Consider the following 57671-nt stretch of genomic DNA (forward strand, 5'->3'; position numbering starts at 1 on the left):
TTATTTAAAAACAACATCTATGCCATTGGTATTTTAGGTAATTTCTTTGCGCGACTGGGTGGTAATGCCTTTCCCTTTTTACTGCCCTTAATGCTGCAAGTGGCTTTCCATTTCGAGCCCTTCATCACTGGATTGATGATGATTCCTTTGGTCTTAGGTTCATTGGTTTCCAAGCCGATTGTGCGCCCTGTGATTCAAAAATTTGGCTATCGCAACGTACTGGTGGTCAATACCATACTCGTGGGGAGTGCCCTCGCCAGTTTTGCCTTGACCACGGTGGATACACCACTCTGGCTAAGAACACTACACTTTTTCATTTGTGGTATGTTGAACTCAACCCAATTTGTCGCCATGAATACCTTTACGTTGAAAGACCTGTCTCAGCAAAATGCCAGTAGCGGGAACAGTTTCCTGTCCATGATTATGATGCTCTCTATGAGTATTGGGGTCGCACTCGCAGGCACATTAATTAACCTCTTTACCGCACATTATGGGGTTGCGCAAGTCACGACGGCTTTTCAAATGACCTTTATCTGTCTGGGTGCCATCAATATCATCACTGCTGCAATTTTCTGGAAAATTCCCAAAAACAGCAGCATATAGTACTTTTGCAAAACGCACATGGAGTCAATTTTATGCTCGGGTTATCATAGCGCTACTTGATGAGATTAAAACACGCATGACCAAGTCAACACACATAATAAAATCCAGTTCCTTTATTGCTTCCTGCATTGGCATAGGGACAGTTTGTCTTGCAGTGATACTCTATGTTTTTATTTTTCATCAAAATCCTGCTGCCGCACAAGAGTTTCCAGTGCAGGGTTTCGATGTCTCCCATCATCAAGGCGAAATTAACTGGAAACAGGTTCCGCATAAAAAATTCCAGTTTATCTATTTAAAAGCCACCGAAGGGGGCGATTTTAAAGACCGTAAGTTTCAGGACAATTGGCTAAAAGCCCGTGAACATGGCTTTTTGGTTGGGGCTTATCATTTTTATCGTCTCTGCCGTGATGGCAAAATTCAGGCGCAGAATTTTATTGAAACCGTACCCAATAAACCTGATGCCCTACCACCTGTGATTGATTTGGAATATGACAGCAACTGTATTAATACCTATACCAGAGAACAATTACTGACTGAAATTCAAATTATGCATGATCAGCTACAACAGCATTATGGCAAACAACCGATTTTTTATATTTCAAAAACTTTCTATAACATAGTTTTAGCAGGTGAATTCAAAAATACACCGCTTTGGGTGCGTGAATATCAAGGACAACCTGAACTTAAAGGCAATCCCCAATGGACCTTTTGGCAACATACCAATCAAGGCACAATTCAGGGCATCAGCAAACCAGTCGATATGAACGTCTTTCATGGTTCAGTGTATGACTGGAGTATCTTTTTACAAAAGAACGGGATTCAACCGCTTACCCCCACCACACCTTAAAGACTTTTTTCCAACCCCATTCACGGATTAGCGCTATTCGCCGTCATGGTCTGTCGCACTAATTGCTGGAGTGCTACACAGCTTTGTTGGAGCATGCCATACTCTTGAACAGTGGTGCGTTAGTTTTGGGTGATATGAGAAAAATCATACATATTGATATGGATGCGTTTTTTGCATCGGTAGAATTACGTGATCGTCCCGATCTGCAACATTTGCCTGTGGTGATTTCCTCGCATCATCCGCGTGCAGTTATTGCCGCAGCCTCTTATCCCGCACGGAAATTTGGGCTACGTTCCGCCATGTCCATGACCCAAGCGAGAAAACTCTGCCCGCAGGTTGTGGTGATTGAACCCAACTTTAATCAATATCGTGAAGTTTCCGTACAAATTCACCAAATTTTCCAATGCTATACCCCACTGATTGAACCGCTATCTCTAGACGAAGCTTATCTGGACGTTACCGAAAATTTATATGGTTTAGCCAGTGCAACTGAAGTGGCACAACGTATCCGTGCTGAAATTTTCCAAAAGACTGGTTTAACTGCTTCTGCTGGAGTCGCACCGAATAAATTTCTGGCAAAAGTTGCTTCGGATTGGAATAAACCCGATGGTCTCTGTGTCATTAAACCCAGCCAAGTACAAAATTTTATTCAGCATTTGCCCCTCAAAAAAATTCCAGGCGTCGGTAAAGTCACCCAAGAAAAATTGAGACAACTGCATTTGGAAACCTTGGGCGATTTACAGAAAATTGAGGAAAGTACCCTGATTCATCACTTTGGAAAGTATGGTCACCAATTATTTTTATATGCACAAGGTATCGATGAACGTCCTGTACAGGTGGAGCGTGAACGGCAGCAAATTTCCAAAGAAACCACATTTGATGATGATTTTACCTTACAACAATGCCAACCCTATTGGGCAAAACTCACAATGCAGGTCTGGGAAAGTTTAAATAAAAAACAGCTTATGGCACGCGGCGTAACCGTCAAACTGAAGTTAAAGAACTTTCAGGTGCTTCAACACAGTAAAAGTTTTAAAACGCCTTTAAATAATCTTGCAGAACTGACCCAAGTGTTAGACCTGTTACTCAGTGAAATGTATATTCCTGCCGAATATCAATTCCGTCTGATCGGTGTGGGTGTCTACCAATTAAATCCTACCGATGATCTGCCTCAACTAAGTCTCTGGTAAGCCCACTTTTGTGTCTTTTTTAAACAAAAGAATAAAAATACAACAATTTGCCCTACACTTTTTTTATTTTTAGGTTAACCTATTTCACGCGGTACATTATCCATGTAAACGCTGAAATGCTAAAAATCACCTTTACTTTTAGCATGTTGTCCTGTGGTGAACGCGACGATCCAATCCGAGTATTACAGGGCAATTCTGAACATGTTGCATGGGTTCTGTTGCTCTTCTGATTCAAACCATAAAAAATTCAAACTGTATCAACCTTATTCTTTCTATTGTTATTCATATTTCCAAACCGTATTTTCCAATGACTCCGCAAAGAAATTGCCCCCTTCTCTTGCTGTACGGATCATACAAAACACCATTTGCAGATCACACCTGATCACGTAAACTGACCGTTCTCTTTACATCATGGAAATCACATGACGGTTCAACGTTTACATGTCGAAAAGCGTTTTTCTGAAATAGCCATTTCAGGTAACTTGGTTCATCTTGCAGGTCAACTTGCAGCAGATACCAGTCTCGATATTAAAGGACAAACCCAACAGACCTTAGACATTATTGATCGTTTTCTTGCCGATGCAGGCACAGATAAGCGCCATATTTTGTCGGTCATGATTTTTTTGAAAGATATTGAAAATGATTATGCAGGCATGAATGAAGTTTGGGATGCATGGTGCGCAGATATGCAAGCACTGCCTCGTACCTGTGTTGAAGCAAAAATGTACACACCAGATGTATTGGTTGAAATGACCGTGACTGCCGTCCGTCCAGAGTAAACTGAGCTAGAATCAGCTTGAATATGCCTTCAGGCTGATTTTAACCCCATAGTTTCAACTTACGTTTTTCATGATTGTGATAAAAATTATACTTTTTCAAAGATGTATCCAACTCTTGAGTATCCGGTTCTTGCCACTCTTTGCGAAGTTCCCCTAAAAAGTCTCGTCTAATTTGCTGATAACTGGGCACTTCGTCATAACGAATCACACGATAACCTGCCATCGCCAATAGTGCATCTTTATACTGTGTTTGCTGAAAGCGCTTTAACGCATTCGGATCATCCAAACCAATAATCGCCACAATCTGATGGGATGCATCGAGCACCACAAAATCAGCCAATAAATTACGATACTTATTTCGAGTACGGCTATACTTTGTCGTCATTAAGGCATCATAAGAAACATGCGCCAAAATGGTGTAGCTTGGGAGAATTTCCTTTAAACGTGCAAAGGTCAACTGCTGATTCAAACTAAAAACTGCACGCCGCTTAAGCACACTATCCTGTTGTTTTGATTGATTATTAAAGCTTTTAAAAATCATGCAACTAAACAACAATAGGAGTCCAATCAGTAAATACATACTCATACATTTATTCCTTTTAATCTATTTTTATAATCCTGCGGCTTTATAGCGATTTTTTATGCCGAAAAATCGATTATAGCGCCTCTATTTTTATTCAAGCGTTCAAGTTAAAAAAACTACATTCATCTTGACGAAATTATTATAAAAACTGACCACACATTACTTGACGTGAGCCAATTAACTCGTGTTTTTTTTATACACACATAAATTGAATAAAATCACTTTAGCCTAATCCTCAAGCAAGATGCAATTCATCTTAAGTCTTGAACAAGAGAATTCCGACGAACTGAAGCCTAAAAAAAGACGCCGAAGCGTCTTTTTTATCCATCTTAAGCACGTGCTTTCGGATTTTTTCTTTTCTTTGATGCCGTTGCATTAAAAGGACGTTTCTCACCCGTTTCGCGTGGTGGTAAACCTGTATGTTGCGTCAAAATCTGACCACGTTCAGGACGCTTCTTGGTGTTCGATGGGCGTGATTGATTTTCCGCTTGTTGATTACGGCTCTCACCATTACGCTTTTGCGAATCACCATCTACGGTCGAGTTTTTCTTACGTGCAGACTGATACTGACCTTCGGTCCCTTGCGGTTGATAGGTTGGAATCAAATGTTGCTTAGAGTTACCAATCAAGTCTTGGCGACCCATCTCTTTTAAAGCATCACGAAGCAGTGGCCAGTTGTTTGGATCATGATAACGCAAGAATGCTTTATGCAGACGACGACGCTTTTCACCTTTCACAATATCAACGTTTTCTGTATATCGTGCCACTTTGGCTAATGGGTTTTTACCTGTGTGATACATGGTCGTTGCAGTAGCCATTGGGGATGGATAGAAGGTCTGTACCTGATCGGCACGGAAACCATTCTTTTTCAACCAAATTGCCAAGTTCATCATGTCATATTCGGTTGTACCCGGATGCGCAGCAATAAAGTATGGAATGAGATACTGCTCTTTACCCGCTTCCTTACTGAAACGATCAAACATTTGTTTGAAACGGTCATAGGTTCCGATGCCCGGTTTCATCATCTTAGACAATGGACCTTTTTCGGTATGTTCAGGTGCAATCTTTAAGTAACCACCAACGTGATGTGTCACTAACTCTTTGACGTATTCAGGATTCAGTACCGCTAAGTCATAACGCAAACCTGAACCAATCAGAATCTTTTTGATGCCTTTAATGGCACGTGCTTTACGATATAACTGCGTTAACGGTGCATGATCGGTGTGTAGGTTTTGACATACGCCTGGATAAACACACGATGGTTTACGACAGTTCTTTTCAATTTCAGGGTCTTTACAGTGCAAACGGTACATGTTTGCTGTTGGTCCACCCAAGTCTGAAATAATGCCGGTAAAGCCCGGAGCTGTATCACGAATTTTTTCAACTTCGCGTAAAATTGATTCTTCTGAACGGTTTTGAATAATACGCCCTTCGTGTTCCGTAATAGAACAGAAGGTACAACCGCCAAAACAACCACGCATGATGTTCACAGAGAACTTAATCATGTCAAATGCAGGGAAACGTGCCTCGCCATACACCGGATGTGGTAAACGTGCATACGGTAAATCAAACACATAGTCCATTTCTTCCGTCGTTAACGGAATCGGTGGTGCATTTAACCAAACATCACGCTCGCCATGCTTTTGTACCAAAGCACGTGCATTTCCCGGATTGGTTTCCAAGTGCAAAATACGGTTGGCATGTGCATATAAAACAGGATCGTCCGCCACCTCTTCAAATGCAGGTAAACGAATCACCGCCAACTCACGCGGTGGTAATTTGTGCTTAATCGCTTTGGATGGTGCTGCTTTTAACTGGACAATTTGCGTGTCTGCATCCAGTTGATCGCCTTCACGAATAATCGGGTTGGCAACCAGTTCTTTTTGGAAGTTTTGGTATTGGGTTAAAGAATTACCCTTATCTTTTTCAATTTCACAACCATCTAAATCTTCAGTCATGACATAAGGATTGATGATCGGATCAACACGACCAATGGCATCCACATCGTTCGATGCAATTTCGACAAATTTGGCTTTAGATGCGCGATTATGCTTATTAATAATAAATGCAGTGCCACGAACATCGGTAATTTCGTGGATTTTTTCACCTTTGGCTAAACGATGCATCACTTCAGTGATTGAACGCTCACCATTACCATACATCAATAAATCCGCTTTGGAATCCATTAACACTGAACGACGGACTTTGTCTGACCAATAATCATAATGGGCAATACGACGTAAAGAGGCTTCAATGCCACCTAACAATACTGGCACATCTGGGAAAGCCTCACGTACACGTTGGCAATACACCGTCGCTGCACGATCTGGACGCTTATTCGGCACATTGTCTGGTGAATACGCATCATCCGAACGAATCTTACGATCTGCCGTATAACGGTTGATCATCGAATCCATATTCCCTGCGGTCACACCCCAAGCGATATTCGGTTTACCCAAAACGCGAAACGCTTCAGCATTGGTCCAATCAGGTTGTGCAATAATGCCTACACGGAAACCTTGCGCTTCTAAAGTACGACCAATAATGCCCGAACAAAATGAGGGATGATCAATATAAGCATCGCCACACACCAAAATAAAGTCGCAGCTATCCCAACCGAGTTGATCCATTTCCTCACGCGACATCGGCAAAAATGGCGCAGGTTCAAAACATGACGCCCAATATTTGTCGTAATCAAACAACGCTTTTGGCGCAGTCTGCATAGTATAAGCAGTAGACATGGCTAGCAATTCTCGGCTGGCAAATGGAAGATCCAAAATAGATCAAAGATGAAAGCCGACCATTTTACCATGAATTACATTCATCTTGCTTGATTAAAATATATACAAAAACAAGCATCTAAAAATTTATGTTTATTGTGTAATCAAAATCATGCAGATTAAACATCTACATGTGGATACGACCGCCTGAGATCATGAAAACACCCCCTTTCTATCGCCTTGGCTTCGATCAGGTGGTGTTTCAAATCAGCTTTTCCACGCAGCTTAGGTCATGAGCTTGTGATTGAACGCTTTGCTGTCTCTAAGTTTGGCTGTTCTTGTTGTGTACTACCATCTACAGAAGCTTTTAGATTCACCATAAATACCGCTAAGGCAGCAATAATGCCAGGAATTGCAATTACCATAAAGTTCATTTGATGCGGTAACTGCAAGGTCAATAATGCACCTGTCAAAATAGGTCCCACAATTGCCCCAATCCGCCCAATTCCTGATGCCCAGCCCATACCTGTAGAACGTACTGCGGTTGGGTAGAACTGTGCCACGAAGGTGTAGAGTAAAATTTGTGAACCAATGGTTGCTGCACCTGCCAGTGCAATCAGCGTATACAACACCGCCTGTGGGCTATTAAAACCAAGTAAAATCAAAGCTAAAGCACCTACAGTAAACATAGTACTCAGTACAGGTTTAAGATGAAAACGATCTGCCAAAGCTCCGCCTCCAATTGCACCGACCATGCCACCAATATTCAAGGCAAACAGGAACAGCATGCTGGCACCGAGTGAGTAGCCTGCTTGAATCATCAATTTTGGCAACCAACTACCTAGTGCATAAACCATCAGTAAGCACATGAAAAAGGCAACCCAGAACATCAGGGTACTGAACATGCGACCTTGCTGGAACAAGGCATGTAAGGGTGCTTCATCACCTGCGATAACATCATTTAATACAAATCGTGTTTCTGCATGTATATTTTGCTCAGGACTAATTTTTTGCACAATCTGCGCCACCTGCGCTGTTTCACCTTTTTGGGTTAAGAACATTAACGATTCGGGTAAAAACTTCCAAATGATGGGTAAAGCCACGAACGGAATCCCTGCAATAAAGAACATGATTTTCCAGCCGTAATCTGTCACCAACCATGCCCCCAATAAAGCTGAAGCCATACCACCAATGGCATAACCACTAAACATGACAGCAACCAAAGTACTACGAATACGTTTCGGTGCATATTCGGTCATCAAGGCAACCACATTCGGCATGACTCCCCCTATACCCAACCCAGCAAGAAATCTTAAAATGCCAAATTCAACAGGTGAGGAAGCAAAAGCACCTAAAAAAGTAAAACCACTAAAAATGGCCACACAGATCATAATGGTTTTTTTACGACCTAATTTATCGGACAAGGTACCAAAACTCATGGCACCAAACATCATTCCAAACAATGCCGTACTGGCGAGTAAACCGGCTTGTACCGCACTCAGCCCCCACTCTTGCATCAATAAAGGTAAGGCAACGCCATAAATGACTAAATCATAACCATCAAAAATAATAATCAGTAAACACCAAATCAAAACACTCCAATGAAAAGGCGTAAATTTGGCTTCATCGACCACCGTATTGATATTTAAAGTTTGTGTGCTCACGCTTCACCTCCAACTTGTGAAATCATCCCAAAATAGATTTACACAATGCGGTAAAGCTGCTTTATTGTCCAAAACCGATTGCATATATAGATATGCCACAAAGGTATGCAATTACTTTATTATTCATGTTTTTATCATCTTTAAGATATAACTATTTAAACCGTACACAAGGTCTTAACAAAGTTTGACAGGGAAAGTCATGCCATAAATGATTAATTTAAATACAAGAATAAAAAATGGAACCCTCATGCTTATATATCTTATTGTTGGTAGTATCCGAGAAGGCCGCACAGCCATTAAAGTCGCCCACTGAATCATAGATTGTATTTCTGATTTTGCCCTGCATGACATTAATATCGAACTCATTGATTTAAAACATTGGGGCTTACCTTTGTTTTCAGGTTCGCATCCTCCTGCCACGGGTATTTATGATCAACTTAAACAACAATCGGCAGATAAAACGGCCTTAGCCGATGCCTTTATTTTTATTAGCCCTGAGTATCATCATGGCTATAGCCCCGCCCTTAAGAATGCCTTGGATTATCTCGGTAAAGAGTGGCAGGATAAACTCACCGCTTTTATCAGTTATAGATCGACCAATGGCTCTCGCTCTATCAGTCAAATTCGTCAAGTGACATCAAGTTTAGGCAGGGTTGATCCGCATGCAGTGTTAGAAATTCGGGATATTTTTAAACGCAATAAAGAAGAAACATGTGCAGCCAATGAATTTGAAATCGATGGTTTGAAGTTCATCATGAATAAACTCATCAAATATCAATCATGAAGCCCAGCATGATCATCTGTACTCAATGGTATTTTTCATATCCAAGAAACCCTGCACCCCACAGGATTTCTTGGCGACTACACCACCGAGTTCACACACTTCTAAAATGTTAAAAAGATTATAAAAAGTGGATGAGGCAGAGCGCGATTTTGTCGAAACGCTTACATAATTTTTTCAGATTCAATCACCGCAGCCGATCGTTCGAATGCTTTAGTTACGATCTCACCGATCATGCTCTCTTCTAATTGAGCTGTGGCTAACCTTGCGGCAAATCCCAGATGAAAATCTAACAACCAGTCTGACGGAGGTTCTGGAAGGGGTTGTCTTGGGAAGTCACTCTGAGGGGTTAACCATGGTATGTTTTTGGGCCACTTTGGATAGGTTGGACACCAATCATCCAGATCATCCAAAATAAAACTGGCATCCAATCCAAAACGGTTTGCAAACCAAACCATCTGTATAAATTCAGAGGCCACTAGTGCACCTAATTCAGAAGGTGGTAGTGGTTGCGGATTCACTGCAACTGGAGAATATTTACCGCTTATCCAAGGTTCAGCAGACGGACAAGCAAAACGCGGTATAACAATGTCATAAATGGTTGGGTTTCGCTGTGCAATTATCGCGAGTAATCTTGAATTCAGTGTTAATGTTGTGCCCATGCGAATAGCCTCACCTGACTGATTTCAAATACTAAAATCCTTAAAGACAGTTCATATCGTCTCATAACCAACTCCTTAAGTTGATGTTCAAGAGGTCATGTTGTCATAACCTCTTTGACAATAATGTGGTGCAATAACAATGCTCTCCTTATTCGAAATTTTTTCATTCTGGAATGATATAACGCTTTAGTTTAAATCGTTCTAGACCTCCTTGCTCTCTTTCGTATTATCATCGAATCTTAGATTTTTAATGCGATGATCTTCCCAAGTGATGTCCTCCTCCCCAGATTAAAAAACAATGACTTATCCTAAATCTGAGTAAAATTGCTAAACACGATAGATCTTTGCAAATTCATGCGTTCCTTATATTTATGTTGAAGAATTTTCCGGTTTAATAACTTTATTGTGCACTGAAAGATTCAGGGCTTTTCCATACATCAAATTCAACTATTTCATTTCAGTATTTTTTAAATTGTTTACCTTTTAATCAAGATGAAATTACTATAGAACGCAGGAATACTGGAGTCAAAGTCAGACCATGACTAGGTTTTGGATATATCTGTGATCTATCTCTATCAACACAGATGAAGCATGCTGTATGCCCCTATAATTGACGGTATTATTTTAAATTTGTTTACATTTTAAACAATTTTTTTTAAAAGCTTAATGCTTATAAAAACCAAATAGCCTATTAAAAAAACACCCCTAACTGAATGGTTAGGAGTGTCTCAAAAATAGGCTGAACACCTAGATAAGCCTATTCATACTCAAGATAACTCTAGATTTAAAAATTAAGCATTAGCTACCACTGGATCATTTGCGCTAATTTTTTCTGACTCATCTTCATTCATAATTAAAGCTACAGCAATTGCAGTAATAAGTACTGGTAGCCCCACAGCAATAAAGTTAAAATATGCAGGCAAGCTCATACCCATAAATTCACCTCATATCATGTATTCAATCTACATTAACTGTTATTTAGCATCTTCTAAAGTTAGCCTCAAATGACTAATCATTATTTTTAATCACATTTTTGGATATTTTTTCAAAAGAAACATTTTCCCAATAAAAAACACCCCCTAACGTTGGTTAGGGGGTGTTTGAATAAATGAGCTGGCGATGACTTACTCTCACATGGGTAACCCCACACTACCATCAGCGCTAAGAGGTTTCACTTCTGAGTTCGGGAAGGGATCAGGTGGTTCACTCTTGCTATTGTCGCCAGCACAACTGTTTATGACTATTCGTTATGGTCTTATTTACACAGCGTGTATGCCTAACTTTCGTCAAATGAGTTATTAACAGGTATATTTGAGTTGGATATTGTATCTAGCTTTATAACTAAATCAAGTTATTTGCAGTGATTTGAACCACAACACCAACTGTTTGGGTGTTGTATAGTCAAGCCTCACGAGCAATTAGTATTGGTCAGCTTCACATATCACTATGCTTCCACATCCAACCTATCAACGTCGTAGTCTTCAACGGCTCTTTAGAGGACATAAAGTCCTAGGGAAATCTTATCTTGAGGTAGGCTTCCCGCTTAGATGCTTTCAGCGGTTATCCCTTCCGAACATAGCTACCCGGCGATGCGACTGGCGTCACAACCGGTACACCAGAGGTTCGTCCACTCTGGTCCTCTCGTACTAGGAGCAGATCCTCTCAAATTTCCAGCGCCCACGGTAGATAGGGACCGAACTGTCTCACGACGTTCTAAACCCAGCTCGCGTACCTCTTTAAATGGCGAACAGCCATACCCTTGGGACCTGCTTCAGCCCCAGGATGAGATGAGCCGACATCGAGGTGCCAAACACCGCCGTCGATATGAACTCTTGGGCGGTATCAGCCTGTTATCCCCAGAGTACCTTTTATCCGTTGAGCGATGGCCCTTCCATACAGAACCACCGGATCACTAAGACCTACTTTCGTACCTGCTCGACTTGTGGGTCTCGCAGTTAAGCGCGCTTTTGCCTTTATACTCTACGCGTGATTTCCGACCACGCTGAGCGCACCTTCGTACTCCTCCGTTACTCTTTAGGAGGAGACCGCCCCAGTCAAACTACCCACCAGACATGGTCCTCGTCCCGGATAACGGGACAGAGTTAGAACCTCAATATTACCAGGGTGGTATTTCAAGGACGGCTCCATTGGAACTAGCGTTCCAACTTCAAAGCCTCCCACCTATCCTACACAAGTAAGATCAAAGTTCAATGTCAAGCTGCAGTAAAGGTTCACGGGGTCTTTCCGTCTAGCCGCGGGTACACCGCATCTTCACGGCGAATTCGATTTCACTGAGTCTCTGCTGGAGACAGCGCCCCCATCATTATGCCATTCGTGCAGGTCGGAACTTACCCGACAAGGAATTTCGCTACCTTAGGACCGTTATAGTTACGGCCGCCGTTTACTGGGGCTTCGATCAAGAGCTTCGCTTACGCTAACCCCATCAATTAACCTTCCAGCACCGGGCAGGCATCACACCCTATACGTCCACTTTCGTGTTTGCAGAGTGCTATGTTTTTAATAAACAGTTGCAGGGGCCTGGTTTCTGTGGCTGCCAATAGCTCATCCCGCGAGGGGAATCACCGTCAGCAGCGTACCTTCTCCCGAAGTTACGGTACCATTTTGCCTAGTTCCTTCAGCAGAGTTCTCTCAAGCGCTTTGGTCTACTCGACCTGACCACCTGTGTCGGTTTCGGGTACGATTCCTGTGTAACTGAAGCTTAGAGACTTTTCCTGGAAGCATGGTATCAGCCACTTCACTGTACAAGTACAGCTTGCTATCAGTTCTCAGCATAGAGTACCCCGGATTTGCCTAAGATACATGCCTACAACCTTTCACCTGGACAACCAACGCCAGGCTGACTTAACCTTCTCCGTCCTCTCATCGCATTACACAGAAGTATTGGAATATTAACCAATTTCCCATCGACTACGCCTCTCGGCCTCGCCTTAGGGGTCGACTCACCCAGCCCCGATTAACGTTGGACTGGAACCCTTGGTCTTTCAGCGTGCGAGTTTTTCACTCGCATTGTCGTTACTCACGTCAGCATTCGCACTTCTGATACCTCCAGCATACTTCTCAATACACCTTCATCGGCTTACAGAACGCTCCCCTACCACTTGCAATAAATTGCAAATCCGCAGCTTCGGCATATAGTTTTAGCCCCGTTACATCTTCCGCGCAGGCCGACTCGACTAGTGAGCTATTACGCTTTCTTTAAAGGGTGGCTGCTTCTAAGCCAACCTCCTAGCTGTCTATGCCTTCCCACATCGTTTCCCACTTAACTATAATTTTGGGGCCTTAGCTGGCGGTCTGGATTGTTTTCCTCTTGACTACGGACGTTAGCACCCGCAGTCTGTCTCCCGGATAGTACTCATAGGTATTCGGAGTTTGCATCGGTTTGGTAAGTCGGGATGACCCCCTAGCCGAAACAGTGCTCTACCCCCTATGGTATTCGTCCGAGGCGCTACCTAAATAGCTTTCGGGGAGAACCAGCTATCACCAGGCTTGATTAGCCTTTCACCCCTATCCACAAGTCATCCCCTGGCTTTTCAACGACAGTGGGTTCGGTCCTCCAGTTAGTGTTACCCAACCTTCAACCTGCTCATGGATAGATCGCCTGGTTTCGGGTCTACACCCAGCAACTAAACGCCCTATTAAGACTCGATTTCTCTACGGCTCCCCTATTCGGTTAACCTTGCTACTGAATGTAAGTCGCTGACCCATTATACAAAAGGTACGCAGTCACCGAACTAGTCGGCTCCCACTGCTTGTATGCATGCGGTTTCAGGATCTATTTCACTCCCCTCACAGGGGTTCTTTTCGCCTTTCCCTCACGGTACTGGTTCACTATCGGTCAGTCAGGAGTATTTAGCCTTGGAGGATGGTCCCCCCATATTCAGACAAGGTTTCACGTGCCTCGCCCTACTCGACATCATCATATCAGCCCTTTCGTGTACAGGACTATCACCCACTATGGTTGCACTTCCCAGAGCATTCCACTAAAACTGATATGACTTAATGGGCTTTTCCCCGTTCGCTCGCCGCTACTAAGGGAATCTCAATTGATTTCTTTTCCTAAGGGTACTGAGATGTTTCACTTCCCCTCGTTCGCCTTGCAACACTATGTATTCATGTTGCAATACCTACCTTATAGTAGGTGGGTTTCCCCATTCAGAAATCTCCGGATCACAGGATATTTGCCGCCTCCCCGGAGCTTATCGCAGGCTATTACGTCTTTCATCGCCTCTGACTGCCAAGGCATCCACCACATGCACTTAATTACTTGACTATACAACCCCAAACAGTCGTAGCACCTACAAGTAGTACTAGGACAGATCGATTGCTCGATCATACAGTTTGTTGTTCTGTGTACTTAAACACGGTACAGCTTCAATTCAATTCACATACCAAAACGCTTGATTCAGTTAATTTCGCTAGTAACTCATTTAATCACTTCATAGTTGCCTATGTCGTTTTCAACGAGTATGAACAAATTATTTCAACTCAAATATATTCTGTTAATGATTTTTCCAGCCTTCGTCAGGTCAGGAAACTGTGATAAATCACAGAAGTTAATAAAACAAGATCTTCCAATCTCTATTCACTAATTTCTATAATCTAACTACTTAGCTTATATATTGATATTCAATATATGGTGGAGACTAGGAGAGTCGAACTCCTGACCTCCTGCGTGCAAAGCAGGCGCTCTACCAACTAAGCTAAGTCCCCAGCTTATCAATAAGTTAATGTCTCTGTTTTTCTGTATTCAGCATTTCTTCAAATGCTTCGTTAGTCAGATTTGGTGGGTCTGACAAGACTTGAACTTGTGACCCCACGCTTATCAAGCGTGTGCTCTAACCAACTGAGCTACAGACCCTCAGATACATCGTCATGAAGAACAACTTGTTGTGGATTCTTACCAATCGTCAATCTTTCGTTAAGGAGGTGATCCAGCCGCAGGTTCCCCTACGGCTACCTTGTTACGACTTCACCCCAGTCATCGGCCACACCGTGGTAAGCGTCCTCCTTACGGTTAGACTACCTACTTCTGGTGCAACAAACTCCCATGGTGTGACGGGCGGTGTGTACAAGGCCCGGGAACGTATTCACCGCGGCATTCTGATCCGCGATTACTAGCGATTCCGACTTCATGGAGTCGAGTTGCAGACTCCAATCCGGACTACGATCGGCTTTTTGAGATTAGCATCCTATCGCTAGGTAGCAACCCTTTGTACCGACCATTGTAGCACGTGTGTAGCCCTGGTCGTAAGGGCCATGATGACTTGACGTCGTCCCCGCCTTCCTCCAGTTTGTCACTGGCAGTATCCTTAAAGTTCCCACCCGAAGTGCTGGCAAATAAGGAAAAGGGTTGCGCTCGTTGCGGGACTTAACCCAACATCTCACGACACGAGCTGACGACAGCCATGCAGCACCTGTATGTAAGTTCCCGAAGGCACCAATCCATCTCTGGAAAGTTCTTACTATGTCAAGACCAGGTAAGGTTCTTCGCGTTGCATCGAATTAAACCACATGCTCCACCGCTTGTGCGGGCCCCCGTCAATTCATTTGAGTTTTAGTCTTGCGACCGTACTCCCCAGGCGGTCTACTTATCGCGTTAGCTGCGCCACTAAAGCCTCAAAGGCCCCAACGGCTAGTAGACATCGTTTACGGCATGGACTACCAGGGTATCTAATCCTGTTTGCTCCCCATGCTTTCGTACCTCAGCGTCAGTATTAGGCCAGATGGCTGCCTTCGCCATCGGTATTCCTCCAGATCTCTACGCATTTCACCGCTACACCTGGAATTCTACCATCCTCTCCCATACTCTAGCTGACCAGTATCGAATGCAATTCCTAAGTTAAGCTCAGGGATTTCACATCCGACTTAATCAGCCGCCTACGCACGCTTTACGCCCAGTAAATCCGATTAACGCTCGCACCCTCTGTATTACCGCGGCTGCTGGCACAGAGTTAGCCGGTGCTTATTCTGCGAGTAACGTCCACTATCCAGTAGTATTAGTACTAGTAGCCTCCTCCTCGCTTAAAGTGCTTTACAACCAAAAGGCCTTCTTCACACACGCGGCATGGCTGGATCAGGGTTCCCCCCATTGTCCAATATTCCCCACTGCTGCCTCCCGTAGGAGTCTGGGCCGTGTCTCAGTCCCAGTGTGGCGGATCATCCTCTCAGACCCGCTACAGATCGTCGCCTTGGTAGGCCTTTACCCCACCAACTAGCTAATCCGACTTAGGCTCATCTATTAGCGCAAGGTCCGAAGATCCCCTGCTTTCCCCCGTAGGGCGTATGCGGTATTAGCATTCCTTTCGGAATGTTGTCCCCCACTAATAGGCAGATTCCTAAGCATTACTCACCCGTCCGCCGCTAAGTGATTGTGCAAGCACAACCACTCCGCTCGACTTGCATGTGTTAAGCCTGCCGCCAGCGTTCAATCTGAGCCATGATCAAACTCTTCAGTTTAAAATCAGTAGTACCTATAAGGGTACCAATCTTGGCTCATCAATTTTCTGACAAATATTTCTCAAATAAACTTCGAGTAATTTCTACCATCAATCAATGAAAATAATTTCGATCAATCAATCAGTAAAAATCCACACAAGTTGTTCTTCATAATCTCTTAATGATCTTCTTGATGACTCGTCATCATCAAGCTAGGTCGGCTATGTTACTCTAATCTAAGTTAAAGTCAACAGGTTTTGTTAATTATTTTTAAACCTCTTCAAGACTTCCAGATTCTACCGCTTGGGCTAAATCCTTGTTTCTCAACAAGTTTTAATCAACATCACCGCCGATGGATGTGCATTCTACAGTATTTCACATACGTTGCAAGCATGTTTTTATAAATAATTTGACTGATGTTTATTTTTCAAACCATAAAATTTACAAGCTGTTGTTTTTTAATATTAATTAATTTTGAATTTTTTTAATTATTTCCAATCATTGCCATACATTTAAATTTAAGCCATTGTTTTTAATAAAAATATTAATAAACCACCTTTATTACTAGGCTTTATTTTGTTCAATTTGACTTTTATTCCATCAACTTATGCTGTTTATGTGATCACTATTCAAATTTACGCCTCATTTTTCGTCTTTGTCTTATACCAAAACAAAAAAAAGCCACCCTTTTACAAGAATGGCTGTGTCACATCTAAGATGATCTCTAGAACTTCATACTGATGCGTGCCCAGTAGTTACGTCCTATATTGTTGAATTGTTCTGTTGCAGCATAACCAAAGCCTGAACTCCCCAATTTATTTAAATGTTCCGCATAGTTCTTATCAAAGACATTATCAATCCCCACAGAAAGATCGATCCCATTTTGTAAGTTATAGGTGCCATTTAAAGACAATGTGCCAAAGCCTTTGCTATCCGCGACATCATATCCAATGATATTGCCTTCACGGGAACTGGTGCGATCTTGTGCTGCAACGACACGCCACAGTAAACCGAGATTATATTTATCTTGTACATAGCGTAGGTTAAAACGTCCTTCTAATGGTGCAATTTGCGGTAAAGCGGTGTGATCCGTTGTATTTTCACCCCATGCATACATGGCACTGATGTCCGCTTGAATGTGATCTGTCAACTGGTAAGCCACACCTGCCTCAGCACCTGCAATGGTTGCATCGACATTTCTGCTTTTGGCTTCCAATCGCCCCATTGAACCTGTCGGTGTATATGCCACTAATATATAGTCTTGAATCAAACCTGCATAAACTGAAGCCCATGATTTAAATGCACCCTGTTCATATTGATAGCCTGCATCAAACTGTGCGGTTTTTTCATTCTCTAAATCGGCAAAGGTCGTACCTGTACTTTGATGGTATTTGGTACTAAACAATTCCCAATAATCAGGTACACGTTCTACATAGCCCAAACCTGCGTAAGTTTTAACATGCTCTGCAAGTTCACTTTCAATTCGAATAAAGCCACTTGGCAAGGTTTCTTTACGCTCTGTATCGGTGGCTAAGTTATCGATCTTCGCTTGATCGACGCGTGCACCTGTCACCAGTTTATGCTGATCATTGAATGCATAGCTTAATTCACCAAAGGCCCCATAGGATTGAAAATCCATATCAGTCACTCTAGGCTTATCCTTATAGGTATTCATCATCCCTTTACGTGCACTATGTTTATTATTTTGAACATCCAGTCCAGAGACTAAACTGATTCGATCCCAGTCTGTTGTCATTGCAACACGTGAATTTATTGTGCGACGCGCAACATTAGAAGCCATTGGCATAGACATTCCTCCTGCAGAAGTAAACTCACGCAGACTAAAATTATCCATGACATGATCGTTATAGCTATAGTCCACTTGGGCTTCGATTTTTTTAATCACTTCACCCAGATTTTTCTTTTCAATATGCAGCCCCAGACTTTCACGGGCAAATTTAGAACCATCCATACTGCGTCCAGCATAGACTGCCTCACCATCGCTTTTGCCGCCTTTCAGTTCCACCCATGTATCTTCATTTGGCGTCCAACCGAATGCCAGATCAGCATTCCATTTTTCCCAGTCCGAAGGCACTGTATTGCCAGCTCCATCTTGATAACTGTCTGCAACTGAACGATTGGCATTTAAACGTGCATATTTGCTTTCATCCCCTACCGCAGCTTCAACATTCTGATCCAAGCGACCATAAGAGCCAAGCATGACACTGGCTTGTCCGCGATAGGGTTTTGCCGAAGTGAGCTGTTCAGGTTCACGCTCAAATATAACAGTCGCAGCAGAACCAGTATGCGCATACTGAACAGTTTGTGGTCCTTTTACGACTGTGATTTTATCGTAGCTTTCAGGAGAAACATAAGAAGCAGGATTATCCATACGGCTTGGGCATGCACCTAAATTTTCCGTACCATCGGTGAGAATTTTAATACGTGAGCCAAACATACCGCGGAAAGTGACATCGCCATTCGCGCCGCCATTTTTGATTTGGTTAAAACCGACAATGCTTTGCAAATAAGCAGCACCATCAACCGCAGGAATGGGCTGAGTGGGTTGTTTCGGATCCGCATGTACAATTAAGCCATTCGCATCATTACCTTGCTGGGCGGTCACGACAATAGGAGTCAAAATTTGAGGAGGTTGTACTTCTGCACTATAAGCAGTAACCGAATAACACGCGACACAAATCGCAGCCGATAAAGGCTGTAACAAGAATTTAGGCTGAGCCATATCAATCTCTCTAAAACATAAATAACACTGTGCCTAAGTCATAAGACCCAAGCGAAATAAAGCGGATTTATGCCCAGAGTGGCGGTGCCCGTCCTTGTGGGATAAGAAATAGTTGCTGTAGAACAAACCAAACATGTGCAAAGGCTTTTTGAAAAGCGATTAAACGAACTTGAATACGATCAAGTATTGGCTTTATGTCAAGTTCAGGCGGCAAGACTAAATTGCCATATACGGTACAGTATTGGCATTGATGACTTGCATCATGGTGATCATGAATATGCTGCTGTTTTTGTTCTACTTGATGATGTAAATGTTGCGTATGCTGCATAGCAGCAGTCTGCACGGCGTTTACAGTTTGAGAAGGGAGTAAAAGTGCACGCGTAATGGTTTCACAGACCGGAGCAACTTGATATTGCTTCGGCAGCAAAGGCTGTAAGAAAACAGCAATCTGTAAAAAAACTGCGACACATGCCAGCAGTAAACCACCACGGAAAAGCAAAAATAATCATCCTGCAATTAGTGCGGCATCAGTATAACAAAACCCAATCGGAATTGGGTTCATACTTAAAGATGATTTTGGGTGAGAAATTATCCGCGTTTGACTGCAACTTTCTCTTTTTGGCGCTGACGCGTCAATTTTTCCACTTTTTCACGCGCACGCTGACGCTTGAGTGGTGATAAATAATCGACAAATAATTTGCCGTTTAAGTGATCCATTTCATGCTGAATACAAACAGCGAGAAGTTCGTCTGCTTCTATTGTAAAGGATTGACCTTCAAGGTTAATTGCCTCTATTTTTACACGTGACGCACGCTCAACTTTGTCGTATATTTGAGGCACTGATAAACAGCCTTCTTCATAAGGCTGGGTTTCTTCAGTCAATGGGGTAATTTTGGGGTTAATGAACACCATGGGCTGATCTTTATGTTCAGATAGATCCATAACAATCAACTGAATATGGCGGTCGACTTGGGTAGCGGCTAAACCAATGCCTGGCGCTTCATACATGGTTTCAAACATATCTGCAGCTAACTGACGAATTTCATCAGTAACTTCTTCGACGGGTTGTGCAATGGTACGAAGACGGGGATCGGGGAAACTTAAAATAGGTAATAAGGCCATAAACGTCCTCACTTATGCCATTGATCAAAAAACCAAATGAAGGAATGCTTCATCAAAAAAATGTGTGTAATATCGCTATTATAACGTAAATTACGTACATAATTTTAGGAATTATGATAATGAAAAAGGTTTTGAAGGGCATGCCATCTTTTAGTGCCTTGGGGTTTAAACAGCAATTGTTGGCACTGACTGTCGGTTTGGCGATCAGTGTTGGTTCTATCGCAGTGGTTGAAGCTGCACCAGCTCGTAATATTAATCCACCTTCATTAAAAGCGGGTGCACCACAAGTTTATGTGGTGAAAAAGGGTGACACCCTCTGGGATATTTCGGGGAAATTTTTAGATAAGCCTTGGCGCTGGCCTGAAATTTGGGCAAGTAACCGTCACGTGAAAAATCCACACTGGATTTTCCCTGGCGATAAACTTTTACTGTGTAGCTATCAAGGTAAGCCCCTGATTGGCAAAGATGAAGGTGATGGCTGTGATGGTATTATTCGTCGTTATGCAGGGGGAACCAAGTTACAACCCCAAGTGCGAATTGAATCCTTAAATAATGCTATTCCTGTAATTCCATTAGACAATATTAAACAATGGTTAGAACATTCAACCATTGTTGCTCCTGAGTCAGTGGACAATACACCTTATGTACTGGGTACCGCCGATCAACGCGTATTGGCAGCCAAAGGTCAAACCATCTATGCGCGTGGCAATGGCTTAGAAGTGGGTCAGCAATATGCGGTTTATCGCGAAGGCGACCCGTACACCCTCAACAATGAAAAAGGCAAAAAGTATAATGCTGGGCTTGAGTTGAATCAGGTGGCGACGGGCATAGCTGTTGCAAGTGAAAATGACATCACAACACTGGAATTAACAGATAGCTTTAATGCCGAAGTACGTCGTGGTGACCGTGTACTGCCTGTTTATGACCCAATGTTGCCTACCCTGTTTTATCCAACCATGGCGGAAGATGTAACGGCTGGAGGGCAAATTGTTCGAGTGATGGGCTCTATTGGCACTGCTGCCCAACACAGCGTCGTGACGATAGACCGCGGTAGTTTTGAAGGCGTACAAGTGGGCCATGTATTTAGCATCAACCAAAAAGGTGAACAGGTTCGAGACCCGAAAACCAAAGAAATGGTGCAATTGCCTGGACAGAAAATTGGTAACTTAATGGTATTTAAAACTTTTGATCACTTTAGCTATGGTTATGTGCTCGACAGTTCCTTACCAATCAAAATCGGTGCTTACATTCAACCACCTTTAATGGACGATTAATTCGGAGTTCCTATGCTGAAACCATTATCACAAGTGCAAATGGACATCATTACCTTGTGGTATTTGGTTCAGCACTCGCTCAGCAGTTTTTACAAACTAGAACAACACTTTGGTACAGCCCACAATGCGGTACAGCCTCACAATTTACAGGGTTGGTCAAAATTAGGTTTACATAAAAATCATATTCAACGCGCGCAACAGTTTTACACAGCGCCTGAACAAAATAAGTTTCAGCACGTCATTCAGGAAATTCAGCAACATAGTGATTTTGTACTGAGTTATCACGATCCTGAATACCCACAACAACTGCTGCCTTATAGTGATAAACCCCCGATTCTGTTTGGACAAGGGCAACTTTCGCTCTTGATGCAGCCACAAATTGCGATTGTTGGCAGTCGTAAACCAAGTCCGCATGGTCGACAAATCGCCTATGATTTTTCGTACTATCTTAGTGAAAAAGGTTTTGTCATTAGCAGCGGCTTAGCACAAGGCATTGATGAGGCTGCACATCAGGGCGCTTTATCCCATCAACGTACACTGGCAGTGATGGGCACAGGACTTGATCAAACTTATCCTTCACAGCATCAGCAACTTCGCCAGCAAATTTTGCAGCAGTCGGGTGCTATCATCAGTGAGTTTTTACCCCATACTCCACCCCTGCAACATCATTTCCCGCGCCGCAATCGAATTGTCAGTGCACTCTCTTTAGGCGTGATTGTTGCTGAAGCCAGTTTAAAAAGTGGTTCGATCATTACCGCTAAACTTGCAGCAGAACAAGGCAAATTGGTGTTTGCGATTCCTGGACATATTTATAGTGAATTCCATCAAGGTTGCCATCAACTGATTCGTGAAGGCGCAATTCTGGTGGATCATCCTGAACAAGTCTTAGAAGACCTCGCTTTACCGACTCAATGGCAAGCGCAGCAGCAATCTCAGGGTGACTCAACCACACAACCACTCGCAAAGCCCGAGATTCCTGAGCATTTAATGTCGCTTTACAATCAACTGAACTGGACGGGCTATCCTTTGGATCATTTGGCCATCCATCTGAAGCAAGATACCGCCTCACTGACTGCCCAGTTGATGGAACTGGAGCTTTTAGGCTTATGTATGCAACAATCTGGGGTTTATTTGCGTTGTCGTCCCAGCCAATAAGGTTCAGAATAAGCCTTTGCTTAAATTAGGACATGGAAATGATTACCACCTCTGTTGCTGAAGCTGCCGATAGTTTAAAACGCGGACAGGTCTTGGCATACCCAACAGAGGCAGTGTGGGGATTAGGCTGTGATCCCTATAACGAAGCTGCATTTAATGAAATTTTAAAATTAAAACAGCGTCCAATTGAAAAAGGTGTCATCTTATTGGCTGGGCATATTTCTCAAGTCGAACACTTACTGGTAGGACTCACCCCAGAAATGCGTGACACCGTGATCGCCTCTTGGAGCCACTCTAACCCGACTGAACGTGCAACCACTTGGTTACTACCTGCGAGTGAGGACATTCCCATTTGGATCAAAGGCAATCATCCCAAAGTCGCCATTCGCGTGACCACTCACCCTTTATGTGTGGCTCTTTGCAATGCATTTCATGGTTTTATCGTATCGACCAGTGCTAACCCTGCGGGACTTGAACCTGCACGTTCACTGCAAGAAGCCAATAAATACTTTAACCATCATTTAACCTATCTAAACGGTGATTTAGGTTTAAGTCAGGAACCGAGTCGTATTTTAGATGCTGAAACAGGTCAAATTATTCGTGCATAAGCGAATAAAATAATGAATTTTATAGAAATTTGGACAAAAAAAAGCTCAATCAAATAGGTTGATTGAGCATAAAAAGGATGTGTGTTAATCACATCCAGAGGGTTCAAAAATCTTGCTGAATGTTAGATTTAAAGTATTATTAAGAAATACTTAACCAATCATTCTTGATGTGAATATTATCTAACATTTCAAATCAAAATACAAATCCATTATCCCAGCTTAACTTTTGATTAAATGCATGATTAAAATGTGAAATTTTCTCAAAAAGTCAAACTATCCTTCTATTTTTAAAATATTTTTAAATAAATAATCATTTGACAGCATGCAAATTTGCACTTATAACTGGTAGTTTAGTCCAAGAAAAATAAATCAATAAAATTTACTGTTTGGTTATTTATTCACCATATTGATTGACTCTGCTGCTTCAGATTGCGCCTGCCGTGATTTTATTTGTGCCATAGTAATCCCCGTAATAATAATGATCCCACCAATGGTGTGATGTATCGTCCACGCTTCATGCAACCAAAAATAAGCCAATACTGCTGTAAAAATGGGCATCAGATTCATAAAAATACTGGTTTGATTGGGCCCCAAACGCTGTACAGCAAGCATCCACACCCAAGGTGCGATCAGGGATGCAAATAAGCCTGCATATAAAACACTTGCCGTATTCTGCATATCTAAACGATCGATGCCCAACCATAGTACAAAAGGCAAATGATAAATCAGAGAAAATCCTATTTGTACGTACAAACTGATCATGAGTGGCACTTTCAGTTGCCACTTCTTTAAAAATACCCCGTAAAAAGCATAGAAGAACACTGCAATCACCATCAGCAGATCGCCCCAATGCCCGCCTAAATGCAGCAGAGTCTGTAACTGCCCTTGTGCAATCACATAAAGTAAACCTAGAAATGACACCAAACTTCCCATAACGGCAAAACGATTGGGTACTTCTTTTAGAATAATGATGGAAACAAAAATGGTAAAAATTGGAATAAAAGCATTAATAATCCCCATATTGGTCGCGGTGGTATAATGCGCAGCGCTATATGCCAGACCTTGATAGAGCAACATACCAAAGGCACTGAGTATTGCAAATTGCTTCCAATGCAACGCAACTAACTGACGCTGCTGCCACACTTTGGGTAGCATCACTGGAGTCAGCACAATAAAAGCCACCAGCCAACGATAAAAACTAATGCTCACAGGTGAAATATAATCCGCGACATAACGCGTCACTGCAATATTCAGCGACCAGATAAAAACTGCAATCAAGGGTAGCATGACCGCCAATTTTGCCCATTTTTTTTGCTGCATTTGCCCACTCAGTTACAAGGTCTTAAATGACTATTGTGCTAAAAGTCTGAAATAATAAACATACGTTTTTTCAGACATTGATATGGCAGATTCATCCGTCTGGCATCCACTCCCACTTCGTATCAATATGGGCATCTTTCATGAACAGCTATGCATACACTGATTTATCTCAATTGATTGAAGTACATGAATATTTTTATGCAAGAAATGACGAAATTGCAGCACATTCTTGCATCTGGGGTGATTTTAATTTCAGTTTAAATGGTATTTTGGATTATGAAATTGAAGGAATACACCATTTATCTCCACCCAATTACGGACTTTGGATTCCCGCCCATACTGCACATGCCTGCATTGCACGTGAAATTCAGCCGACCCATTATATTTGTATTCATCTCCATCCTGAGCTTTGCAAATACTTTCCCCAAACCACCAAAGCCGTCGAAATCAGTCCTTTTCTCCGCCATTTAATTAAAGAGGTTTTACGTCAAAAGCCTGTAACAACCTCTGCGGAATACGAACATTTACTTCATGTATTACTGGATCAACTGCGTACTGCACCTGCTTATGAACACTACCTACCACAAACACAACACCGTGTTTTAAAGCCAATCTTACAACAACTGGCCAATCCGCAATGCTTTGCCAAAAGTTTGCAACAAATCCTCCATGAATTTCAGTTTACCGAAAGGCATTTACTCCGCTTAAGCCAACAAGAACTGCAACTCAGTCTCGCAGAATGGCGCAATCGGGCAAAAATTCTGTATGCGATTGATCAACTGCATGCAGGATCGACAGTTAAAAAATTGGCTTATGATTTGGGTTATCAACATAGTTCTAGTTTTATTGAATTCTTTAAGCGCTATACAGGACAAACGCCTGCGCAATTACGCGAATAAACCAGCAGCTTCAGCCTCTTTTTACTTCACTTGCAGGATTCAACTTGAAGTTGACGTGAATTCTCGTTACAACATCAACACCCGATAAAAATCAATGGATCTGTGTATGAACCAGTCTGTATATGACATTCCTGTAAAAACCATTCAGGGAGAGAACATCACCTTGAACCAATATCAAGGTAAAGTCCTTTTGATTGTCAATGTGGCATCAAAATGTGGTTTAACCCCACAATATGAAGGTTTAGAAAAACTCTATCAGCAACAAAAAGATCAAGGTTTAGAAATTTTAGGCTTCCCTGCCAACAACTTCTTGGCACAAGAGCCAGGTAGTGATAGCGAAATTCAAGAATTTTGCTCAGTTAACTACCAAATTGATTTCCCTTTATTTTCAAAAATTTCTGTCGCAGGCGAAGATAAACATCCACTCTATGAAACCTTAATCAATGCCATTCCTGAACGCATTGGTGAAGGACCTTGGTGGAAAGATTTAGTCGATTATGGTCTTACCCCAAATGAACCACCAGAAGTACTCTGGAATTTTGAAAAGTTCCTCGTGAATAAACAAGGACAAGTGGTGGCACGTTTTGCACCTGACATTACCGCAGATGATCCGCGTATTGTGGATGCCATTCAAACTGAGCTGCAAAAATAATAGACTATTCTGAACATCAAGCAGTCATTCATTGGCTGCTGATGTTTTAAAAACCTCTTCTTAATTTCTTCATTATTTTAATATTTATACAACATTAAATTCAAATTAACTCAATCACTTACTGCTTTAATAGACCGATCAGAACAAGATAGAAAGTTTAAGGTTGGTAGATCATGAATCGTTTAGTACAAGCTGTTGTTTTCTCTTTATCCACTGCGTTAGTGGCAGCTCCCGCTTTTGCTGCTCCACAAAATTCACAAGATCACAAACAACACGCAACTCAGAATCACAATAATGCAAATCATCAAAGCATGCATAACGACGCTTCAAGTCACCATGCACAAAATCAACATAAACCCGCAAGCAATAATAAAGCTGGGAATAAGCAAATGACTCGCCCATCGGCGACATGGAAACCAGGTAATCCCGTTCCAACGCAATACCGTGGTCAGAGTTACAAAGTTGACCACAGTAAATACAAAAAATTAAATAAGCCAGGCAAAAATGAACAGTGGATCAAAGTGAATGGCGATTATGTTTTAACCAATGTGTTAAATCACAATATTATTAAAATCGTACCAGGAATGTAAGATTTCCCAAAGATCAAAAGAGTGCGACCAGCACTCTTTTTTATAGCTCCCCCTTTTTGTTGTTGCTTTGCAGCCTGACTTTGGAAAGTGAAGTAGTCGTTTTATAATTTCTTTAAAGCGATACAATGTTAAATTGAGACCAGTCAAGATTATGAAAAAACTTCTGCAAGGTGCCTTACTACCTTTTGGTATTTTTGTTGCTGCAATCAGCTTATTCGGTTGTAATCAGGCGACAGAACAGGATACTCAAACAGCAAATTCCACTGACGTAGAAGAACACAGTCCTTCTCATAATAATCCTGAGACCGAATTAAAAAATGGCAACATGATTTATGTGGTCCGTGATGTTGCCGACATGCAATTAAAAGCAGGTGACTACGTCCAACAACTGAAACAAACTCAAACTGACGTAGAGCAAGCTTTAACAGATAAAGACCAGCAAGCACTACAAACATCAGTCAATGCTCTGCATCAGCAACTCACAGACTTCAACCGTGCGTTAAATAGCTTAGATTTAAAAAGTCAGGAAGTTGACTCTATTCGACAAAACATCATGTCTACCAACCAACAAGTCCTCGATTTACCTTATTTAAATGGCAAAGTTGACCTTCAATCAGTCGATTTACACAAAATTGAACAACAAATGACTTCGGTGCAAACAGAAATGCTCAAATTGGCCAAGATGTTACTGTTACAGCCCGCATCAAGTGAAAAAGCATCATAAAAGCATTAGAGGATTCATCGGATATTTTCAATGCGATGAATCCCCTATATCCATTTAAAGATTAAAATCAATCACGATTCGCCCATCAATTTTGCCCTGCTCCATCCGCTCAAAAATATCATTGATATTTTCTAAAGGCTCTACGTGAATATGGGCTTTTACTTTGCCACGTGCTGCAATATCTAAGGCTTCTTTCAGGTCTAAACGTGTCCCGACAATCGAGCCCCGAACAGTAATCCCATCCAAAACCATGTCAAAAATAGAGAGATCGAACTTCCCAGGTGGCAAGCCATTCAGCACCATTGTTCCACCGCGACGCACAATTGAAACGGCCTGTTCAAACGCTTTGGGTGATACCGCAGTCACCAGTACCCCATGACAGCCCTCACCCGTCGCCTCCAACACTGCATCTTTAACATTAACTTTCAGCGCATTCACGCCAACATCTGCACCTAGCTGTTTTGCCAACTCTAGCTTAGTATCATCGACATCAATCGCAACTACATTAAAGCCCATAATTTTGGCATACTGCACCGCGACATGCCCTAAGCCACCAATACCTGATATTGCCACCCAATCCCCTGTTTTGGCCTCCGTCATTTTAAGCCCTTTATAGACGGTTACCCCCGCACATAAAATCGGTGCGATTGCGAACAAATCAACACCGTCTGGGATCACGCCAACATAGTTACCATCGGCCAAACAGTATTCTGCAAAACTGCCATTGACCGAATAACCTGAATTTTGTTGTTGTTTACATAAGGTTTCCCAACCGGCATAACAATGATCACAATGCCCACACGCCGAATAAAGCCAAGGAATACCCACCACATCACCTACTTTCAGATGACTAATACCTGCGCCTATCTCAATGACTTTACCCACCCCTTCATGACCAGGAATGAAGGGCAAATGTGGTTGAATAGGCCAGTCCCCATGCATCGCATGTAAATCGGTATGACAAACACCCGTCGCAATCATTTTGACCAAAACTTTACCATCACTAATTTTTGGAATTTCAACGTCTTGAATTTGTAAAGGTTGATTGAATGCAGTGACGACTGCGGCTTTCATTGTTGTTGCCATCTTTTACGCTCCATAACCCAAAGTGAGTCAGACTTTTATTAAGAACTGTGCTCAACCAATAACACAAACATAGGAGATTAAGGACAGGCCTTTTGTTGTTTTTTTGAACAATATTTCAAATATTCCTCTAAGCAACACAAAATGTGTATGGTAATAAAAAAGGCCACTACGTAGCCAATTTTCTATTTTTATTCAAAGAATGTTTAGCCTGTTCGCCATTTTTGAAAGGCGGTTTGCATCGCCTGTGTTTGCTCGGTTGAAACCTGATGTTGATGTAAATAGCTAAAGTCACCACGATATACCGCATCCACAAGCGTCTTGGCTAAAACCGCAATGCTCTCTCTGCCTTGCTGCTGATAAACATCAATCTGTTCAGCAGTGAGAAAGATGTCCCAACAAGAGACCACCGAACTCATGTCCACCGCGATTCCCAAATAGTATTGATGATCATCTTGATAAAGTTCCCAAAAATGTGGTTCTTGTTCTATCAGTTGCATGTGTTTGTACTTAGCAAAATTATTTTATAGCATAAAAAAAGCCACCTTTCGGTGGCTTTTTCAATCTTAAACCGTCGCTTATTGAGCGCGGTTTTTGATTTTGCGGATGGTTTCCAACTGAGCAGCAGTTTCTGCAAGAGCAGCCAAAGCAGCAGCCGAGTCCAAGTCGCTCTTTTGATTTGCAAGCAATTGTTCAGCGTGTTTACGCGCTTCTAAAATTGCAGCTTCATCTAAGTTTTCTGCACGGACTGCAGTATCTGCAAGTACCGTAACAACATGCGGTTGAACTTCTAAAACACCACCAGATACATAGATTAACTCTTCTGTACCGTTTTCCAACAGAACGCGAATCGCACCCGGTTGAAGTAAAGTTACTAGTGGCGCGTGACCAGGCATAATACCCAATTCACCACCAGCACCTTTAGCAATTAGCATCGTTACAGTGCCAGAGTACAAAGACTCTTGAACACTTACAACATCACACTGCATAGTCGCCATGAGAATCTCCTAAATTAGGTAACTAATTAAAGTTTCTCAGCTTTAGCAATTACTTCGTCAATACCACCAACCATGTAGAACGCTTGTTCTGGAATGTGATCGTATTCACCAGCTAAAAGACCTTTAAAGCCACGAATCGTTTCTTTAAGCGGTACAAGTTTACCAGGAGCACCAGTAAACACTTCAGCTACGTGGAACGGTTGAGAGAAGAAACGTTGGATTTTACGCGCACGGTAAACAGTCAACTTATCTTCTTCAGCAAGTTCGTCCATACCAAGAATCGCGATGATGTCTTTCAATTCTTTATAACGTTGAAGAACGTTTTGAACTGAACGAGCAATCTCGTAATGCTCAGTACCCACAACTAGTGGATCTAACTGACGTGAAGTTGAGTCAAGTGGATCGATCGCTGGGTAAATACCAGAAGATGCGATGTCACGGCTCAATACTACAGTTGCGTCTAAGTGAGCAAATGTAGTTGCAGGTGATGGATCTGTTAAGTCATCGGCAGGTACGTATACCGCTTGGATTGACGTAATCGAACCAGACTTAGTCGATGTAATACGTTCTTGAAGAACACCCATCTCTTCTGCAAGCGTTGGTTGGTAACCTACTGCAGATGGCATACGACCTAGAAGTGCTGATACTTCAGTACCTGCTAGTGTATAACGGTAGATGTTGTCGACGAACAATAGTACGTCACGGCCTTTGCCGTTTTCGTCTTTCTCGTCACGGAAGTACTCAGCCATGGTCAAACCAGTCAACGCTACGCGTAAACGGTTACCCGGTGGCTCATTCATCTGACCGTAGACCATTGCTACTTTGTCAAGAACGTTTGAGTCTTTCATCTCGTGATAGAAGTCGTTACCTTCACGAGTACGCTCACCAACACCAGCAAACACAGATAAACCTGAGTGCGCTTTCGCGATGTTGTTGATCAACTCCATCATGTTTACAGTTTTACCAACACCGGCACCACCGAACAGACCAACTTTACCACCTTTCGCGAACGGGCATAGTAAGTCGATGACTTTAATACCAGTTTCTAAAAGGTCAGTAGAAGCTGCTTGTTCAGCATAAGAAGGTGCTTGACGGTGAATCGGCAAACGCGCTTCAGTCGCAACTGGACCAGCTTCGTCGATTGGGCGACCAAGAACGTCCATGATACGACCCAAAGTCGCTGTACCCACTGGTACAGAGATTGGAGCGTTAGTATTCGTTACGTTCAAACCACGCTTAAGGCCTTCAGTAGAACCCATTGCAATAGTACGAACTACGCCATCACCAAGTTGTTGCTGAACTTCTAATGTAGTTTCAGTGCCATCAACGTGGAGAGCGTCATAGATCTTAGGAACGCTGTTACGTTCAAACTCGACGTCGATAACCGCGCCGATGATCTGAATGATACGACCGCTACTCATTGCTGTCTCCTCAATTCAAAATAATGTTAAACGGCAGCGGCACCACCAACGATCTCAGAAATTTCCTGAGTAATCGCGGCTTGACGCAGCTTGTTATAAATAAGTTGTAGGCTCTTGATCAAATCACCTGCGTTGTCCGTTGCAGCTTTCATTGCAACCATACGAGCTGACTGCTCACACGCGATGTTTTCGATCACGCCTTGATATACCACAGACTCGATATAACGAACCAATAAGCCATTTAAAAGCTGTTCAGCTTCAGGCTCATAGATATAATCCCAACCGTATTGACGGTTAAGGGTCTTGTTTTCTTCAGCAGTTGCTAAAGGAACAAGTTGTTCGATTTTTTGATTTTGAGTCATGGCATTGACAAAGCCGTTTGACACAAGATAAATACGATCTAACTCGCCTTTATCAAACGCGTCTAACATCACCTGTACAGAACCAGATAACTGTTCAAGGCTTGGTGTATCACCGACATTTGTCGTAGCACCCAGCACTTTACCGCCGTAGTTTTTAAAAAACGAAACCGCTTTTTGACCAATTAAAGCAAATTGAACTTCAATTGACTGCTCTTGTTGCTGTTGTACGTGTTTAACCACTTTTTTGAACAAGTTAATGTTCAAACCACCAGCAAGGCCACGATCTGAAGACACAATGATATAGCCAACGCGCTTTACAGGGCGTTCAACCATATAACGGTGTTTGTATTCAGGATTCGCTTGAACCAAGTGAGCAATTACACGGTGCATATTTTCGGCATACGGACGGCCTTGAGCCATGCGCTCTTGCGCACGACGCATCTTAGAAGCTGCTACCATCTGCATCGCGCGAGTAATTTTCTGCGTGCTTTTGATACTAGCTACTTTGGCGCGAATTTCTTTTAAATTTGCCATACGCTTAACCTAGTATTCGAAGGCCCTTTCGAGCCCTCGAAGGTTGATCCGTGAACCAAACCAAAACTAAATCCAACTGAAGTTGAAATTAGTAAGTTTGAGTCGCTTTAAAGCTTTCAATACCTGCTTTGATTGCAGCTTCGATGTCTTTGTTGTAATCACCAGTTTCATCGATGTTTTGCATTAACGCAGCATTTTCTGAACGGAAGTAAGAGATTAACGCAGCATCAAAGTCTACGATTTTCTTCACTTCAACGTCAGCCATGTAGCCTTCGTTAGATGCATAAATTGAAACAGCTTGGTCAGCAATTGAATATGGAGCATATTGTTTTTGCTTCATTAATTCAGTTACACGTTGACCATGTTCAAGTTGCTTACGCGTTGCTTCATCAAGGTCAGAAGCGAACTGAGCAAACGCTGCCAATTCACGGTATTGCGCCAAAGCAGTACGGATACCACCAGACAATTTTTTGATGATCTTAGTCTGCGCTGAACCACCAACACGAGATACAGAGATACCCGCGTTCACAGCAGGACGAATACCTGCGTTGAATAATGATGTTTCAAGGAAGATCTGACCGTCAGTGATCGAAATTACGTTCGTTGGTACGAATGCAGATACGTCACCCGCTTGAGTTTCAATGATTGGTAATGCAGTTAATGAACCAGTTTGGCCTTTAACTTCACCATTCGTGAATTTCTCAACGTAGTCAGCAGAAACGCGCGAAGCACGCTCAAGAAGACGTGAGTGAAGATAGAATACGTCACCTGGATACGCTTCACGACCTGGTGGACGACGTAACAATAATGAAATTTGACGGTAAGCAACAGCTTGCTTAGACAAATCATCATAAATGATCAGTGCATCTTCACCGCGGTCACGGAAGTATTCACCCATTGTACAGCCAGAGTATGGAGCCAAGTACAACATTGCTGCTGGATCGGCTGCAGCTGCTGCTACAACAGTGGTATACGCCATAGCGCCAGTTTCTTCTAGCTTGCGCACAACGTTAGCAATAGTCGATTGTTTTTGACCAATAGCTACGTATACACACTTAATGCCAGAGTTTTTCTGAGCGATGATCGCATCGATCGCCATTGCTGTTTTACCAGTTTGACGGTCACCAATGATCAACTCACGCTGACCACGGCCTACAGGGATCATTGTATCTACTGACTTATAACCAGTTTGTACAGGTTGATCCACTGATTGACGCCAAATTACGCCTGGTGCTACTTTTTCAACAGCATCAGTTAATTTTGCATCAATAGGGCCTTTACCATCAATTGGGTTACCCAAAGCATCTACTACACGGCCTAAAAGTTCTGGACCAACCGGAACTTCTAATACACGACCTGTGCAACGTGCTTTTTGACCTTCTTGAAGGCTTAAGTAGTTACCTAAAACAACGACGCCCACTGAATCCTGTTCTAGGTTCAGTGCCATACCGTATAAGCCGCCGTCGAATTCGATCATTTCACCGTACATTGCATCAGCAAGGCCGTGAATACGCACAATACCGTCGGAAACCATAACAATGGTTCCTTCGTTTTTAGCGGTCGCGCTGGTGTCCAGATCGCCGATACGCTGTTTAATGAGCGCACTGATCTCGGATGGATTCAGTTGTTGCATTGCGCTATACCTCAATCTTTATTAAGTTCAGTCTTCTAATACGCAGCTTTTTTCAAGCCTTATTACGCAAGAAGACGAGTCCGCATTTTTTCAAGCTTGTTAAGCGCAGAGTCATCTATCACTTGGTCGCCTGCACGAATAACAACACCAGCAATAAGCTCTGGTTTAACTTCTACAGTTACATTTACCGCAGCTTCGAATTTTTTCTCTAAAGCATGTGCAAGCAATTGTTCTTGTACAGAAGTCATAGGGAATGCAGATTCAATCACTACATCCACCGTATTGTTATTCTGTGATTTGAGCTGTTCATATTCCGCAGAAATTTCAGGAAGAAGTACCAAACGGTTATTTTCAGCAAGCAATGTCAAAAAGTTTGACACTGCTGCAGTTTGGTCTTCGCCTAATACTTTTGCAAAAAGACTTACCTGCTCAGCAGGAGTAAGCTCAGGGCGAGTTAAGAAAGCTGAAAATGCTTCGTCTTGCACCGCAGCACTGAGCAAGTTTAATGCAGATGACCAAGAGTCAGTTGCATTTTGCTCAGAAGCGTAAGCAAATGCTGCCTTAGCGTATGGGCGTGCCAACGTCAAGAGTTCAGCCATAATCCGCCTCTCTTAAAGTTTAGCAGCCAGCTGAGTCAGCATGGCATTGTGAGCTTCTGCATCAACTTGCTGGTTCAGGATTTTCTCCGCACCAGTAACTGCCAAAGCAGCAACTTGTTGACGCAATTCTTCGCGAGCAGAATTGATTTCAGTATCAACAGCTTCTTTCGCTTGTTGACGAATACGCTCACCTTCAGCCGCAGCTTGAGTACGCGCTTCTTCTACCAATTGTGCACCACGACGGTTCGCTTGTTCGATCAATTGAGCCGCTTGCGCTTTCGCCGCGTCTAATTCAGCTTTCACTTGAGCTTGCGCATCCGCAAGATCAGCTTTTGCTTTTTCAGCAGCGTTTAAGCCATCAGCAATTTTACGCTGACGCTCACTAATCGCATTGATTAGTGGTGGCCATACGAATTTCATACAGAATGCGACAAACATCGCAAATGCAATCGCTTGACCAATCAATGTGAGGTTGATATTCATTTCGCTATTCCTCAATAGTTTAATTTAGGAATTAAGCTGATTAACCTACAAATGGATTAGCGAAGATGAAGAACAAGCCAATACCAACACCGATCATAGGCACAGCATCAAGAAGACCCGCGATTAAGAACATACGAGTTTGAAGTTGTGGAGCCAATTCTGGTTGACGAGCAACAGCTTCAAGGAAGCGACCGCCTAAAAGACCAAAACCAATCGCAGTACCTAAAGCACCAAAAGCGATCAAGATAGCAGATGCAATTGCAACTAGACCTAAAGTGAGTTCCATGATAATTCCTCAGAGGTTAGGTTTATACCAAATTAAAGTAAAAAAATTTTAAGCCCAACCATCCGTTGATAGTTAGGCAGTACCATTAATGTTTTTCGCTTGCCATGCTCAAGTATACGATAGTCAGCATCATGAAAATGAACGCTTGTAACGTAATAACAAGAATGTGGAAGATCGCCCAAGGCACAGACAGAGCCCACTGGATCCAGAACGGTAATAATGCGATAAGGATGAAGATTAACTCACCTGCATACATGTTACCGAAAAGTCGTAGAGCCAATGAAACTGGACGTGCAAGGAATGTTACCAATTCAAGAATTAAGTTCACTGGAATCAGTAACGCTTTTGCAACTGGGTTACTTGGATTAAATGGGTTAAGTGCCAATTCGCCAACGAAACCACCAATCCCTTTTTCACGGATACTGTAGAACAAGATGAGTACGAATACAGATAAAGACATACCTAAGGTAATGTTTGGATCTGTAGAAGGTACAACCTTGAAGTAAACGTGATGAGGATCCATACCAAATACGTTAGAGCCAATAATTCCTGCAAGATGCGGAATGAAATCTACTGGAAGTAAATCCATCGCATTCATCAGGAAAATCCACACAAAAATCGTGAGGGCTAAAGGTGCAATCAAACGTGATTTGCCATGGAAAGTGTCGCGAACACTTGAGTCCACAAACTCAATGATCATTTCAATTGCAGACTGGAACTTGGTCGGAACACCAGAGTTTGCAGCTTTCGCCACACACCAGAATAACAAACAGAAAATCACACCAAGAGTGATAGACCAACCCATTGAATCCAAGTGAATAGCAGTGAACCCCATCTGTTGAGCTTCAGCACCAGTCTCGGCCAATTTCCATGTCCCGTCTGGCATTTTGCCATAGGTCATATTGGTCAAGTGATGCTTGATATACTCGGTCGAAGTAAGGGCATGTTCTTCAGCAGCCATAAATCACACCTGGTCAATGTCAAATACAAATAGAGTAAGCGAATATCGCATGCTGCGTGATATCTCGCTTATCTCCAAAAAAACTTTTCAATTTAGCTGCGCTTAAACTCGTTTTTGTAGACGTGACACCCAAAAAGGAGCGACCCACGACATGGTTTGAACGAGGATAAAACCACAAAACAACGCCCCCGGAGATAACGGTTGGACATTGCTTAAAATTAAAATAAATCCGACGATCACAATCGTAAACTTGCCCATCATCCCCTGATACATATTTGCAAGTACCTGTTTGGATGCTCTCGCTCCTGCAGCTCGAAACGACTGCCATGAAAAATAACAACTTGCGAGCCAGCAAACACCCGCACCAAGTGCGGCACTTAAAGCTGCCGTTGCATCTTTCAAAACCCACGCCAACAAGGCTGACACAGGAATCATAAATGCTTGCAAGATGACTAATGCTTTCGCTAATCGTCGATCAATCAAGCGACTAGTTCGGCTCATTATTTATTCACTCACAGCATAAATGCTTGACAAGTTTAACTGATGATCGTTTTTAATCGCAGGCATTATAGAGTTACACCCCTGAACATGCAATCATTTCCCGACCTAAGTCGAGTTTTTTTCAATACGATAACGGTCTAGCTGTTGCTTAAATATTGATTATTTTCACTTCATTGGCGTGCAGTTAATACACAATTTTTGACTTGTTGCGCCAAGTCTGACCATGCAGAAATGAAGTTATTTTCTGCTGTTAAACTTTCGTCAACCGCCTGAAACACAATAGGTTGAAGTTTTTGATACTGATTGGCACTGGCATGGGCTTCTGCCAGTAAGCACATTTTCTTTTGCCCACGATGATCGTTCAAATATTTGATTTGTGCCAAGGTTGGCGCAATATGTGGATCATCAGTCATTGATCCAGCAAGCTTCAAATGTAATGGATGTTCCAAATACTGATAAGCATCGTGATACGCCCAATACGGCCGCGCTGCACCTTGGCTTTGGAATTTCTGTGCTGTGCTAAACATCTGCTTGGCAAATGCTTGTGCATTGTGCCAATACTTATCGCGATATTGAGGTTGCTGCTGTGAACGCAAGGCTGCAATAAAGAATCCGATACGCACCGCATTGTTTGGATCTAACCACACATGGGTATCGACTGTATTGGCTAAAGGTGCACCTCGGGTACTGCGTTGTGGCAACGTTTTGACCAAGCCAGAAGACAAAATAGAAACCGCTTTAGGATTATTATGCAGCAATTTATCTAGTGGTGCTTCATGGGCTTTACCGAGCCAAATCACCAATCCAGCGTCTTGTATTGCCTTGCGATGTGCGGGTGTTAAAGACACATCATGCCCAGTTTGGTTTTCCAAGAGTAAAACTGGTCGCTCCACCCCTTTTGTGACTTCTTGTGCAATCAAATATAACGGATGCGTTGAAACAACAAGACTTTGAGTCCACCCCACAGTACTTAGAATGGACAGTAAACAAAAAGCAAATAGACGAGACATGATTACACAGCACTAAACTTTATCTAGTGTTATAATATAACAACTCAACAAAAATACCTACGTCTAATCGTAACTTAAAGCCGTTCATGTTAAAATTTAATGTCAATTCTTTTATTTCAAGCCCGAACTGAGGTTGCTATGAGCTTATGTTCGCATGAACACCACAATGCATTACATGGCGTACATGATCATCATAATGTCGCAACACGCCTTGCTGAAGCAGAAAGTCTCTGTGCAGCCACTGGAGCGCGCTTAACTCCACTTCGTAAAGAAGTGCTCGAACTGATTTTGACTGCACATGGTCCAATGGGAGCTTATGATTTACTCGCCAAGATTAAAAGTGAATCAGATCGTCCTGCTGCACCACCGACCGTTTATCGCACGCTTGATTTCTTATTAGAAAAGGGACTCATTCATCGGCTGACTTCGATTAATGCCTATATTCCCTGCTGCCATCCCCGCGAAGGTCACCAAGCCGCATTTTTAATTTGCACAGAATGTCATATTGTGAAAGAAGCATCTTCCGAAGGTCTATTACAACAATTAGATGCGCTTGCCACTTCTGATCATTTCACTGCACAACACAGCATTATTGAGATTTCTGGAAAATGTCAGAATTGCAGCCAAGCGAATTAAGCACTCCTGTACTAATTGCTTTAGAGCAAATTAGCGTCCGTATCGACGACCGTGACATTCTGAAACAGATTGATTTTTCGATTCACGAACAAGAAATTGTTACCTTAATTGGCCCCAATGGTGCAGGGAAATCAACCCTGATCAAAGTGCTATTGGGCATTTTAAGACCCAATGCTGGACAAATACTATCGTCACGTAAACTTAAATTTTCTTATGTACCACAGAAGTTTAACCCATCGCACAGCCTACCCTTACGTGTGAAGGACTTACTCGATTTAGAGTCCTGCCCTGCTGCAATTAAACAAGAAATTATTCAAGATACAGGCATTGCCAAACTGCAAGATTCTAAAGTGCAACAACTGTCTGGTGGCGAACGACAACGTGTGTTATTGGCACGGGCCTTACTGCGCCAGCCTGACCTTTTAGTCCTCGACGAGCCCATGCAAGGACTTGATATTCAGTCTGAAGCAGAACTGTATGATTACGTCCGCAGCCTGCCTGAAAAATATCGTTGTGCGGTATTGATGGTGTCGCATGATTTACAGTGGGTGATGCAAGGTACGCAGCGCGTGGTCTGCTTGAATAAACATATTTGCTGTAGCGGTTTACCTGAAAATATTCAACAGCATCCAGAATACCAAGCCATTTTTGGCACCAACCGTGTGTTCTATCAACACCATCATGATCATTGTGCTCATGGCGATAGTGCCACAGCCTGCCAACATGATCCTCGCCCTCATATTCACCCTGAACCGGAAGCCTAATAGATGTTGGAATGGTTAGATCTGCTATTACCTGCTTGGACCATGGGGACATTATTGGTGTTTTTAACCGCACCTTTGGGCTGTTTGATGCTTTGGCGTCGTATGTCATTCTTTGCCGACACCATGGCACATGGCACTTTATTGGGCGTGGCGATTGCGGGTGCCCTCAGTTTACCGTTTTGGGTCGGTGTCACTTTACTGGCATTTATGTTGGTCGCTATTTTGTGGGTACTGCATGATCCACGCTTACCCAATGATGCCTTGCTAGCCCTCTGTTCAGCCACCTTACTGTGCGCAGGCTTAATGTTGATTCAACATTTACCAAGTTTAAGACCTGAATTACTCAGTTATTTATTTGGTGACTTGCTCACGATTGCTTGGTCAGATTTACCTATGTTTGCGATTGTGATTGCACTGGCACTGGCAGTACTGTTCAAATATTGGAAAGCCCAAATCCAAATTGCGATTGATCCCGATATTGCAATCAGTGAAGGCGTGAATGCCAAATGGCAACGTTTAGTATTTATGCTACTGCTTGCTGTATTTACCGTTTTGGCGTTACGCGCGGTTGGCTCTTTATTGATGGGGGCACTGCTGGTCATTCCTGCATTAACCGCGCGCTTACTTGCACATTCCCCTAAACAAATGGTGGTTTGGGCCTTTGTGATGGCGCAGTTTGGTGTGAGTGTGGGTTTATGGTCAAGTGCTGCGCTCAATACCCCAACAGGTCTCAGCATTGTGCTGTGTATGGCATTGGTTTTTGCGCTGGTTTTTGCAGTTCAGAAAGTCAGAAAAATGGCTTAATCCATCATCTTTCATGAATCACCTTGATCACTCTCTGCTATTGATGCACCAAACTTAAAAGTCCCGCAGCACAACTAAATAGCACAGCAAAAGTACGATTCATGTATTTTTGCTGTTTTGGAGATTTCAACAGTTTCAACACCTTTGCCGCTAAACCTGTATAGCCCGCCATCACAATCAAGTCGATACTGATCATGGTCACGGCCATCATTACATACTGAATCCACTGTGGCTTAGACAAGTCTAAGAACTGGGGCAATACCGCCAATAAAAATACAATTGCCTTTGGGTTGCTCATATTGACCAAGAAACCATAACCCACCAGTTTGGGAATCGACTTTGTTGCTTGTCGTTCTTGTTCAATTTCAATGGACTGTACTGGTGCTTTCCACTGCAAATAAGCCAAATACAATAAGTAGCCCACACCAAACCACTTCACCAACAGAAAAGCCCAAGGCGTTGTGGCAAAAAGCACCCCTACCCCAGCGGCAACAATCCCAATTTGCACCAACAGCGCCAGTTGCAAACCAATCGCATTCCAGTAACCGCGACGAAATCCATAGTTTAAGCCACTCGACATCGAGGCAATTGCCCCTGCTCCAGGTGAAACACTAATCACCCAACATGCCAACATAAACGCCATCCAAACTTGAAAAGACATCGTCACACCACCTCAGAAAGACAGGTCATTATATGACTTTTCACACATTAAATGTGCTGAGAAATTATCACCCAAGAATAATACAGTTTAGGCTATTCAGTCCCGCATTGATCAGGCACAATAAATCCAGCCACACATTGAATAAAAATCAAAGGAGCTATAAATGACCGCCCAATCCGTAATTTTACCCTTACCTTCAGATCATGCCCGCTTTATCGTATTACGCTTAAAAGATTTAACTGTACCTGAACTGAAAGAAAAGATTGAAGATTTACTGGACACGCGAGATCGTTTAATTACCCAACACCCAAATGCAGAAATTAAGACCGCGATTGCCTTTGGGCCTGAACTTTGGGCAAAACTTTATGCGCAATCACCTGAGGGATTTAAGCAACTTGACCCAATTCAGGGTGCTTTTGAAATGCCCGCTGTACCTGCGGATGTGCTGATTCACATTGCCTCACAACGTAGTGATATTTGTTTTACTTTAAGCCAAGCTTTCTTCGACGGGATTCAAGATAAAGTCGAGGTTTTGGATGAACGTGTTTGTTTTCGCTATTTTGATGGGCGAGATTTAACAGGCTTTATTGATGGCACTGAGAACCCACAATTTCCTGATGATCGTGCAGAAACAGCACTTTTAGCAGAAGATACAGGTATTTTTGCAGATGGTTCTTTTGTATTTGCACAGCGCTATATACATGATTTAGATAAATGGAAACGTCTAAAAGTCGATGCACAAGAAAATGTCATGGGCCGTTCGAAACTAGAAAGCATTGAAATGGATGATGACGTCAAACCCGAAAATGCCCACATTGCACGTGTCGTGATTGAAGATGATAAAGGTGAAGAAATGGAAATTTTGCGCCATTCTTTACCTTATGGCGATGGTAAAGGTGAGCAAGGTCTGTTCTTTATTGCTTATACCAAAAACCTTGCCATCATTGATAACATGTTAGAGCACATGTTTGGCACAACTGGTGATGGCATTCATGACCGCCTATTGCATTTTGTGACCGCAGTAGATGGTGCTTACTTCTTTGCTCCGAGCGAGGAGTTATTGGAAGAGGTTTTGGAGGATTAACTAAAAAATCATGAATAAGCAGCTTATTTCTGCTTCTTATTCAAAAGCTAATATCATTTTTGATTATATTTTTTAAATAAAATATAAGTAAACACTGATTTTAAAATAAAAATTTTATTACATTTAAATACTTATCTTAACCCGAATCCTGTTTAAGCCAAAGATTCCATAATTTGAATTTTCGGCTTATTTCGATGGGTTAATTGATATGCGCATAACGATGCGTAAATCCCACTTAGAAATCCATGAATACTACGTGCCTTACTCGTCACTAAATTGTATTGGCCTTTCAATAAGCTGAATAACGTTTCTATTTTATTACGCTGTTTTAAGTGATATTCATCTGATGCACAGAGTTGAACAGACTGCATATTCTTTCGATGATAGGTAATCAAATCAATACCTTGACTTTTCAATCTGCTTTTTAATTCTTGGCTAATATAGCCACGATCCGCATAAAGCCTTGCTTCTAAGCCTTCAACTAAATGCTCAACCATTTTTATGTCAGCCACATGTCCATTAGATAAAGCAGAACATGCTATTTCACCCAATTGATTCATCGCGATATGTAATTTACAACCATAAAACCAGCCCATCGAGCTTTTACCACGTGATGCAATTTTGGCTAATGATTTATGGCGTTGAATCCGTTGATTTTTACAGACCGGTAGAGTGGTTGAATCAACCCATAAATATTGGCTGCGTTGGTCTTTCATTAAGGCGACATGTAATGCATGTAGTGCCAATTGATGCATATTGATGAGGTGAATCATCCGTTGGTAGCAGGGTAAGCTTTTAAATAAATGATTTTTATCCTGTTTCAACCATGAAAAGAATGCTTTGAAATTGTTGATATGAGAACACTTATACCAAATGGCGATAAAATTGATTTCTGAGAGGCTCAATTGAGCTGGGCGAATTCTTACGGAGTGACGACTTTGTTTGAGAAATTTCCAATAAGTTGCTTCAAATTTAAGAAAGAAATCATCAATTACGCAGAATAATTCGGTACTATTGAACATTAGGACTAGAGCTTTAGGTTTGGTGTGGTAACTCAACTGATGGCTCTAGTTCCTTTATTTTTCAAGTCAATTTCTTATCCGCGATTCGGGTTATCTTAACCAAAGAGAATTTATAACTAATAATGTAAGTACAATTAATCTCACACTAGTATTAGAAAAGCCTCTGAGTCAATTGACTTCTTTAAAATAAACTTTTTTACCATCCGAACACACTCCATAAAAAATTCCATAAAAGTTATCTTTTACAGATAAGTTATTCAAATAACTATTGCATTCCAAAACTAAATCTCCAGCAATTTTCTTAAAAACTATTTTTTGCTTTTGATAATATGGAGCACCTTCATAATTATCATCTAAATAATATAATCCTGATTTAAAGTTCTTTGATTCAGCTTGTTTAGTTGCATATCCATTCTTTATAAAATCAATCCCACCTAAGGCTAAGTTAATTTTATCAATATTTAAATTCAACTCATTATTATTTTTATCCACTTTAGCTTCTGCCCATCCAACTTGAACATCTTCACTATAAACATTTTTATAATATAAAGTAAAATTACCATTATTATCTTTTATGTAAAATTCATCATATGCAGGATCAAGTCTTTTAAATAAATAATCATCTACTTTTTTTGTAGGTGTAAAATTCTTACATTTTCCTGACTTTTCACAGATTCGATATGAAAAATAAAGTTTTGTACTACTTGACTTATATTGAACCGCCTCTGTTGTACATGCATACATCAAACTAATTACAAATAAAAGAAATAATCTATTCATCATTGCATAATCTCTATGTGCATGGCACCTTCACCTGGTACATCTGCTGAAATAAAACCTGAAATAATTCCATCTTTTAAAGCTTTCTGACAAACTGCTTTAAATTTTTTTCCTACACTATTCAAAGTATTGCCTGTCCCAAAACCATTACTGTTCGTACCTAAATCAATGATATTATTTTTTCTATATTTCTCTTCTGAAACGCAATGTTTATAAATTTTTACCCCTTTATTTTAAAATCCAAAGTTTTCACTTAATTTATTATCTATAGTTTTGTTTAGTTATAAATTTTAAATATAGTTAACAATAATCGATTACCATCTAATACCTGACCTTATCGATTATATAAAATCAGGCATCAACACTATTACTCACAATCAGATAAATCAAATCCTCTTTTCCCTGCATGCATTCCTTGAATTTCTCCATGCACAACATCAAAAAATAAAATATTATTTTTCTGAAAATTATCGGTAACTATGTAGGTATAATCATCTTGAGAATCCCCAGCACCCTCACTTTTCATTTTTTTAATTTTATATCCTTCATAACTCTTATATATATCTTTCGTATTCATACCATTACGAATTTTTTTTGATGTATATATACTTTTATTTTCATTTTTAATTAATATTTCAACTAACTTCTGTTTATTAAAAGTATATGAAATACCATTATCAAAATCCAAAAAAGCTGTACAGCTTCCTATTTCATTTTTTTCAACACCTTTTGATGAAAAATTTAAATCTGAATATTCATTACCAAGAATATAAGACTTTCCTTCAAAATTTATTGAGTTAAAATCCAAGTAATTTTTTTGTCAGAAATAGCTTTGGAATAGCCACACGCACTCAAAGCTATTGAAAATAAAATAAATATAAATCTCATATCATTCATCCTTATTAAATGTCAATGATAAACCCTGTAAATGAAGATGATTATTATGTCTTGGGTTAGTCCATTCGCTACACCTAGGGAGTATAATGCTACCAAAGTTAAGCATAGCAATTGCGAAAAAATTATTCATAATACATATTTCAAAAAATTTATATTTAAAAGGATGTTCTCATGAACATCCTTCTTGATACTTCAATTTATCAAGTGTTCCATATGTAACCTCTGCTACCCTATTCTCAACAATATAAAATTTAACACCATTATTATTGTCAAATTGGTGCTGCAAATAGTATGTATTTTCATCATATGCACTTTTCACAAAACTTAAGTCTTTAACCTTAGATTTTAAATCTTCAACAGAAAGCCCCTTAAATGCAGATTTTTGATATGAAGCAGTAGAAAGCTTATTATCAAAGACCAAATAGCTAATATTTTCATCCTTATTTTCTGCGTACAAACAATTATCGATAATTTCTGTATCATCCACTTGCTTTACAAGACCCTCTTTTTCCAACTTAATGTAATCTTCACCAATATCCATATTTTTAAATTCAGACAATAAACTATTTAATAAATAATTATTATCAACTATTTTTGTTTCTTCTTTGACATTACATGCTATCAAGATAAAAAATAAAGGGAAAATACATAGTTTATACATTATTAAATATCCTCAATTTTAGGCAAGCATGCGCCAATATGTAAATGGTGGTAATGATTTTTTGCATAGCTTGTGCCTGATATTTTGGGTTTCTTACTATAACCATCCTGAGTATAAAACACTGTAAAACCAAACTTTCTTAACTCACGAACTAGAGTAATATTCCGTTGTTCATCATAATCATTATTTTGTGTCCAAATTGCGTTCGTTCTATGTGCATTCTTTTTTCCTATGTATCTAAAATCACATGCTTCACCATTACGATGTGTAACACTTGGTGCCTGTGAACTACCATCAATAAGGCTTCCTCCTGAACTTGGGTATTCCTCATAACCAAGACTCATGAATGTACCAAGAACTCCTGACATGGTAATACCATTTAAATAAAATCTAATATTCCCTCCTGTCATAAACCATTTATATCCAATATTTCCACTCTTATAAGAACCATGTTTTGTAAAATCAATGAGATAACAACTTCCAGAGATAACCTCGTTTCCTGCTTTACGCATAGGCGCTTTAACAAATTTAGATTTCCCTAAATTATGAGTCTTACCATTCTGGTCATAATAAATGAACTCAGCAAAACCAGTTGCAGCTTTATTCTCTCTTTTGATTTTTCCATCATGATAAATATGATATCGAGTCGTATCACTTGTTGGCGGTGATTGATTACTTACCGTTGTTAATGGCTTCCCCCCATTTTCAGTATACGTATTATTTTGCTTCGTTTGAGTTTTCTTATCTGCCTCAGTTTTTGCTTTTTCTGCTTCTTCTTTTGCTTTCTTTTCCTGAGCTTCTTTCTGCTGTTGTTGCTTTTTTAGATCTTCGGCCTGCTTACGCTTTGCATCTGCAACTTCATATAGTTTCGATGCCTGAACAGCGCTACCATTTACGGTAAAGGGCGTAGTTGAACTTGATTTTTCAACACGACTTAAAACTAAACTTTTTCCTTTTATGCCAAAGCCAAAAACAAAACCCGTTAACATTCGCACATTTATTACACCGCGATTATTTGTTCTTTTCGGTATTTCTCGGCCTCGATAAAAGAGACTAAACAATGTATTTGGGACAATTTTATCATCTTGAGTTACTGAAATATTAAAAGAATGTACAGGAAGCTTCACTTTAACTGTTTTATTTTTCAATGCGGCGCTAACTTGAAAATGATGAATTACCTGTTTCTGTCCATCACCTTCTACTGAAACCTCAATATCTTGTCCTTCCTCCGCATTAATCCCTTGCTTAATCCCACGACTATCAGCTGTATGCTTTTTAATATTACCTTTATAGGTAAGAAAAAAATTCATATTAGAGATTGCTTTACCGGAATCGCCTTCGACTATTTCAATATTAAAATTTACATCTTTAGATGCAGGAGTTACATTTGCCTCTTGAGATGTCGAGGATTGTCCCTGTTCATTTCTTACTTCTTGAGGTGTTTTATTAACCTGAGGTCTCGGTTGAGGCGTACTATCTGTCTCTAAACTTGCTGAATGACTTGTAACTTTGAAATCACTTAAAGTTGCTTTCTGTTTTTCATTTGCTTTTTGAATAATAATATTTGACTCTTTTCCATCAGCAACAATTTTTATTTCTGTATTTGGATGTCGAACAATAACAGGAAGGTTACCATTCTCATCACTCTTAACCTTTATTTTTGTCTCACCCGAGAAACTCTTCCCAATATAATTAGAAACAACCACAACCTCTTTATTCTTCAAGATATTTTTATCTACATCTTTTAAACCAATATAAATTTTCCTATTACAACACTGTTCTAAATCAAATCCACCAAAATCCTCAATATACTTTTTAATATGGGTTTTATTACCATCTATTTGCTTTTGTCCCTTAAATTTTGGAATTCCTAAAAAAGCACCCAAACCTCCTATTCCAACAAGATGCATTCCTGCAATTGCACCAGATTCTGTAATTTCTACACCTTGAATTGTTCTACCGAAATGCTCATTAAAATTATTATTTCTAAGTTGATTACATAAATATTTGATCCACTCCTTAATGATTTCATATTGTGTTTCCGGGCTTTTCAGGAAGTCTTTTTTTGAACTGATATTCCTTTTACCAGACCACTTACCTACCCAGTTATTAGAATTAAATTGTTTTTGCCAGTTTGTGCGTAAAGACGAGTTTTTATCTGCATTCTTGATGTCAGCATAAGAAATACCTTGATCCCCTAAATAATAACCTAAATCATATAAAGCCTCTTCCCCCCATTGGAACAACCCCATAAAACCACTTTCGTTTATAATACTAGCTGATTCTATATTAACTGGATGGTTTAGAGGCAATTGTAAATTTGATGAAGACTCCTTAAAGCTAACAGCCTCAATAAAACCAGCTAAATTAGTCTCAAAACTTTTACTTGATTTTTTAAAGTTAATTGTCTTTTTCATAATCAATTCTCTTTATACCAATCACCTACTTTATAAGAACTCATACTAACTTCAGTATTATTCTTTAAATAACTATTTAATACAGTTTTGGCTTCGCCATAATCTCCATTTCTTGCACAACTTAACTCTACCCGAGAACTCTCTTCTTCTTTCTGTGGAGCAGTTACTTTTCTAAAGTATGAAAATGCATTTTTATCATTATATGCAATCCATATTTCATCTCTATCTTCTTTATAATAAGCTCGATAGATATAATAGTTATTCTTATTATATAAAACCTTGATACAACTCCCTGTTGACATCCATTGATTGTTTTTTGGTTTTAAATTTAATTGACTTAATAATTTTAAACGATTTTGACTAGTATTACTCTTTCCGTAATCCCATATATGTTCACATTCTACTTCACCCAATTTTTTAATAGGTACAATTGACTTTTCTTTCCAATATTTCATACATTCTTTGGCACTCTCTGCATGTAAATTTATACTATTTAGCAAAATACATGCACCAATCATTATATTTACAGTTTTCATTATTAAATTAATCCTTAAGTCCAAAACTTTCAAAATCTACTTTTAAATCTGTATCTTCAATATATTCATCACTATTGTGCTCATGGTTATGACCATCATCACCACCGCAACAGGCCTCATCTGAACCATGACCTTGCCCTTCCGTGATCACTTCTTCAACCAGTTGTAGCTTATCTGAACTGTCATCATTCTTACCGAGTAAAAGAATTTCGACGCTATCTGGGTTATCACTAAAGATCCGCCCCGTCCTTGCGAACTGATCAAGAAAACCAATGTATTCTGTTTTCTTAGCATGATTAATAACTTTATATTTAAATCCTTCTTTCAATAAACCAGCATTAACCAACTCGCTAAAATCAAACCGACGACTAAAGACTCCGCTCTCAGGCATTTTCGGTAACTCAGCATTTACTGTTGCCCCACTCGTAAACAAATGCTGCCCAGCTTTACTCTCAAACTTACCGCCTGTTGTTGAAAATACGCCGTCAGCATTAATCTTGATTTGAGAACCACCTGCAGTAAGTAGAATTTCTTTAGCGCTGGTGATTTCAATCTTATCTTCGGTAGAGATCAGCTTAATGACCTTCTTGGCGATTGCTTCAATTGCATCATCCTGTGCCTGTAACTCCAATTTTCCTTTTGCTGCATAAGCTTTCAAGCCCTTTTGTGCGGCAAACAAGCTGATTTTGTCTTGCGCATGTCCAATAATATTTTTCTGAGCACTCAGGTTAATTGAACCACTGGCACTCTCCGCAATATCCTGCGAAGCTTGCAAAATAATGTTTTCAGGTGTTGTTAAAGCAATCCCGTTAGGTGATGCCAATAACATCAATGCCTGTCTAAAAATCTTGCCTTGTTCTTGCTGCTTTGCATCAGAACTACTTTCTAGACCTTGGGTATATCCCTCCATAAAGCCTTGCAAAGAATCCAATGCTTTGGATGGTGTAACTTCTAATTTATTTCCTTTATGAAAAGTTCCACACGCACTCATCAAGTCAAAATCTTGAATATCAACATTGGCTAAAACTTTTCCAACTTCCTGGATACTCTCAAAAGGGTTTTGCTGAATTCGATCCTTGATACTTGCCAGTTTACCTTTAACCAGATCAGCTCCATGTTCTTCAACATTTTCAATAAATGCTTTTAAATTTTCAGCAGCATCTTTGGCATCACTAAAGAATGTATTGAACTCCTCTACAACGGTTTTGGTATCTCCCCCTAATGCCCCAATGTCTGCAATAAAACCGCCACAATCTTTTAATGCATGAATTGGATCTTTATTCATACTTTCTTTGAACAGATTTAATGTGCTTTCTAGCGCTTGCCCTGTGGTTTTTAACTCGAGTGATTGAATAAACTTCGGCAACCGATGAATCACATTCAAGGCATCCGTTTGCTGTTTCACCGCAATTTCGCTCAGTACATTCATACTGTCATAGCCCTGTGAAAGCAAAGACTGCGCTTGGGCTGCTTCTAGGTGGTCAGCAATCGCTTGCTCTTGTGCATAAGTACTAATCAGCATACCTTTACCAGCACGCACCGCTCCCCAAGCATCAGTTCTGAGTTCAAACCCCTCCCCACGACCACTGCTTTGCTCAGTTTCTTTAGGATGACTGAGATTACCCAAATTCAGCTGGGTTGCAGCATGACTGCTTTGCAACTGGGCACTGATCTGACCCGTCGTATCATCAAAACGCAACTGATTAAACCCGCTTCCATCCACTTCTTGAGAACGTATTCCACTCAATTTCTTCGTTGAGGGTAATTGTCCCTTTATATCAAAACGTGTTGGATAACGTTCAGCTTCATGGATACGCCCAGTGACAAAAGGTCGGTCAACGCTGCCATCAAAGAAATCAATCACCACCAATTCACCCACACGTGGCAGAAAACGAACACCATAGCCTTCACCTGCCCATGGCGTTAAAACATCCACCCATGCTGAATCCGTGTCATTTTGATTACTACCTGCACCTTCGTCATGCTGATGATCGGAAGATTGCGTAAAGAGAAAACGAACTTTGATACGCCCCCATTCGTCCACATAAATTTTCTCGCCTTCAGGCCCCACTACACGAGCATGCTGCGGGTAGGCAACGGGGCGATGTTTTAGGGGATGATATTCAGGTAGAATTCTTATTTGTCGACGCACAAGCGTAAGTTCATTGCCTTGACGCTCTTCAGATGACCTTCCAAGAAAATGATGAGGTTCCAGTAAATGTTGCAATTGATTTTGTAATTCAACGGGCAAATTGTTTTGGTTATAAAACTGCTTTTCGTAAATCAAAAACTGCTTATCAGCACCATTGTGTTGGTCGATTTCGGGATGTCCTTGCAATTCAAACCAATATCCCACTTGCGCATCACGCACACTAGTCTGCGCTTTAAAATATTTGGCGCAAGCAGCTTGATACTGCCCCAGATTCGCATTGAGTTTTTCTAATTGTTGTGTCCCTGATGCTGTGGTCTGATCGGCGCCTGTCAGGTCTGAAATCCAAGCAGGCGTAATTGACCACGCCTGTTCCAAACTGAGGCTTTCATTGGCATAACTTTCACTCTGCTGATGGCTGCTCAACAATGAGCCACTCCCATCATCCTGTTGCAAAGTATCCGCTTGCCAACGTTGAACCGAACTGGCAGTCGACTGTAATTGTCGATGTGCCACCAAACTGGTCATACTATCAAAACGCTCGGTGGCATGACTGCGATGAAAACGGATAATGCCTCGATTCAAAGCAGTAAATTGCAACTGATCATCTATCAATCTTAACTTTTGTGGTTGAATCGCTTGCAAAGCATGACTGACTATCAGACTGGTTTCATCGACCAGCCAATTGATACCTTCACTACGCCATAGACGGGTTAGAAAATCATAATCAGTTTCGTTCGCCTGCATCACAAATGGACGAACGTCATAATTTTGAGTTAAACCTGAAAGATCTAGACTAAGGCTAGCATTAAACAGCGCACTTTTTTCTTGCCATTCCTTAAATAGAATTTCACTAATTTCAGGCACGCTTTTATTCATAAATACGCGACTGTTACGTCGTTTATGCCAAAGCGCCGTTGCATCTTGCAACACCAATCGATAAACCGTAAAAGCACCATCGCTTTGTAATTGGCTGGCTTGGGTAACGATGCCTGTGATGCGTGCCAACTGCCCCATATCGGTCACTTGATCGACCGCCACTTGGCAACCTATAAATTGCTTTAAGGCCAGATGAGCATTGGTCGATAAACAGATTAATTCGAGTTCTAAGCCAACATTGAGCGCATGTTTCCCCTCAATACGCTGTAGAAAGACCTGTGTATTCAGCTCCGCATTGGAGAATTGGACGTGAATAGCCCTTTTCAGTGTCGTTAGACCAAATTGATCTAAAACACGATAGATATGATTCAACATAGTTGTAATTCGTTATTAAAAGTTATACGTATATTAAGCGCGACATTCTAATGAACCGCTCAAATCAACGTCTAGCTCTTTTTGTAGTATTTTTATTCCATGTTCATACATACGGTCGAGAAATGTTTTAGGCTCAACGCTTATCCATAAAAAAAAGAGGCTTACGCCTCTTTTTTATAAAAATCTTTTGATTGGGTTAAAAGGTAATCCGACGATATTGACGGTATTCTGGTTTCCAGAAATTAGCTTCAATCGCTTCATGCAATAATTCATCGCTGACCATCGGTGCAACACCTGCGTCCATGGCTGCTTTTGCCACTTTAAATGCAATGATTTTAGAAACTTTTTGAATGTCATTGATATCTGGCAGTAAATCTGCATCGGGATTACTGAGTTTTGGTGAACAGTCTGCCAAGGCATTGCTTGATGCCATGAGCATACTGTCCGTTACACGAGTTGCGCCTGAAGCCACCACGCCCAAACCAATCCCCGGGAAGATATACGAGTTATTACATTGTGAAATCTGATAAATTTTGCCTTGATAATTCACTGGCGCAAATGGACTACCTGTGGCAATTAATGCACGTCCTTCAGTCCACTGCACAATATCCGCAGGTACCGCTTCCACACGCGAGGTTGGATTCGACAATGGCAAGATAATCGGCGATTCGCAATTACTGGCTAAAGTCTTAATCACTTCTTCAGTAAATAGCCCTGGTTGACCCGAAACACCAATCAATACCGTCGGTTTGGCCTGCTTAACCACATCCAATAAAGAAATATGTTCTTCGGCATTACCCCAAGTCGCAATCACTTCAGGTTTTTGCGCCAATTTACGTTGGAAATCAAGTAAATTAGGCTGATTTTCAGTGATCAAACCAAAGCGATCTACCATAAAGACACGTGCACGTGCTTCCGCTTCAGTTAAACCTTCTGCCACCATTTGCGCCACGATTTGCTCTGCAATACCACAGCCCGCCGAACCTGCACCCAAAAAGGTAATAATTTGATCTTTAAGTTGCTTGCCTGCCGCACGCGATGCCGCAATCAAACTGCCCACAGAAACCGCTGCGGTGCCTTGAATATCATCATTAAAGCAACAAACTTGATCACGATATTTATTCAATAAAGGCATCGCATTATTTTGCGCGAAATCTTCAAACTGAATCAGTGCTTTCGGCCAACGACGTTTAATCGCTGCCATCACTTCATCCACAAAGCTATAATACTCTTCACCACTGATTCGTGGCTGACTCCAACCCATATAGATTGGATCATTCAGTAATTGCTGATTGTTGGTGCCCACGTCAAGGGTAATTGGCAAAGTATACGCTGGGCTAATCCCGCCACATGCGGTGTAGAGGGAAAGCTTACCGATCGGGATACCCATACCACCAATCCCTTGGTCACCCAGACCTAAAATGCGCTCGCCATCCGTGATTACAATCACTTTGACATTCTTTTTATTTACATTATGCAAAATGTCATCGATATGCGCACGGTCAGGGTATGAAATAAAAATCCCACGATGACGGCGATAGATATCTGAAAAACGCTGACACGCCTCACCCACAGTCGGTGTATAAATAATTGGCATCATCTCACTTAGATGATTTTCAATCAGGTGATAAAACAAAGTCTCATTGGTGTCTTGAATATTGCGCAGGTAAATATGCTTATTTATCTCATCATTGAAAGCGCAGTATTGTTGGTATGAGCGCTGACTTTGCTCTTCAATCGACTCAATCACATGTGGAACCAAGCCATGTAAATTAAAGCGAGTGCGTTCTTCTTCTGTAAAAGCAGAGCCTTTATTTAATAACGGGAGTTCTAACAGGGTATTTCCAGCGTACGGGATGTATAAAGGGTATTTCGTCTTCAATTGTGCAGTTGTCATAACCAGTCTCAGTGCGCGCAATCCTCTCAACAGGATTACTTTACGTCATCAAATTTCCTTCGATTCGGCGTATAGCTTAGCCCTATTTTTTCAGCAACGTATATTTAGATACGTGATAATGGTATTAAAATAATTTCGCTATTAAATGAAGCTCTATTTATTGTTTTTTTATATTTATAAATTAAATCAATCTCAGAAATATTGCTAACATATTCGTAATATAAAGACATTTAAGCAAGTTAACCAGCAAAACCAGAAACACAAATCATCGTTATTTTCTATAATTATATTTTAAACAATTAATTCCATTCAATCTACTAAGTATTTTTTTAAGTGATATTAAAATCAAAAAAAATATCAATAAATCAATATAAAACAAATGCTTAATAAAAATTAAGACTTTTGGCTAATTTCTTCGTGAGTTTTCATCCTTATTTAGGCGGCTGATTAGGTGGCATCTCTACAAATAGTGCAGTCAACTTACGTACCAATGGCAACATCACCAAAACTACAGGATAGGCAATTGCCCACGATATCATCCACGCGGAAAACCAAAGTGATAAAAACGTATCACTCCACCCCAAATTACGTAACATATTAATAAAGGAAATAATGCCACTCATTAAGCAAGAGAGAAAAAAAGGCATCACCCAACCCACGAACCTAGACGGCAATTTTGGAATATTTCCAATGATTTTAGGACGTTCTGTGGTCATCTGTTGACTCCAAGATTATGTATTTATTCACTATGCCATAGTTTCTCAAGCAAGATGCGACACATCTCATAAAAACCAAGCTGAAAATTTAAAGACGAATAAAAAACATTCTATAGAAAGGACTCACCTTATAGTCCGAAATTTGCTATATTTGCTGTTTTCTGCGACATTTATTTTCGACTTTATGAACATGGCAATACAAGCGGCGCTCGATCATGCAGTGCAATCCCTTCAAGCGGAAGGCGTACTCCCATCTGACTGGAACAACAACAGCACTTTGACGCGTACCAAAGACCGAAGCCATGGGGATTTCGCATCGAATATCGCCATGATTGGTGCAAAAGCTGCGGGCATAAAACCACGTGATTTGGCAGAAAAAATTCTCGCGGCACTGCCTGAAGTGGCTGACATCAGCAAAGCAGAAATTGCAGGTCCAGGCTTCATTAACTTTTTCTTAAATGCCGATCAGCGTTTTACTGTACTCGATCAAATTCAAGCACAAAACACACAATTTGGTCGTACCCAAGTCAATGCAGAAAAACGCATCCAAGTTGAGTTTGTCTCAGCCAACCCAACGTCTAGCCTACATGTGGGGCATGGTCGCGGTGCAGCTTACGGTATGACGGTTGCGAACCTGCTTGAAGCCACAGGTGCAAAAGTTGATCGTGAATATTATGTCAATGACGCAGGTCGTCAGATGGATATTTTGGCAACATCAACTTATTTACGTTATTTAGAGCTGACTGGTCAGGAACTGGTGTTCCCTAAAAATGCCTATCAAGGTGACTACGTTAAGGAAATTGCGCAAAGCATTATTGAAAAAGACGGCGATGCTTATGTTCACCCTGTGGCAGACGTCTACAAAGATGTACCTGAAGATGTGCAATATGCTGAAGAACTCGATGCTGAAGGCAACAAAGTTGTGCTTTCTGGCGACAAAGAAAAACATATCGATGGTTTGATTTTTAATTCACAACAATTGACGGGCAAAGGCTATCGCGTTTTCCATCAAGCGGCATTGAAAGCGATCTTGGATGACATCAAAGATGATCTAGGTGAGTTTGGTGTGACCTTTAATCACTGGTTCAGTGAAGCCTCTTTAACTGAAAAGATTGATGAAGCACTGCAAACCCTTGACCAACGTGGGTTCCTCTACGAAAAAGAGGGCAACATCTGGTTTAAATCGACTGAATTTGGCGATGAAAAAGACCGTGTGGTGAAACGCCGTAATGGTCAAACCACGTATTTTGCATCGGATATTGCTTACCACCTCAACAAATTACAACGCGGTTATACTGACTTGCTGGATATTTGGGGTTCAGACCACCACGGTTATATTTCACGTGTAAAAGCTGCCATTGATGCAATGGGCTATGACTCGAAGAAACTGACTGTCCTTTTAGTTCAGTTCGTGAGCTTATGGCGCAGCGGTGAAATGGTGCAAATGTCTTCTCGTTCAGGTCAGTTCGTGACTTTACGTGACCTGCGTAAAGAAGTCGGCAATGATGCTGCGCGTTTTTATTATGTGATGCGTAAGTCTGAACAACACATTGATTTTGACTTAGACCTTGCAGTTTCACAAAGCAAAGACAATGCGGTGTACTACATTCAATATGCTCATGCCCGTATCTGCCGTATGCGTGAAAAAGCTGCTGCAACAGGTGTCAATTTCAATGCTGAAACTGCCCGCCAATTTGCCAATAAATTGGACTTGGATGCAGAAACAGAAATTCTTGCCAAGCTTGCTGCTTATCCAGAAGTGGTTGCACGTGCTGCCAATGCTTACGAACCACATCAAGTCGGTAACTACTTGAAAGAATTGGCTGCTTTATTCCATGGTTGGTATAATGAGCACAAAGTACTGAATGATGATGCAGAACTTACACAAGCGCGTCTATTGCTTTCAGTAAACGTACAACAAGTATTACGCAATGGTTTAGAATTATTAGGTGTATCTGCACCTGAGACAATGTAATTAACAAAGCAGTGCTTTGTACATCGTCGCAAGACCAAAAGCTATGCTTAAGGTAAGCATGTAAACCCTGATGTATTTCTCGCTTTGTGAAACTTGAGTTTTGCAAAGCGATTCTTTATTTTGATACAACGCCTCTTTCAATTCCTTGAGGCCAAATATTCAAATAAAGAAAAGAATGGATCAGTCCCTCGTATTGATTAGAAGAAAAGAGGTTTCCACGTGTTTGGAAAAACGCAACGCGGTGTTTCAGAACGACCCAATAAACCGAAGAAACCGCTGATTCCAGCGTGGTTAGGTACGCTTGTGGTTATTCTCATCGTACTCAGTTTTGCAGTTGCTTTAATGCTGTGGAAACCGTGGGCACCTGTTCAACCCAAAAACCAAGTCACGTCTGAACACTATCAAGAAGACACCAACAAGGATTATCGTTTTTACGATTTGTTGCCACAACAACAAGTCACCCCGATTCCTGAACAGGCTATTCCTGAAAATAAAGATTCAGGCACTGTGGTGATTGTGGAAGCCCCTCAAGCAGAACAAGCAGCAAGCAGCACCGCCACTGATGCGACAGAAGCTCAAATCAATCCAACACCAGCAGAACGTACACCAAGCTATATTTTACAAGTTCGTAGCTACCCAGATCCTGACAGTGCCGATGCACGTCGTGCTGAAATTATCTTGAATGGATTATCTGCCGATGTGGTGAAAACTGTTGAAGGGGGTAAAACTTGGTATCGTGTGGTATCTGGGCCTTATGACTCACAAGAAGCAGCCGTCATTGCACAACAAACCTTACAGCATAGTGGAATCGACTCTATTGTGGTCAAACGCTAAGCAACAACAAAAAAGATGCTTCGGCATCTTTTTTGTTGTTTGCATGATTATAAAGCCTGCTCTTTACTTTTCGCTCGTGCAAATGCAGGACGCTCAGCAATACGCTGGATAAAGGCTTGGATATGAGGATATTTCCCCTGAGTTCTCGACACTAATGCCTGCAAAGGAAAGCTCATCTGAATATCTGCAAAAGAGAACGTACCCGCAAAATAATCATGGGTGGCCAAATAGCTTTCTAAAAATTGCACATGATCTTTTAAACGCGGTTGAATAAATCCTGCTTTCACTCCCGCGGTAATTTTTTTCGCGACAGGCTTAATCAGAAAAGGAACATGCTGCGGTACATTACTCATCACCAACTGCATCACCAACAGCGGCATTAATGAGCCTTCTGCATAATGCATCCAATAACGGTATTGTTGTTTATTGGCATGATCCTGTGGTTTGAACTGTTGCTGTGCATCATACTGTTCTTGCAAATACTCTAAAATCACAGCAGATTCAGCAATACTTTCCTCTCCATCCGTTAAAACAGGGGCCTTACCCAAAGGATGTACCCGCTTTAATTCAGGTGGTGCAGCAAGCGTTGCTAAACGTCGATAAAACTGAATTTGATAACTCAGATTTAACTCCTCCAAAGCCCATAAAATGCGAAAAGAGCGGGATTGCTCCAAATGATGTAAGGTAATCATGCCCTAGCCTCAATTTACCAATATCGGACAATTGCTTAACCTCAGCAATTCTCCTGAATATAAAAAGCCTGATTACATCAGGCGAGTGTGTATTTCTAAACTACGCAACAAAGTTTTGGTGACAGGGGTCTTTTCACTAATCTCAAGGACTTTCTGTTGCAATGCTTCTGATAAAGGCTGCTGAAAAGATAACCGACGCTCAATCCATTCCTGCCCATCCTTATTGCCATGAAACTCGGCTTCCACGCTAAAATCACCCAAATCAATTTGCTTATGCTGTGCGTACATACGCAGCGTGATCATGGTACATGACACCAAACCTGAACAAATAAAATCGTAGGGAGCTGGCCCCAAATCTTGCCCCCCAAATGAGGCAGGTTTATCGGTGAGAAAATGATGTGTCCCACTTGAGATGTCGCCTAACCAAGGCTCTGACCGCGTTCGAACTTGTGCTTGCGCAATAATACTCATCTTATTGTTCCTTTGTTATTTTGATGCTTTCATTTTGTCTGGGAAAATAGGGGCTTCCAAACGTGGTCCATCATAATCAGGAATATTGCCAAAGCGCTCATCTTGATTGACCCACTGTTCACGTGCTAGCTGCAACTCGTCTTGGGTGCGTCCTACAAAGTTCCACCACAACAAAATT

50 protein-coding genes, 2 tRNA genes, 3 rRNA genes and 2 pseudogenes (2 of these 57 running past the window's edge) are annotated in these 57671 nt (G+C 41.2%); 18 read left to right on the forward strand and 39 right to left on the reverse strand.

Annotated features, from left to right (window positions below; genetic code table 11):
- From mdtD to M5E07_RS15265, 4 genes are all read left to right on the forward strand, one after another.
- Positions 1–603 carry the final stretch of a multidrug transporter subunit MdtD gene (gene mdtD, locus M5E07_RS15250; RefSeq protein WP_252220509.1) on the forward strand. It extends 789 nt beyond the left edge of the window, so 603 of the gene's 1392 nt are visible here — the last part of the coding sequence; the start codon falls outside the window, past its left edge; the stop codon is at positions 601–603.
- 76 nt (positions 604–679) lie between these two features.
- Positions 680–1450, forward strand: a complete 771-nt coding sequence (locus M5E07_RS15255) for a glycoside hydrolase family 25 protein (protein WP_252220511.1) — start codon at positions 680–682, stop codon at positions 1448–1450.
- A gap of 134 nt (positions 1451–1584) precedes the next feature.
- Positions 1585–2640, forward strand: a complete 1056-nt coding sequence (gene dinB / locus M5E07_RS15260; RefSeq protein WP_252220513.1) for a DNA polymerase IV — start codon at positions 1585–1587, stop codon at positions 2638–2640.
- Positions 2641–3062: 422 nt separating this feature from the next.
- Positions 3063–3419, forward strand: coding sequence for a RidA family protein (locus tag M5E07_RS15265; protein ID WP_131265384.1), 357 nt, complete (start codon positions 3063–3065; stop codon positions 3417–3419).
- A 40-nt stretch (positions 3420–3459) separates the two neighbouring features.
- Here M5E07_RS15265 and M5E07_RS15270 read toward each other — a convergent pair whose 3' ends face one another.
- From M5E07_RS15270 to M5E07_RS15280, 3 genes are all read right to left on the reverse strand, one after another.
- The gene (locus M5E07_RS15270) at positions 3460–4005 is read right to left on the reverse strand and encodes a DUF2726 domain-containing protein (RefSeq protein ID WP_252220515.1); all 546 of its coding nucleotides are present in this window, start codon (positions 4003–4005) and stop codon (positions 3460–3462) included.
- Positions 4006–4331: 326 nt separating this feature from the next.
- The gene (locus tag M5E07_RS15275; protein WP_252220517.1) at positions 4332–6743 is read right to left on the reverse strand and encodes a YgiQ family radical SAM protein; all 2412 of its coding nucleotides are present in this window, start codon (positions 6741–6743) and stop codon (positions 4332–4334) included.
- Between the two features lie 269 nt (positions 6744–7012).
- Entirely contained in the window at positions 7013–8386 is a 1374-nt protein-coding gene (locus M5E07_RS15280) for an aromatic acid/H+ symport family MFS transporter (protein WP_252220519.1), read from the reverse strand.
- A gap of 247 nt (positions 8387–8633) precedes the next feature.
- On the opposite strand from M5E07_RS15280, the pseudogene M5E07_RS15285 reads away from it, so the two are divergent.
- Positions 8634–9170, forward strand: a pseudogene (locus M5E07_RS15285) (NADPH-dependent FMN reductase).
- Between the two features lie 161 nt (positions 9171–9331).
- Here the strand turns inward: M5E07_RS15285 and M5E07_RS15290 are convergent.
- The 10 genes and pseudogenes from M5E07_RS15290 to def form a co-directional block, all read right to left on the reverse strand.
- Positions 9332–9829: a hypothetical protein gene (locus M5E07_RS15290; protein ID WP_252220521.1), complete on the reverse strand. Its 498-nt coding sequence runs from the start codon at positions 9827–9829 to the stop codon at positions 9332–9334.
- A gap of 791 nt (positions 9830–10620) precedes the next feature.
- Positions 10621–10773 (reverse strand): annotated as a pseudogene (locus M5E07_RS15295) (aromatic acid/H+ symport family MFS transporter); the annotation flags it as partial.
- A gap of 167 nt (positions 10774–10940) precedes the next feature.
- Positions 10941–11055, reverse strand: a 5S ribosomal RNA gene (gene rrf / locus M5E07_RS15300).
- Between the two features lie 171 nt (positions 11056–11226).
- Positions 11227–14120, reverse strand: a 23S ribosomal RNA gene (locus tag M5E07_RS15305).
- A 364-nt stretch (positions 14121–14484) separates the two neighbouring features.
- A tRNA-Ala gene (locus M5E07_RS15310) sits at positions 14485–14560 on the reverse strand.
- A gap of 71 nt (positions 14561–14631) precedes the next feature.
- Positions 14632–14708: transfer RNA gene (locus tag M5E07_RS15315), tRNA-Ile, on the reverse strand.
- 61 nt (positions 14709–14769) lie between these two features.
- Positions 14770–16306 (reverse strand): 16S ribosomal RNA (locus M5E07_RS15320).
- Together the 16S, 23S and 5S rRNA genes with 2 tRNA genes alongside form the textbook arrangement of a ribosomal RNA operon.
- A gap of 703 nt (positions 16307–17009) precedes the next feature.
- Positions 17010–19028, reverse strand: a complete 2019-nt coding sequence (locus tag M5E07_RS15325; RefSeq protein ID WP_252220522.1) for a TonB-dependent copper receptor — start codon at positions 19026–19028, stop codon at positions 17010–17012.
- 67 nt (positions 19029–19095) lie between these two features.
- The gene (locus M5E07_RS15330) at positions 19096–19527 is read right to left on the reverse strand and encodes a DUF2946 family protein (RefSeq protein WP_116763324.1); all 432 of its coding nucleotides are present in this window, start codon (positions 19525–19527) and stop codon (positions 19096–19098) included.
- Positions 19528–19616: 89 nt separating this feature from the next.
- A complete protein-coding gene (gene def / locus M5E07_RS15335; protein ID WP_116763326.1) occupies positions 19617–20150 on the reverse strand; it encodes a peptide deformylase in 534 nt (177 codons plus the stop codon).
- 119 nt (positions 20151–20269) lie between these two features.
- On the opposite strand from def, the gene M5E07_RS15340 reads away from it, so the two are divergent.
- From M5E07_RS15340 to tsaC, 3 genes are read left to right on the forward strand one after another with little or no spacing between them, the layout of a single operon-like run.
- The gene (locus M5E07_RS15340) at positions 20270–21424 is read left to right on the forward strand and encodes a LysM peptidoglycan-binding domain-containing protein (protein ID WP_252220524.1); all 1155 of its coding nucleotides are present in this window, start codon (positions 20270–20272) and stop codon (positions 21422–21424) included.
- Between the two features lie 12 nt (positions 21425–21436).
- Positions 21437–22579, forward strand: a complete 1143-nt coding sequence (dprA, locus tag M5E07_RS15345) for a DNA-processing protein DprA (protein WP_116763330.1) — start codon at positions 21437–21439, stop codon at positions 22577–22579.
- A 38-nt stretch (positions 22580–22617) separates the two neighbouring features.
- A complete protein-coding gene (gene tsaC, locus M5E07_RS15350; protein ID WP_252220526.1) occupies positions 22618–23187 on the forward strand; it encodes an L-threonylcarbamoyladenylate synthase type 1 TsaC in 570 nt (189 codons plus the stop codon).
- 390 nt (positions 23188–23577) lie between these two features.
- On the opposite strand, the gene M5E07_RS15355 is transcribed toward tsaC, so the two are convergent.
- A complete protein-coding gene (locus tag M5E07_RS15355) occupies positions 23578–24507 on the reverse strand; it encodes a DMT family transporter (protein WP_252220528.1) in 930 nt (309 codons plus the stop codon).
- Between the two features lie 140 nt (positions 24508–24647).
- On the opposite strand from M5E07_RS15355, the gene M5E07_RS15360 reads away from it, so the two are divergent.
- The 4 genes from M5E07_RS15360 to M5E07_RS15375 all read left to right on the forward strand — a co-directional run bounded on the left by M5E07_RS15360 (position 24648) and on the right by M5E07_RS15375 (position 27372).
- Positions 24648–25406, forward strand: coding sequence for an AraC family transcriptional regulator (locus M5E07_RS15360; protein ID WP_252220531.1), 759 nt, complete (start codon positions 24648–24650; stop codon positions 25404–25406).
- A 106-nt stretch (positions 25407–25512) separates the two neighbouring features.
- The gene (locus tag M5E07_RS15365; RefSeq protein WP_116763338.1) at positions 25513–26058 is read left to right on the forward strand and encodes a glutathione peroxidase; all 546 of its coding nucleotides are present in this window, start codon (positions 25513–25515) and stop codon (positions 26056–26058) included.
- 173 nt (positions 26059–26231) lie between these two features.
- On the forward strand, positions 26232–26648 hold the full coding sequence (locus M5E07_RS15370; RefSeq protein ID WP_116763340.1) for an RcnB family protein: 417 nt from the start codon (positions 26232–26234) through the stop codon (positions 26646–26648).
- Positions 26649–26799: 151 nt separating this feature from the next.
- A complete protein-coding gene (locus M5E07_RS15375) occupies positions 26800–27372 on the forward strand; it encodes a PM1805 family lipoprotein (protein ID WP_116763342.1) in 573 nt (190 codons plus the stop codon).
- Positions 27373–27426: 54 nt separating this feature from the next.
- On the opposite strand, the gene adhP is transcribed toward M5E07_RS15375, so the two are convergent.
- The 12 genes from adhP to M5E07_RS15435 all read right to left on the reverse strand — a co-directional run bounded on the left by adhP (position 27427) and on the right by M5E07_RS15435 (position 37243).
- Positions 27427–28458, reverse strand: a complete 1032-nt coding sequence (gene adhP, locus M5E07_RS15380; protein ID WP_116763344.1) for an alcohol dehydrogenase AdhP — start codon at positions 28456–28458, stop codon at positions 27427–27429.
- 203 nt (positions 28459–28661) lie between these two features.
- Positions 28662–28955 carry a hypothetical protein gene (locus M5E07_RS15385; protein ID WP_252220533.1) on the reverse strand — a complete coding sequence of 98 codons (294 nt, stop codon included), beginning with the start codon at positions 28953–28955 and terminating at the stop codon, positions 28662–28664.
- A 78-nt stretch (positions 28956–29033) separates the two neighbouring features.
- Positions 29034–29453, reverse strand: a complete 420-nt coding sequence (locus M5E07_RS15390; protein WP_016165598.1) for a F0F1 ATP synthase subunit epsilon — start codon at positions 29451–29453, stop codon at positions 29034–29036.
- A gap of 26 nt (positions 29454–29479) precedes the next feature.
- Positions 29480–30874 (reverse strand): F0F1 ATP synthase subunit beta, encoded by a 1395-nt coding sequence (atpD, locus tag M5E07_RS15395; protein ID WP_104221778.1) that lies wholly within the window; start codon positions 30872–30874, stop codon positions 29480–29482.
- 26 nt (positions 30875–30900) lie between these two features.
- On the reverse strand, positions 30901–31770 hold the full coding sequence (gene atpG, locus M5E07_RS15400) for a F0F1 ATP synthase subunit gamma (protein WP_004684424.1): 870 nt from the start codon (positions 31768–31770) through the stop codon (positions 30901–30903).
- 88 nt (positions 31771–31858) lie between these two features.
- The gene (gene atpA, locus M5E07_RS15405; RefSeq protein ID WP_004684423.1) at positions 31859–33403 is read right to left on the reverse strand and encodes a F0F1 ATP synthase subunit alpha; all 1545 of its coding nucleotides are present in this window, start codon (positions 33401–33403) and stop codon (positions 31859–31861) included.
- Positions 33404–33465: 62 nt separating this feature from the next.
- Positions 33466–34002 carry a F0F1 ATP synthase subunit delta gene (locus M5E07_RS15410; RefSeq protein WP_131265676.1) on the reverse strand — a complete coding sequence of 179 codons (537 nt, stop codon included), beginning with the start codon at positions 34000–34002 and terminating at the stop codon, positions 33466–33468.
- Between the two features lie 12 nt (positions 34003–34014).
- Positions 34015–34485, reverse strand: coding sequence for a F0F1 ATP synthase subunit B (locus tag M5E07_RS15415; protein ID WP_116763354.1), 471 nt, complete (start codon positions 34483–34485; stop codon positions 34015–34017).
- Between the two features lie 40 nt (positions 34486–34525).
- Positions 34526–34771: a F0F1 ATP synthase subunit C gene (atpE, locus tag M5E07_RS15420; RefSeq protein ID WP_000424060.1), complete on the reverse strand. Its 246-nt coding sequence runs from the start codon at positions 34769–34771 to the stop codon at positions 34526–34528.
- An 85-nt stretch (positions 34772–34856) separates the two neighbouring features.
- A complete protein-coding gene (atpB, locus tag M5E07_RS15425) occupies positions 34857–35732 on the reverse strand; it encodes a F0F1 ATP synthase subunit A (RefSeq protein ID WP_116763356.1) in 876 nt (291 codons plus the stop codon).
- Between the two features lie 102 nt (positions 35733–35834).
- Positions 35835–36233 (reverse strand): ATP synthase subunit I, encoded by a 399-nt coding sequence (locus M5E07_RS15430; RefSeq protein WP_252220535.1) that lies wholly within the window; start codon positions 36231–36233, stop codon positions 35835–35837.
- Positions 36234–36403: 170 nt separating this feature from the next.
- Positions 36404–37243 carry a metal ABC transporter solute-binding protein, Zn/Mn family gene (locus M5E07_RS15435; RefSeq protein ID WP_252220537.1) on the reverse strand — a complete coding sequence of 280 codons (840 nt, stop codon included), beginning with the start codon at positions 37241–37243 and terminating at the stop codon, positions 36404–36406.
- Between the two features lie 138 nt (positions 37244–37381).
- On the opposite strand from M5E07_RS15435, the gene M5E07_RS15440 reads away from it, so the two are divergent.
- Genes M5E07_RS15440 through znuB form a run of 3 tightly spaced genes read left to right on the forward strand, consistent with a single transcriptional unit; the run spans position 37382 to position 39447 of the window.
- Positions 37382–37879, forward strand: coding sequence for a transcriptional repressor (locus tag M5E07_RS15440; protein ID WP_016165606.1), 498 nt, complete (start codon positions 37382–37384; stop codon positions 37877–37879).
- Positions 37852–38643 carry a zinc ABC transporter ATP-binding protein ZnuC gene (gene znuC, locus M5E07_RS15445; protein ID WP_252220539.1) on the forward strand — a complete coding sequence of 264 codons (792 nt, stop codon included), beginning with the start codon at positions 37852–37854 and terminating at the stop codon, positions 38641–38643. The genes M5E07_RS15440 and znuC overlap by 28 nt, the downstream gene beginning before the upstream one ends.
- 3 nt (positions 38644–38646) lie before the next feature.
- Positions 38647–39447, forward strand: a complete 801-nt coding sequence (gene znuB, locus M5E07_RS15450) for a zinc ABC transporter permease subunit ZnuB (RefSeq protein ID WP_252220541.1) — start codon at positions 38647–38649, stop codon at positions 39445–39447.
- 37 nt (positions 39448–39484) lie between these two features.
- Here znuB and M5E07_RS15455 read toward each other — a convergent pair whose 3' ends face one another.
- The gene (locus M5E07_RS15455; protein ID WP_116763366.1) at positions 39485–40108 is read right to left on the reverse strand and encodes a LysE family transporter; all 624 of its coding nucleotides are present in this window, start codon (positions 40106–40108) and stop codon (positions 39485–39487) included.
- Positions 40109–40271: 163 nt separating this feature from the next.
- On the opposite strand from M5E07_RS15455, the gene M5E07_RS15460 reads away from it, so the two are divergent.
- A complete protein-coding gene (locus tag M5E07_RS15460; RefSeq protein ID WP_252220543.1) occupies positions 40272–41192 on the forward strand; it encodes a Dyp-type peroxidase in 921 nt (306 codons plus the stop codon).
- A 152-nt stretch (positions 41193–41344) separates the two neighbouring features.
- On the opposite strand, the gene M5E07_RS15465 is transcribed toward M5E07_RS15460, so the two are convergent.
- The 9 genes from M5E07_RS15465 to M5E07_RS15505 form a co-directional block, all read right to left on the reverse strand.
- Complete coding sequence (locus tag M5E07_RS15465; RefSeq protein ID WP_252220545.1) at positions 41345–42214, reverse strand: IS982 family transposase; 870 nt, start codon at positions 42212–42214, stop codon at positions 41345–41347.
- A gap of 168 nt (positions 42215–42382) precedes the next feature.
- Complete coding sequence (locus tag M5E07_RS15470) at positions 42383–42997, reverse strand: hypothetical protein (RefSeq protein ID WP_252220547.1); 615 nt, start codon at positions 42995–42997, stop codon at positions 42383–42385.
- A gap of 364 nt (positions 42998–43361) precedes the next feature.
- On the reverse strand, positions 43362–43802 hold the full coding sequence (locus M5E07_RS15475; protein ID WP_252220549.1) for a hypothetical protein: 441 nt from the start codon (positions 43800–43802) through the stop codon (positions 43362–43364).
- A 258-nt stretch (positions 43803–44060) separates the two neighbouring features.
- Positions 44061–44552, reverse strand: a complete 492-nt coding sequence (locus M5E07_RS15480; RefSeq protein ID WP_252220551.1) for a hypothetical protein — start codon at positions 44550–44552, stop codon at positions 44061–44063.
- 2 nt (positions 44553–44554) lie between these two features.
- Complete coding sequence (locus M5E07_RS15485) at positions 44555–46969, reverse strand: hypothetical protein (RefSeq protein WP_252220553.1); 2415 nt, start codon at positions 46967–46969, stop codon at positions 44555–44557.
- 2 nt (positions 46970–46971) lie between these two features.
- Complete coding sequence (locus tag M5E07_RS15490) at positions 46972–47505, reverse strand: hypothetical protein (protein ID WP_252220555.1); 534 nt, start codon at positions 47503–47505, stop codon at positions 46972–46974.
- A 7-nt stretch (positions 47506–47512) separates the two neighbouring features.
- Entirely contained in the window at positions 47513–50908 is a 3396-nt protein-coding gene (locus M5E07_RS15495) for a type VI secretion system Vgr family protein (protein WP_252220557.1), read from the reverse strand.
- A 196-nt stretch (positions 50909–51104) separates the two neighbouring features.
- Positions 51105–52805, reverse strand: coding sequence for an NAD-dependent malic enzyme (locus M5E07_RS15500; protein ID WP_116762734.1), 1701 nt, complete (start codon positions 52803–52805; stop codon positions 51105–51107).
- Positions 52806–53236: 431 nt separating this feature from the next.
- A complete protein-coding gene (locus M5E07_RS15505; protein ID WP_252220559.1) occupies positions 53237–53521 on the reverse strand; it encodes a DUF2798 domain-containing protein in 285 nt (94 codons plus the stop codon).
- A 184-nt stretch (positions 53522–53705) separates the two neighbouring features.
- Between M5E07_RS15505 and argS the strand changes: the two genes are divergently transcribed.
- The gene (argS, locus tag M5E07_RS15510; RefSeq protein ID WP_252220561.1) at positions 53706–55496 is read left to right on the forward strand and encodes an arginine--tRNA ligase; all 1791 of its coding nucleotides are present in this window, start codon (positions 53706–53708) and stop codon (positions 55494–55496) included.
- A 219-nt stretch (positions 55497–55715) separates the two neighbouring features.
- Complete coding sequence (locus tag M5E07_RS15515) at positions 55716–56330, forward strand: SPOR domain-containing protein (protein ID WP_116762728.1); 615 nt, start codon at positions 55716–55718, stop codon at positions 56328–56330.
- 47 nt (positions 56331–56377) lie between these two features.
- On the opposite strand, the gene M5E07_RS15520 is transcribed toward M5E07_RS15515, so the two are convergent.
- The 3 genes from M5E07_RS15520 to M5E07_RS15530 form a co-directional block, all read right to left on the reverse strand.
- Positions 56378–57022: a glutathione S-transferase gene (locus tag M5E07_RS15520; protein ID WP_252220563.1), complete on the reverse strand. Its 645-nt coding sequence runs from the start codon at positions 57020–57022 to the stop codon at positions 56378–56380.
- A gap of 72 nt (positions 57023–57094) precedes the next feature.
- On the reverse strand, positions 57095–57493 hold the full coding sequence (locus M5E07_RS15525) for an OsmC family protein (RefSeq protein ID WP_116762724.1): 399 nt from the start codon (positions 57491–57493) through the stop codon (positions 57095–57097).
- Positions 57494–57508: 15 nt separating this feature from the next.
- Positions 57509–57671: the end of a pirin family protein gene (locus M5E07_RS15530; RefSeq protein ID WP_252220565.1), read on the reverse strand. The gene runs 785 nt beyond the window's last position; 163 of the gene's 948 nt are visible here — the last part of the coding sequence; the start codon falls outside the window, past its right edge; it ends in the stop codon at positions 57509–57511.

The sequence above is a fragment of the Acinetobacter tibetensis genome (assembly GCF_023824315.1).
In the GTDB taxonomy this organism is placed as follows: Bacteria; Pseudomonadota; Gammaproteobacteria; order Pseudomonadales; family Moraxellaceae; genus Acinetobacter; species Acinetobacter tibetensis.

Bases quoted from the DNA above. Each gene is read 5' to 3' on its own strand.
- atpE (WP_000424060.1), bottom strand. From the start codon at position 34,771: ATGGAACTCACTTTAGGTCTAGTTGCAATTGCATCTGCTATCTTGATC.
- M5E07_RS15485 (WP_252220553.1), bottom strand. From the start codon at position 46,969: ATGAAAAAGACAATTAACTTTAAAAAATCAAGTAAAAGTTTTGAGACT.
- M5E07_RS15495 (WP_252220557.1), bottom strand. From the start codon at position 50,908: ATGTTGAATCATATCTATCGTGTTTTAGATCAATTTGGTCTAACGACA.
- M5E07_RS15270 (WP_252220515.1), bottom strand. From the start codon at position 4,005: ATGAGTATGTATTTACTGATTGGACTCCTATTGTTGTTTAGTTGCATG.
- atpB (WP_116763356.1), bottom strand. From the start codon at position 35,732: ATGGCTGCTGAAGAACATGCCCTTACTTCGACCGAGTATATCAAGCAT.
- M5E07_RS15265 (WP_131265384.1), top strand. From the start codon at position 3,063: ATGACGGTTCAACGTTTACATGTCGAAAAGCGTTTTTCTGAAATAGCC.
- M5E07_RS15455 (WP_116763366.1), bottom strand. From the start codon at position 40,108: ATGTCTTTTCAAGTTTGGATGGCGTTTATGTTGGCATGTTGGGTGATT.
- M5E07_RS15465 (WP_252220545.1), bottom strand. From the start codon at position 42,214: ATGTTCAATAGTACCGAATTATTCTGCGTAATTGATGATTTCTTTCTT.
- M5E07_RS15255 (WP_252220511.1), top strand. From the start codon at position 680: ATGACCAAGTCAACACACATAATAAAATCCAGTTCCTTTATTGCTTCC.
- argS (WP_252220561.1), top strand. From the start codon at position 53,706: ATGAACATGGCAATACAAGCGGCGCTCGATCATGCAGTGCAATCCCTT.
- M5E07_RS15470 (WP_252220547.1), bottom strand. From the start codon at position 42,997: ATGATGAATAGATTATTTCTTTTATTTGTAATTAGTTTGATGTATGCA.
- M5E07_RS15505 (WP_252220559.1), bottom strand. From the start codon at position 53,521: ATGACCACAGAACGTCCTAAAATCATTGGAAATATTCCAAAATTGCCG.
- M5E07_RS15365 (WP_116763338.1), top strand. From the start codon at position 25,513: ATGAACCAGTCTGTATATGACATTCCTGTAAAAACCATTCAGGGAGAG.
- M5E07_RS15480 (WP_252220551.1), bottom strand. From the start codon at position 44,552: ATGTATAAACTATGTATTTTCCCTTTATTTTTTATCTTGATAGCATGT.
- M5E07_RS15435 (WP_252220537.1), bottom strand. From the start codon at position 37,243: ATGTCTCGTCTATTTGCTTTTTGTTTACTGTCCATTCTAAGTACTGTG.
- dprA (WP_116763330.1), top strand. From the start codon at position 21,437: ATGCTGAAACCATTATCACAAGTGCAAATGGACATCATTACCTTGTGG.
- adhP (WP_116763344.1), bottom strand. From the start codon at position 28,458: ATGGCAACAACAATGAAAGCCGCAGTCGTCACTGCATTCAATCAACCT.
- M5E07_RS15360 (WP_252220531.1), top strand. From the start codon at position 24,648: ATGAACAGCTATGCATACACTGATTTATCTCAATTGATTGAAGTACAT.
- znuB (WP_252220541.1), top strand. From the start codon at position 38,647: ATGTTGGAATGGTTAGATCTGCTATTACCTGCTTGGACCATGGGGACA.
- M5E07_RS15500 (WP_116762734.1), bottom strand. From the start codon at position 52,805: ATGACAACTGCACAATTGAAGACGAAATACCCTTTATACATCCCGTAC.
- M5E07_RS15525 (WP_116762724.1), bottom strand. From the start codon at position 57,493: ATGAGTATTATTGCGCAAGCACAAGTTCGAACGCGGTCAGAGCCTTGG.
- tsaC (WP_252220526.1), top strand. From the start codon at position 22,618: ATGATTACCACCTCTGTTGCTGAAGCTGCCGATAGTTTAAAACGCGGA.
- M5E07_RS15415 (WP_116763354.1), bottom strand. From the start codon at position 34,485: ATGAATATCAACCTCACATTGATTGGTCAAGCGATTGCATTTGCGATG.
- M5E07_RS15370 (WP_116763340.1), top strand. From the start codon at position 26,232: ATGAATCGTTTAGTACAAGCTGTTGTTTTCTCTTTATCCACTGCGTTA.
- M5E07_RS15520 (WP_252220563.1), bottom strand. From the start codon at position 57,022: ATGATTACCTTACATCATTTGGAGCAATCCCGCTCTTTTCGCATTTTA.
- M5E07_RS15390 (WP_016165598.1), bottom strand. From the start codon at position 29,453: ATGGCGACTATGCAGTGTGATGTTGTAAGTGTTCAAGAGTCTTTGTAC.
- def (WP_116763326.1), bottom strand. From the start codon at position 20,150: ATGGCCTTATTACCTATTTTAAGTTTCCCCGATCCCCGTCTTCGTACC.
- atpG (WP_004684424.1), bottom strand. From the start codon at position 31,770: ATGGCAAATTTAAAAGAAATTCGCGCCAAAGTAGCTAGTATCAAAAGC.
- M5E07_RS15340 (WP_252220524.1), top strand. From the start codon at position 20,270: ATGAAAAAGGTTTTGAAGGGCATGCCATCTTTTAGTGCCTTGGGGTTT.
- M5E07_RS15410 (WP_131265676.1), bottom strand. From the start codon at position 34,002: ATGGCTGAACTCTTGACGTTGGCACGCCCATACGCTAAGGCAGCATTT.
- M5E07_RS15275 (WP_252220517.1), bottom strand. From the start codon at position 6,743: ATGTCTACTGCTTATACTATGCAGACTGCGCCAAAAGCGTTGTTTGAT.
- M5E07_RS15440 (WP_016165606.1), top strand. From the start codon at position 37,382: ATGAGCTTATGTTCGCATGAACACCACAATGCATTACATGGCGTACAT.
- M5E07_RS15490 (WP_252220555.1), bottom strand. From the start codon at position 47,505: ATGAAAACTGTAAATATAATGATTGGTGCATGTATTTTGCTAAATAGT.
- M5E07_RS15430 (WP_252220535.1), bottom strand. From the start codon at position 36,233: ATGAGCCGAACTAGTCGCTTGATTGATCGACGATTAGCGAAAGCATTA.
- M5E07_RS15460 (WP_252220543.1), top strand. From the start codon at position 40,272: ATGACCGCCCAATCCGTAATTTTACCCTTACCTTCAGATCATGCCCGC.
- atpA (WP_004684423.1), bottom strand. From the start codon at position 33,403: ATGCAACAACTGAATCCATCCGAGATCAGTGCGCTCATTAAACAGCGT.
- znuC (WP_252220539.1), top strand. From the start codon at position 37,852: ATGTCAGAATTGCAGCCAAGCGAATTAAGCACTCCTGTACTAATTGCT.
- M5E07_RS15375 (WP_116763342.1), top strand. From the start codon at position 26,800: ATGAAAAAACTTCTGCAAGGTGCCTTACTACCTTTTGGTATTTTTGTT.
- M5E07_RS15355 (WP_252220528.1), bottom strand. From the start codon at position 24,507: ATGCAGCAAAAAAAATGGGCAAAATTGGCGGTCATGCTACCCTTGATT.
- atpD (WP_104221778.1), bottom strand. From the start codon at position 30,874: ATGAGTAGCGGTCGTATCATTCAGATCATCGGCGCGGTTATCGACGTC.
- M5E07_RS15385 (WP_252220533.1), bottom strand. From the start codon at position 28,955: ATGCAACTGATAGAACAAGAACCACATTTTTGGGAACTTTATCAAGAT.
- M5E07_RS15325 (WP_252220522.1), bottom strand. From the start codon at position 19,028: ATGGCTCAGCCTAAATTCTTGTTACAGCCTTTATCGGCTGCGATTTGT.
- M5E07_RS15290 (WP_252220521.1), bottom strand. From the start codon at position 9,829: ATGGGCACAACATTAACACTGAATTCAAGATTACTCGCGATAATTGCA.
- dinB (WP_252220513.1), top strand. From the start codon at position 1,585: ATGAGAAAAATCATACATATTGATATGGATGCGTTTTTTGCATCGGTA.